The sequence below is a fragment of the Saccharomonospora sp. CUA-673 genome (genome assembly GCF_001942305.1).
Classification (GTDB): Bacteria; Actinomycetota; Actinomycetes; order Mycobacteriales; family Pseudonocardiaceae; genus Prauserella.
The window spans coordinates 1-51,585 of the sequence record NZ_MKKE01000031.1 but is presented as its reverse complement, the minus strand read 5'-3'; the positions used below and the strand labels follow the sequence as shown (position 1 = coordinate 51,585).

At 71.2% G+C, this 51,585-nt stretch carries 40 protein-coding genes and 14 pseudogenes; 22 read left to right on the top strand and 32 right to left on the bottom strand.

Features of this window, described 5'->3' with window-relative positions:
• A partial coding sequence (locus BJF85_RS14965; protein WP_139320566.1) for a DDE-type integrase/transposase/recombinase occupies positions 1-404 on the top strand: 404 nt, incomplete at its 5' end.
• 367 nt (positions 405-771) lie between these two features.
• On the opposite strand, the pseudogene BJF85_RS14960 reads toward BJF85_RS14965, so the two are convergent.
• From BJF85_RS14960 to BJF85_RS14935, 6 genes and pseudogenes are all read right to left on the bottom strand, one after another.
• Positions 772-1,808 (bottom strand): annotated as a pseudogene (locus BJF85_RS14960) (NAD(P)H-dependent flavin oxidoreductase).
• A 2-nt stretch (positions 1,809-1,810) separates the two neighbouring features.
• Complete coding sequence (locus BJF85_RS14955; RefSeq protein ID WP_075848294.1) at positions 1,811-2,545, bottom strand: CoA-transferase subunit beta; 735 nt, start codon at positions 2,543-2,545, stop codon at positions 1,811-1,813.
• Positions 2,542-3,405, bottom strand: a complete 864-nt coding sequence (locus BJF85_RS14950) for a CoA transferase subunit A (protein ID WP_075848292.1) — start codon at positions 3,403-3,405, stop codon at positions 2,542-2,544. The genes BJF85_RS14955 and BJF85_RS14950 overlap by 4 nt, the downstream gene beginning before the upstream one ends.
• Positions 3,405-4,153: pseudogene (locus BJF85_RS14945) on the bottom strand (enoyl-CoA hydratase family protein). Before BJF85_RS14945 ends, BJF85_RS14950 begins: the two are co-directional and overlap by 1 nt.
• Positions 4,153-5,063: pseudogene (locus tag BJF85_RS14940) on the bottom strand (SDR family oxidoreductase). The pseudogenes BJF85_RS14945 and BJF85_RS14940 overlap by 1 nt, the downstream one beginning before the upstream one ends.
• Complete coding sequence (locus BJF85_RS14935; RefSeq protein WP_139320648.1) at positions 5,060-5,890, bottom strand: SDR family oxidoreductase; 831 nt, start codon at positions 5,888-5,890, stop codon at positions 5,060-5,062. Before BJF85_RS14935 ends, BJF85_RS14940 begins: the two are co-directional and overlap by 4 nt.
• Positions 5,891-6,028: 138 nt before the next feature.
• Between BJF85_RS14935 and BJF85_RS14930 the strand changes: the two are divergent.
• Positions 6,029-7,895 (top strand): annotated as a pseudogene (locus BJF85_RS14930) (long-chain fatty acid--CoA ligase).
• Positions 7,896-7,899: 4 nt separating this feature from the next.
• Here BJF85_RS14930 and BJF85_RS14925 read toward each other — a convergent pair.
• Positions 7,900-8,801 (bottom strand): annotated as a pseudogene (locus tag BJF85_RS14925) (SDR family NAD(P)-dependent oxidoreductase).
• A 387-nt stretch (positions 8,802-9,188) separates the two neighbouring features.
• Here BJF85_RS14925 and BJF85_RS14920 point away from each other — a divergent pair.
• The 5 genes and pseudogenes from BJF85_RS14920 (at position 9,189) to BJF85_RS14900 (ending at position 17,775) form a co-directional block, all read left to right on the top strand.
• Positions 9,189-10,463 (top strand): MFS transporter, encoded by a 1,275-nt coding sequence (locus tag BJF85_RS14920; protein WP_083666422.1) that lies wholly within the window; start codon positions 9,189-9,191, stop codon positions 10,461-10,463.
• A 1,060-nt stretch (positions 10,464-11,523) separates the two neighbouring features.
• Positions 11,524-12,557, top strand: a pseudogene (locus tag BJF85_RS14915) (GGDEF domain-containing protein).
• A gap of 93 nt (positions 12,558-12,650) precedes the next feature.
• On the top strand, positions 12,651-14,900 hold the full coding sequence (locus BJF85_RS14910; RefSeq protein ID WP_075848290.1) for a phospholipase A2: 2,250 nt from the start codon (positions 12,651-12,653) through the stop codon (positions 14,898-14,900).
• A gap of 651 nt (positions 14,901-15,551) precedes the next feature.
• Positions 15,552-17,021, top strand: a complete 1,470-nt coding sequence (locus BJF85_RS14905; RefSeq protein ID WP_075848308.1) for an LCP family protein — start codon at positions 15,552-15,554, stop codon at positions 17,019-17,021.
• A 298-nt stretch (positions 17,022-17,319) separates the two neighbouring features.
• Positions 17,320-17,775 (top strand): helix-turn-helix transcriptional regulator, encoded by a 456-nt coding sequence (locus BJF85_RS14900; RefSeq protein WP_075848288.1) that lies wholly within the window; start codon positions 17,320-17,322, stop codon positions 17,773-17,775.
• Between the two features lie 51 nt (positions 17,776-17,826).
• On the opposite strand, the gene BJF85_RS14895 is transcribed toward BJF85_RS14900, so the two are convergent.
• Complete coding sequence (locus BJF85_RS14895) at positions 17,827-19,296, bottom strand: NAD(P)/FAD-dependent oxidoreductase (protein ID WP_075848286.1); 1,470 nt, start codon at positions 19,294-19,296, stop codon at positions 17,827-17,829.
• Positions 19,297-19,384: 88 nt separating this feature from the next.
• On the opposite strand from BJF85_RS14895, the gene BJF85_RS14890 reads away from it, so the two are divergent.
• Together BJF85_RS14890 and BJF85_RS27375 are read left to right on the top strand one after the other, a co-directional pair.
• Positions 19,385-20,032, top strand: a complete 648-nt coding sequence (locus BJF85_RS14890) for a TetR/AcrR family transcriptional regulator (RefSeq protein WP_255375648.1) — start codon at positions 19,385-19,387, stop codon at positions 20,030-20,032.
• A 274-nt stretch (positions 20,033-20,306) separates the two neighbouring features.
• A complete protein-coding gene (locus BJF85_RS27375; RefSeq protein ID WP_075848284.1) occupies positions 20,307-21,023 on the top strand; it encodes a hypothetical protein in 717 nt (238 codons plus the stop codon).
• Positions 21,024-21,099: 76 nt separating this feature from the next.
• Here BJF85_RS27375 and BJF85_RS14880 read toward each other — a convergent pair whose 3' ends face one another.
• Positions 21,100-21,321 carry a DUF3618 domain-containing protein gene (locus BJF85_RS14880; protein ID WP_075848282.1) on the bottom strand — a complete coding sequence of 74 codons (222 nt, stop codon included), beginning with the start codon at positions 21,319-21,321 and terminating at the stop codon, positions 21,100-21,102.
• Between the two features lie 295 nt (positions 21,322-21,616).
• On the opposite strand from BJF85_RS14880, the gene BJF85_RS30210 reads away from it, so the two are divergent.
• The gene (locus BJF85_RS30210; protein ID WP_255375646.1) at positions 21,617-21,802 is read left to right on the top strand and encodes a hypothetical protein; all 186 of its coding nucleotides are present in this window, start codon (positions 21,617-21,619) and stop codon (positions 21,800-21,802) included.
• Between the two features lie 30 nt (positions 21,803-21,832).
• The gene (locus BJF85_RS30205) at positions 21,833-22,024 is read left to right on the top strand and encodes a hypothetical protein (RefSeq protein WP_255375645.1); all 192 of its coding nucleotides are present in this window, start codon (positions 21,833-21,835) and stop codon (positions 22,022-22,024) included.
• Here the strand turns inward: BJF85_RS30205 and BJF85_RS14865 are convergent.
• Positions 21,994-22,983 carry a DMT family transporter gene (locus tag BJF85_RS14865; RefSeq protein WP_083666416.1) on the bottom strand — a complete coding sequence of 330 codons (990 nt, stop codon included), beginning with the start codon at positions 22,981-22,983 and terminating at the stop codon, positions 21,994-21,996. The genes BJF85_RS30205 and BJF85_RS14865 overlap by 31 nt on opposite strands.
• A gap of 126 nt (positions 22,984-23,109) precedes the next feature.
• On the opposite strand from BJF85_RS14865, the gene BJF85_RS14860 reads away from it, so the two are divergent.
• Positions 23,110-24,030, top strand: a complete 921-nt coding sequence (locus BJF85_RS14860) for a LysR family transcriptional regulator (protein ID WP_075848280.1) — start codon at positions 23,110-23,112, stop codon at positions 24,028-24,030.
• A 5-nt stretch (positions 24,031-24,035) separates the two neighbouring features.
• Here BJF85_RS14860 and BJF85_RS14855 read toward each other — a convergent pair.
• Positions 24,036-24,895 (bottom strand): annotated as a pseudogene (locus BJF85_RS14855) (DUF5996 family protein).
• A 165-nt stretch (positions 24,896-25,060) separates the two neighbouring features.
• On the opposite strand from BJF85_RS14855, the gene BJF85_RS14850 reads away from it, so the two are divergent.
• From BJF85_RS14850 to bcp, 3 genes are all read left to right on the top strand, one after another.
• Positions 25,061-25,243: a hypothetical protein gene (locus BJF85_RS14850; protein WP_075848278.1), complete on the top strand. Its 183-nt coding sequence runs from the start codon at positions 25,061-25,063 to the stop codon at positions 25,241-25,243.
• A 257-nt stretch (positions 25,244-25,500) separates the two neighbouring features.
• Positions 25,501-26,055 carry a hypothetical protein gene (locus BJF85_RS14845; protein WP_075848276.1) on the top strand — a complete coding sequence of 185 codons (555 nt, stop codon included), beginning with the start codon at positions 25,501-25,503 and terminating at the stop codon, positions 26,053-26,055.
• A 39-nt stretch (positions 26,056-26,094) separates the two neighbouring features.
• Positions 26,095-26,574, top strand: a complete 480-nt coding sequence (gene bcp, locus BJF85_RS14840; RefSeq protein WP_075848275.1) for a thioredoxin-dependent thiol peroxidase — start codon at positions 26,095-26,097, stop codon at positions 26,572-26,574.
• 74 nt (positions 26,575-26,648) lie between these two features.
• Here the strand turns inward: bcp and rdgB are convergent, their stop codons facing one another.
• From rdgB to BJF85_RS14815, 5 genes are all read right to left on the bottom strand, one after another.
• Positions 26,649-27,290 (bottom strand): RdgB/HAM1 family non-canonical purine NTP pyrophosphatase, encoded by a 642-nt coding sequence (gene rdgB / locus BJF85_RS14835; RefSeq protein WP_075848274.1) that lies wholly within the window; start codon positions 27,288-27,290, stop codon positions 26,649-26,651.
• The gene (gene rph, locus BJF85_RS14830; RefSeq protein WP_075848273.1) at positions 27,287-28,069 is read right to left on the bottom strand and encodes a ribonuclease PH; all 783 of its coding nucleotides are present in this window, start codon (positions 28,067-28,069) and stop codon (positions 27,287-27,289) included. The genes rdgB and rph overlap by 4 nt, the downstream gene beginning before the upstream one ends.
• A gap of 69 nt (positions 28,070-28,138) precedes the next feature.
• A complete protein-coding gene (locus BJF85_RS14825) occupies positions 28,139-28,909 on the bottom strand; it encodes an MBL fold metallo-hydrolase (protein WP_075848302.1) in 771 nt (256 codons plus the stop codon).
• A gap of 109 nt (positions 28,910-29,018) precedes the next feature.
• A complete protein-coding gene (gene murI / locus BJF85_RS14820; RefSeq protein WP_075848271.1) occupies positions 29,019-29,801 on the bottom strand; it encodes a glutamate racemase in 783 nt (260 codons plus the stop codon).
• 11 nt (positions 29,802-29,812) lie between these two features.
• Complete coding sequence (locus BJF85_RS14815; RefSeq protein ID WP_075848300.1) at positions 29,813-30,457, bottom strand: rhomboid family intramembrane serine protease; 645 nt, start codon at positions 30,455-30,457, stop codon at positions 29,813-29,815.
• Positions 30,458-30,581: 124 nt separating this feature from the next.
• On the opposite strand from BJF85_RS14815, the gene BJF85_RS14810 reads away from it, so the two are divergent.
• Positions 30,582-31,217, top strand: a complete 636-nt coding sequence (locus BJF85_RS14810) for a uridine kinase (RefSeq protein ID WP_075848298.1) — start codon at positions 30,582-30,584, stop codon at positions 31,215-31,217.
• Between the two features lie 52 nt (positions 31,218-31,269).
• Here the strand turns inward: BJF85_RS14810 and BJF85_RS14805 are convergent, their stop codons facing one another.
• The 7 genes and pseudogenes from BJF85_RS14805 to clpS form a co-directional block, all read right to left on the bottom strand.
• A complete protein-coding gene (locus tag BJF85_RS14805; protein WP_304442315.1) occupies positions 31,270-31,599 on the bottom strand; it encodes a group 1 truncated hemoglobin in 330 nt (109 codons plus the stop codon).
• Between the two features lie 120 nt (positions 31,600-31,719).
• Positions 31,720-32,669 (bottom strand): annotated as a pseudogene (locus tag BJF85_RS14800) (PLP-dependent cysteine synthase family protein).
• 2 nt (positions 32,670-32,671) lie between these two features.
• On the bottom strand, positions 32,672-32,950 hold the full coding sequence (locus tag BJF85_RS14795; RefSeq protein WP_075848269.1) for a MoaD/ThiS family protein: 279 nt from the start codon (positions 32,948-32,950) through the stop codon (positions 32,672-32,674).
• A 92-nt stretch (positions 32,951-33,042) separates the two neighbouring features.
• Positions 33,043-33,567 carry a Mov34/MPN/PAD-1 family protein gene (locus tag BJF85_RS14790; protein WP_075848267.1) on the bottom strand — a complete coding sequence of 175 codons (525 nt, stop codon included), beginning with the start codon at positions 33,565-33,567 and terminating at the stop codon, positions 33,043-33,045.
• Between the two features lie 85 nt (positions 33,568-33,652).
• Positions 33,653-34,681 carry a P1 family peptidase gene (locus tag BJF85_RS14785; protein ID WP_369822182.1) on the bottom strand — a complete coding sequence of 343 codons (1,029 nt, stop codon included), beginning with the start codon at positions 34,679-34,681 and terminating at the stop codon, positions 33,653-33,655.
• A gap of 87 nt (positions 34,682-34,768) precedes the next feature.
• Positions 34,769-35,326: a DUF2017 domain-containing protein gene (locus BJF85_RS14780; RefSeq protein WP_083666406.1), complete on the bottom strand. Its 558-nt coding sequence runs from the start codon at positions 35,324-35,326 to the stop codon at positions 34,769-34,771.
• Complete coding sequence (gene clpS / locus BJF85_RS14775; protein WP_075848263.1) at positions 35,323-35,607, bottom strand: ATP-dependent Clp protease adapter ClpS; 285 nt, start codon at positions 35,605-35,607, stop codon at positions 35,323-35,325. The genes BJF85_RS14780 and clpS overlap by 4 nt, the downstream gene beginning before the upstream one ends.
• 114 nt (positions 35,608-35,721) lie before the next feature.
• Here clpS and BJF85_RS14770 point away from each other — a divergent pair, with 114 nt between their 5' ends.
• From BJF85_RS14770 to BJF85_RS14760, 3 genes are all read left to right on the top strand, one after another.
• Complete coding sequence (locus tag BJF85_RS14770) at positions 35,722-37,011, top strand: nicotinate phosphoribosyltransferase (RefSeq protein WP_075848261.1); 1,290 nt, start codon at positions 35,722-35,724, stop codon at positions 37,009-37,011.
• Between the two features lie 74 nt (positions 37,012-37,085).
• Positions 37,086-37,658 carry an isochorismatase family protein gene (locus tag BJF85_RS14765; protein ID WP_075848259.1) on the top strand — a complete coding sequence of 191 codons (573 nt, stop codon included), beginning with the start codon at positions 37,086-37,088 and terminating at the stop codon, positions 37,656-37,658.
• Positions 37,655-38,611 carry a sugar kinase gene (locus BJF85_RS14760; protein WP_075848257.1) on the top strand — a complete coding sequence of 319 codons (957 nt, stop codon included), beginning with the start codon at positions 37,655-37,657 and terminating at the stop codon, positions 38,609-38,611. Before BJF85_RS14765 ends, BJF85_RS14760 begins: the two co-directional genes overlap by 4 nt.
• Positions 38,612-38,725: 114 nt before the next feature.
• Here BJF85_RS14760 and BJF85_RS14755 read toward each other — a convergent pair whose 3' ends face one another.
• Positions 38,726-39,409, bottom strand: coding sequence for a choice-of-anchor P family protein (locus tag BJF85_RS14755; RefSeq protein WP_083666404.1), 684 nt, complete (start codon positions 39,407-39,409; stop codon positions 38,726-38,728).
• 163 nt (positions 39,410-39,572) lie between these two features.
• Between BJF85_RS14755 and BJF85_RS14750 the strand changes: the two are divergent.
• Together BJF85_RS14750 and BJF85_RS30190 are read left to right on the top strand one after the other, a co-directional pair.
• A pseudogene (locus tag BJF85_RS14750) lies at positions 39,573-41,662 on the top strand (ATP-dependent DNA helicase).
• Positions 41,663-41,691: 29 nt separating this feature from the next.
• Positions 41,692-42,038 (top strand): annotated as a pseudogene (locus BJF85_RS30190) (hypothetical protein).
• Positions 42,039-42,083: 45 nt separating this feature from the next.
• Here BJF85_RS30190 and BJF85_RS14740 read toward each other — a convergent pair.
• The 8 genes and pseudogenes from BJF85_RS14740 to BJF85_RS14705 all read right to left on the bottom strand — a co-directional run bounded on the left by BJF85_RS14740 (position 42,084) and on the right by BJF85_RS14705 (position 49,631).
• Positions 42,084-42,713, bottom strand: a complete 630-nt coding sequence (locus tag BJF85_RS14740; protein WP_075848255.1) for a bifunctional 2-polyprenyl-6-hydroxyphenol methylase/3-demethylubiquinol 3-O-methyltransferase UbiG — start codon at positions 42,711-42,713, stop codon at positions 42,084-42,086.
• A 100-nt stretch (positions 42,714-42,813) separates the two neighbouring features.
• Positions 42,814-43,574 (bottom strand): annotated as a pseudogene (locus tag BJF85_RS14735) (peptidyl-tRNA hydrolase).
• Positions 43,571-44,805: pseudogene (gene serB, locus BJF85_RS14730) on the bottom strand (phosphoserine phosphatase SerB). The pseudogenes BJF85_RS14735 and serB overlap by 4 nt, the downstream one beginning before the upstream one ends.
• Positions 44,802-46,585 (bottom strand): annotated as a pseudogene (gene ctaD, locus BJF85_RS14725) (cytochrome c oxidase subunit I). The pseudogenes serB and ctaD overlap by 4 nt, the downstream one beginning before the upstream one ends.
• A 505-nt stretch (positions 46,586-47,090) precedes the next feature.
• Positions 47,091-47,882 carry an alpha/beta fold hydrolase gene (locus BJF85_RS14720; protein ID WP_075848253.1) on the bottom strand — a complete coding sequence of 264 codons (792 nt, stop codon included), beginning with the start codon at positions 47,880-47,882 and terminating at the stop codon, positions 47,091-47,093.
• 83 nt (positions 47,883-47,965) lie between these two features.
• Positions 47,966-48,250: a hypothetical protein gene (locus BJF85_RS14715; RefSeq protein ID WP_075848251.1), complete on the bottom strand. Its 285-nt coding sequence runs from the start codon at positions 48,248-48,250 to the stop codon at positions 47,966-47,968.
• Positions 48,251-48,345: 95 nt separating this feature from the next.
• A complete protein-coding gene (locus BJF85_RS14710) occupies positions 48,346-48,798 on the bottom strand; it encodes a GNAT family N-acetyltransferase (RefSeq protein WP_075848249.1) in 453 nt (150 codons plus the stop codon).
• A gap of 35 nt (positions 48,799-48,833) precedes the next feature.
• Positions 48,834-49,631, bottom strand: a complete 798-nt coding sequence (locus tag BJF85_RS14705) for a trypsin-like serine protease (protein WP_075848247.1) — start codon at positions 49,629-49,631, stop codon at positions 48,834-48,836.
• 99 nt (positions 49,632-49,730) lie between these two features.
• Here BJF85_RS14705 and BJF85_RS14700 point away from each other — a divergent pair.
• A pseudogene (locus BJF85_RS14700) lies at positions 49,731-51,209 on the top strand (cobyric acid synthase); the annotation flags it as partial.
• Positions 51,210-51,585 lie beyond the last annotated feature (376 nt).

Below are 51,585 nucleotides of genomic sequence, written 5' to 3'. Positions count from 1 at the left end.
ATTCCATCGCCGACCGGATGACCTCCCAGCTCGCCCTGGACGCGCTGGAATCGGCCGTCGCCCGCCGTGGTGGCCACGTCGCCGGCTGCACGCTGCACAGCGATCGTGGAGGCCAATTCCGGAGCCGGAAACTGCAGCAAGCGTTGTGGCGCCACCACATGCGCGGCTCGATGGGCCAGGTCGGCTCAGCCGGTGACAACGCCGCCATGGAGAGCTTCTTCAGCCTCCTGCAACGCAATGTGCTCAACCGCCGCACATGGGCCACACGCGAAGAGCTCCGCATCGCGATCGTGACCTGGATCGAACGCACCTACCACCGACGCCGCAGACAAGCCCGCCTCGGCCGCTTGACCCCCATCGAATACGAAACCATCATGAGCCACACCGCCACCCCGGCGGCCTAAACCACTGTCACAGTTTCCTTCAGCAGCCCCCACGCACCAGGCAGGGCGCAACCCACCCCACAACCGCCACACAACAACGAACCCTTGCGCCCTGCCTGGAGCGTGATAAACGAAACGAGAGGTCGACGGGATGACACGGAGCAGCGGCAAAGCCGCCCAACATCCCAGAGACCTGCCCGCCGGCGAGGCACCCCAACCCCCAAGCGCAGACCCCGCACCCAGAACGCCAAAACCGCGACGCGAACTGCTGACACGGCGACGAAGAACGCTGACACGGCGTCCACGAAATGCCAACACGGCGACGCGAAATGCCAACACGGCGACGTGGGGTGCTGACACGGCGATACGGAACGCAGACCCCCGGGGGTTACCACTTCCTCAGGACTGCCTCCGCCTCGTCGACGATGCCGTCGATGAGCTCCTCCACGGAGGGCAAGCCGTCCAAGAGACCGACGACCTGGCCGGAGGCGAGGACGCCGCTGTCGAGGGATCCGTCGACGAGGCCGGCGCGGAGGAGCATGGGGGTGTTGGCGGCCATGATGACCTCGCTCCAGGTGAATCCGCTGCGTCGTTTCATGCGGATGCCTTCGCGCAGCATGGCGGGCAGGGACAGTCCGGTGAGGCGGCGGAAGCGGACGGCGTTGCCGGCCGCCCGGGCGAGCCCGCGTACGGGGCCCGCGGTGTCGAGTTTCTCGACCATGGGAGTGCGCAGGACGCGGTGGGGGACGCCGTCGACGCGGCGGGTCAGCACGGTGTCGGTGGTGCCGCGTCCGAGGTAGTACTGCTTGACGGCGTCGGGGACGGTGCTGTCGCTGGTGAGCAGGAATCGGGTGCCCATGGCGATGCCGGCGGCGCCGTAGGCGAGCGCGGCGGCGAGGCCGCGTCCGTCGTAGAACCCGCCCGCGGCGACGACGGGGATGTCGACGGCGTCGACGACGGAGGGCAGCAGCACGGTGGTCGGCACGGACCCGGTGTGCCCGCCGCCTTCGCCGCCGGTGGCGATGACGCGTCGGCGCCCCAGGCTGCGACCTTCTCGGCGTGCCGGGCGGCCCCGACGGAGGGGATGACGACGACGCCGTGGTCGCGCAGTTTCGCGATCTGTTCCTTGCGCGGGGCGAGTGCGAACGAGGCGACCCGCACGCCGCGGTCGATGAGCAGGTCGATGCGGCGGTCGGCGTCGTCGGCGTCGGCGCGCAGGTTGACCCCGAACGGCCGGTCGGTGCGGTCGCGCACCTCGTCGATGGCGGCGGCGAGGTGGTCGTAGGTCATCGTCGCCGACGCGAGGATGCCGAGGCCGCCGGCCCGGGCGGTGGCGGTGACCAGGCGCGGCCCGGACACCCAGCCCATGCCGGTCTGCACGACGGGGTGCTCGATGCCGACGAGCCGCGTCAGCTCGGTGTCGATGCTCACGCCGGCACCTCGCGATCCCGCAGGCCGTCGGGGTCGAGCACGTCGCGGATGAGCCGCAGCTCCTCCGCGCCGGGCAGGCGGGTGGTGTCGGCGCCCGCGCAGTCGACGGGGAAGCCGGTCGCCGCGCTGACGTCTCCGGGGTCGACGCCCGGGTGCAGCGCCACGGCCCGCATCGCGTGGTCGGGTCCGCCGAAGTCGAACACGCCGAGGTTGGTGACGACGCGGTGCACGTCGTGGTGGCGCTGCGCCGCCGGTCCGGCCTTCGCGGCGTTGTCGTAGCCGACGCCCGCGACGACGTCGACCGCCTCGACGAACACCCGCGTGCTGTGCCGCGGCACCCAGTAGCTGGTGCGGTGGTTGACGGTGTTGCCGGGCGCGCCGCGCACCCCCAGCAGTTGTTTCGTGGGGCGGGCGTGGTCGCCGATGGCGGAGATGTTCTGGTTGCCGTACCGGTCGATCTGGTTGGCGCCCATCACCACGTGCCGCCGACCGTGCGGGACGATCGTGTCCAGCATGCGCCGGAACGGCTGCCATCCCTCGACCACGCCGTCGGCGTCGACGAGGTAGGCCTGCCCGTCCGAGAGCATCAGGTCGGGGGCGAACGTCGCCCGCGCCAGTTTCGCGCCCCACGACGGCACCGCGCCCATCGGACTGGCGACGATCTCGCCGTCGTCGCGGAACAGGTCCGCCACCGCGGCGATCGCCACCTCGGCCCTCGTCACGTCGCTCATGCCGCCACCCCCGAAAATGCGCGCACCTCACGCTGATACGCCGCCTCGTCGCCGGACAGGAAGCGGTCCACGAAGGACGGCCAGGCGTCCGGATCCTTCGCCGAGTCGACATAGTGCTTCTGGAACATCTCGTCCCGCCCGTAGTCCGGTGCGGCCGTGGTGAAATGCGCCCCGCCCGGCGATTCGATCACTCCGTCCACCATGGACCGGTTCACCACGAGCGACTGCACCGGGCCGAGTTCCGTCAGCTCCGATGTGGACACGACCTGTTCGGTGGACACGAACCGCTTCTCGGCGGCGAGGCAGAACAGGTCGTCGGCGTACGGGTCGGGGCCGAGGTACTGGGCGTTGCCCCTCTGGTCGGCGCGGTTGAGGTGCACGAACGCCACGTCCAGCGGTTGCGCCGGCACGGCCAGCAGTTCCTCGCCGTCGGCGTACGGGGAGGTCACGGTCCGCAGCTGCGGCGACAGGCGCGGCACGTCCGAGCCCAGCCCGGCGCGCGTGGGCAGGAACGGCAGCCGCTGCGTCGCCGCCTGCAGCGCCAGCAGGAACATGCCCTCGTCGTACTCGGTCACCTCGACCGACGCGGTCTCCCTGGCGCGGCCGAAGTGCGGGTCGAACGGGATCGAATCCAGCGTCACGAAGCCGAACACGACCCGCCGCACCTTGCCCGCCGCGCACAGCAGGCCCACGTCGGGTCCGCCGTAGGACACCACGGTGAGGTCCTTGACGGGGCTGCGCAGGATCGCCCGCACCACCGACATCGGCTTGCGCCTGCTGCCCCAGCCGCCGATGCCGATCGTCATGCCGTCGCGCAGGTCGGCCACCGCATCGTCGACCGTCGTGCGTTTGTCGCCCATCACGAGCCCTTCTCGTCGAGGAACGCCTGCCGCGCGTCGTCCGCGGCCCCCAGCAGGTTCAGTTCGAACGTGAAGCCCTGCTCGAACCGGTAGCTGCGGTGCACGTCCTGCGGGTCGATGCCGTTCAGCGCCTCCTTCGCGGCGCGGATCACGCGCGAGTCCTTCGCCGCGATCGAGCGCGCCACGTCGAGCGCCGCGTCATCCAATTCGGACTGTGGAACCACGTCGTACACCGAACCGAACCCGTGCAGCTGGGCGGCCGTGACGCGGCGTGCGGTGAAGTACAGCGTCCGCATCAGATGCGGCGGTACGAGCCGCGCCAGGTGCGTCGCTGCGCCCAGCGCGCCACGTTCGACCTCCGGAACGCCGAACGTGGCGTCGTCGGAGGCGACGACGACGTCGGCGTTGCCGACCAGGCCGACCCCGCCGCCGAGGCAGTGCCCGTGCACGGCGGCCACGACCGGCACCGCGCAGTCGTACACCGCGCCGAACGCCGCGTAACAGCCCCGATTCGCACCCACCAAAGCCTCGTACCCACTGGAGGCCTGGATCTCCTTGATGTCGACGCCCGCGTGAAGCCGCGGCCCTCGGCGCGCAACACCACGACGTGCACCGCGGGGTCCTCGCCGGCGGCGCGCACCGCATCGGCCAGCGCGAACCAGCCCGCGACCGTCAGCGCGTTGACCGGCGGCGCGTCCACCGTGACCACCGCGATGTGGTCCTCGATCAGCTTCGTCGTGATGCTCATCAGCCTGCTCCGTACACGGGTTCGGGGGCCGGCGCCTTGGCCAGCAGATCGGCGACGACCGGGCCGAGCTCGGTCGGGTCCCATCTGCCGCCCTTGTCGATCTCCGGTCCGCGCCGCCACGACTGCGCCACCGACACGGCACCACCCTCCACTTCGAACACCCGACCCGTCACCCCCGACGATTCGGGGCTGCCCAGCCACACCACCAACGGCGACACGTTCTCCGGTGCCATGGCGTCGAATCCGTCGTCCGGGCGCGCCATCATGTCGGCGAACACCTCCTCGGTCATGCGGGTCCGCGCCGACGGGGCGATCGCGTTGACCGTCACCCCGTAGCGCGCCAGTTCCGCCGACGCCACCACCGTCAGGCCCGCGATCCCGGCCTTGGCGGCCGAGTAGTTCGCCTGTCCGACGCTGCCCAGCAGACCCGCGCCCGAGCTCGTGTTGATCACGCGCGCGTCGCGGGTGCGCCCGGCCTTCGCCTCGCCGCGCCAGTAGGCCCCGGCGTGCCGCAACGTCGCGAAATGCCCCTTGAGGTGCACCCTCAGCACCGCGTCCCACTCGTCCTCGCCGAGGTTGACCAGCATTCGGTCGCGCACCACGCCGGCGTTGTTCACCAGCACGTCGAGTCCGCCGAACCGCACGACCGTCTCCTCGACGAGCGCCTGCGCGGCAGCGAAGTCCGCGACGTCGTGAGTGCTGGCCCACGCCTCGCCGCCGCGTTCGGCGATCTCGGCGACGACATCGGCGGCGGGCCCGTCGCTCGCGTCCGTCCCGTCCAGGCCGCGCCGACGTCGTTGACGACCACACGCGCACCGGCGTCGGCGAACGCCAGCGCGTGCGCCCGTCCGATCCCCCGGCCCGCGCCCGTCACGATGACGACGCGGCCGCGGCACAGTTCGTTGCTCATTGCTCTCCCGTCGGTGTTCCGGTCCCGGGGCTGTCGGTCTCGGCGGTGCGTTCGCCGCGCTCGGCCGCGGCGAGGAATGCGGGCCGCTCTCCCCCGCCGTGCACGAGCAACGAGGCGCCGGTGACGTACGAGGCGAGCGGAGAGGCGAGGAACGCCGCGCAGTTCCCGATCTCCTCGGGGTCGGCGAGCCGGCCCAGCGGCACGGTGTCGCCGACCGCGGCGATGCCCTCGTCGCTGCCGTAGTGCAGTGCCGCGTTCTCGGTGCGCACCATGCCCACGGCGAGTGCGTTCACGCGTACCTTCGGTGCCCATTCGACGGCCAGACTCGCCGTCAGTCCGTCGATTCCGGCCTTCGCGGCGCCGTAGGCGGCCGTGCCGGGCGAGGCGCGGCGGCCGCTGACGCTGCCGACCATGACGATCGATCCACCCGAGTCCTGGCTCTGCATCACGGCATTCGCCTGTTGCGCGACGTGCAACGGCGCGAGCAGATTCAGTTGCACGACCTTGTCGTGGAATCGCGGTGACGCCTCGGCCGCGTCCGCGTACGGCGCTCCGCCCGCGTTGTTCACCACCACGTCGAGCCGCCGATGTCGATCAAGAACCTGTTCCATCATCACGGCGATCTGCTCGGGATCGCGGACGTCGCACCGTACGAACTCGACGCCGCCCGCGGCCGTGTTGTCACCGTCCTCGGGCGGGGTCCGGCCGCACACGACAACCGTGGCCCCGCGCTGGCGAAACGCCGACGAGATGCCCGCGCCGACACCTCGCGCACCGCCGGTCACCAGCACGACCGCACCGTCGTAGGACAGTTCCCGCGTCGCCACCGACACCTCCGATCATTGCCCGCCCCCAAAACTAGAACATGTTTCTATTCGGGACAAGGTCGGGTGGCAGAGACTTCCCGCCGGAATCGGACACACCTAGAGTGGGTTTCTCCAGTCAACGACGACCAGGAGCCCGATATGGCCGCACCCGCAGCGAACACACCGTCAGCTCACCCGTACATCGTCACGGCCGATCCCGACACCGACACGATCGCGGGCCTCCTGCGGCGCAACGCCACGGAGTTCGCCGACCTACCGGCTCTGACCTCCCTCGACGTCGACGGCGCTCCCACGCACACGTGGGCGCAGTTGCAGGACGACGTGGCGGCGCTGTCCCGCGGACTCGCCGACCTCGGCCTCCGCTCGGGACAACGCATGCTGATCATGGCGCCGAGCGACCCGAGCACATCCTCGTCGACCTCGCCGCGATGAGCCTCGGCGCGATCCCGTGCACCGCGTACTCGACCCTGAGCAGTGAGCAGATCGACTTCGTCGCCCGGCACAGCTCCGCACCGATCGTGGTCCTGGCCGGCGAGGCGGAACTCGAGCGCTGGCGGCCGGTGCTCGACGACCTGCCCGCACTCGAGCGGGTGGTGATGATGGACGCCGCCGCCATCCCCGCGGACGACGATCGCTTCGTCGCCTACACCGAGCTGCGCGACCAGGGCGCGGCGGCCCACGCCGCCGACCCGGACACCTACGAGCGCGCGGTCGCCGACATCCGGCCCGACGACCCGCTGTCGATGATCTACACCTCGGGCACCACGGGGAACCCGAAGGCGTCGTGCTCTCGCACCGCAACGTCATCCACCAGGGCGTGGCGTTGCGCAACCGGCACGACAGCCCACCCCATCTGTCCAATGTGGCCTACCTGCCGCTGGCGCACATCGCCGAGCGGGTGCTGTCGATCTACCTGCCGATTATCGGCGCGGGCCACGTGCACACGCTCGGCGACCCGACGGGTGTCGTCGGCGCGCTCGGACGCGTGCATCCCATGCAGTTCTTCGGCGTCCCGCGCGTGTGGGAGAAGATGGCCGCCGGACTGCGCAACATGCTCGCCGGACTGCCCGAGGAGAAGCAGACCGCGCTGATCCAGGCCAACGAACTGCTGCAGCAGGGCTACAAACTCCGCAGTGCGGGCGAACCCGTGCCCGACGAGCTCGCCGAGCGCATCGCGCAGGCCGACGAGAAGGTCCTCGCACCGGTGCGCCAGATGCTCGGGCTCGACAAGCTGTTCCTCGCCTCCAGCGGCGCCGCGGCGCTGCCCGTCGACGTCCTGTACTTCATCGCCGGTCTCGGTGTCGAGATCCACGAGGTGTGGGGGCTGTCCGAGACGACCGGCGCGGTCACCGCCAACACGGCGGGCGCGTTCCGCGCGGGCACCGTCGGCAAACCGCTGGACGGGGTCGAGGTCACGCGCGCCGAGGACGGCGAGCTGCTGGTGCGCGGGCCCATCGTGTTCCTCGGCTACCTCGACGCCGACGGCACGATCGTCGACGTCACCGACGACGACGGCTGGTTCGCCACCGGCGACATCGGCACGATCGACGACGACGGCTACGTCTCGATCACCGACCGCAAGAAGGAGCTCATCATCACCGCGGGCGGCAAGAACATCGCCCCGACCCGCATCGAAGGACTGCTCAAGGAGCATCCGCTGATCGGCCAGGCCGTCGCCATCGGCGACAACCGGCCGTACGTCAGCGCGCTGATCGTCCTCGACGACGAGAGCGCGCCGGTGTGGGCGGCCGCCCAGGGCATCGAGGGCCTCGAGGGCGCCACACCGGCGGAGCTGGCCGAGCATCCCCGGGTGCTCGAGGAGATCGAGAAGGCCGTCGCCGCCGCCAACGACCGGCTGGCCCGCGTCGAGCAGGTCAAACGGCACACGGTGCTGGCGAAGGCGTGGACACCCGAGAGCGGGGAGCTGACGCCGACGTTGAAACTCAAGCGTCGGGTCATCAACGACCGCTACCGCGACGACATCGAGAACCTCTACGGGTCCTGAGGGCTCACGCTCCCGCCGCGCTGAGCCACGTGCGCAGGAGCGGCGGGACACGCTTCTCGAGGCCGTAGGGCTCCAGGTGCGGGCCGAAGACCTCCTCGAACGCGCGGTGGACGCTGTCGGCGTCCCACACCTCGCGTTCGAGGATCGGCGCCTTCAGGTGCGGCTGGCCGACGATGTGCAGCTGCGGTCCGTTGCAGCGCACCATCTGGCCCGTGATGCCGGCCGAGAGGTCGCCGAGCAGGTACAGCACGAGGGGCGCGATGCGGTCCGGCGTGCGTTCGGGCGGGCAGGCACGTAGTGCCCGTTCCGACGTCCACACCATGCGCGTGTGCGCGAGCGGGCACACCGCGTTGACCCGGATTCCCGCGTCCTCCATGTCGAGCGCCCACGAGTACGTCAACGACGCGACCGCGCCCTTGCTGGCCGCGTAGGCGCCGAGCTTGCGCTGACCGAGCGAGGCGCCGGAGCTGATGTTGACGATCGACCCGCCGCGTCCGGCGGTCACCATCGCCCGAGCCGCGGCCATGCCCGTGTAGAGCACGCCGAGCACGTTCGTCTCGACCAGCGTGCGCACGCGGTCCACGTCGTCGTCCCACGGCAGTGCCTCGTGGTTGACGGCCGCGTTGTTGACCAGCCCGTCGATCGCGCCGAACGAGCTCGTGCACAGCTCGACGAGCTCCTCGGTCTGCTCCGGGTCGCGCACATCGTGGCCGCTCGCGACGGCCCGCCCGCCCAGGCTCTGATGTCGGTGGCGGTGGACTCCGCGAGGTCGGCGTCGACGTCGTTCACGACGACGGCCGCGCCCGCGCGTGCGGCGTGCACGGCGAACGCCTCCCCCAGGCCACGGCCGGCACCGGTCACCACGACGGCCTTGCCGTCGAGGGAGTGCCTGTCCCACGCGTCCATGTCGACCTCCCGCACCGGGCCGGGTACCGGCCCGTCAGAGCCGCCGGGGGTCCACTCCCCGCAGCGGTCCCCTTCAGTGTTTCCCCCTGTTGGCCCAACACATGCCTGCCATCGGTGGACGGCACACCAGACGCGCCGAACGCACCGTGGGTGATCGGCGGGGTGGAACTGCCCGACCGGTCGAGGCGGTGGCACCCGAGCCGGCTCCCGACCCCTTTCCGGTGCGCGAGCAGGAACCCGTCGGCCGCCGTGCTCGTCCGATCCGGGGAAGACCGCCGGTTTCGCTCCGTGTGTCCGGAGGGACACTTACCGTCAGATCCGGCACTTCTGCAGTCGACGTCAGGTGACGAACGCGTGGGGACGAGCGAGACCGCCAAGGGTGTGCGCATGCGCACACCCATGCGCAACCGCGAGTTCCGCGCATTGTGGCTGGCCGAGGCACAGTCTGTGGCCGGCGACCACCTGACGACCGTGGCGCTGGCGATCCTGGTGTTCGACCGCACCGGGTCGGCGTTGTGGTCGGCGATCGTGTACGCGATGACGTTCCTGCCCGCGCTCGCCGGCGGGCTCGGCCTGGCACAGATCGCCGACCGCTTCCCGCGACGCACCGTGCTGGTGACGTGCGCACTCGGCCAAGCGGCCGCGATCGGCGCGATGGCGATCCCCGGCGCCCCGCTGGCACTGCTGTGCGTGCTGGTCGTCGTGGCCCGTCTCATCGGCGCGCCGGTGAACGCCGCCCAGAACGCCCTCACCCGCGAGGTGTTCACCGACGACGACGTGTTCCTGCGCAGTCAGGACCTGCGGAGCATCACCAACAACATCGCCATGCTCGTCGGCTTCGCCGGAGGCGGCATGCTCGTGGCGACCGTCGGGGTGTCGTGGGCGCTGACGATCGACGCCGCGTCGTTCGCCGTGACGGCGCTCGTCGTGCGGCTGTGCGTGTGGCCACGACCCACGCCCGGCGACCGCACCGACCCGTGGTTCCGCGCCACCCGATGGGTCTTCGCCCGACGTCGACTGCGCGTCCTGCTCGCGTTCTCGTGGCTCGTCGGCCTGACGATGATCCCGGAGGGGCTCGTCGCACCACTGGCCCACGAGATCGGCGCATCGGACCACGCCGTCGGCTGGCTGTTCGCCGCCGACCCGGTCGGGTTCATCCTCGGCACGTTCCTGCTGTCCCGCTTCGTGTCCGCGGAAGGCCGCCGCGCCCTGCTCGGCGTACTGGCGACCGCGGCGAGCGCGACGCTCGTGCTGTTCGTGTTCCAGCCCGGGCTCGGGGCCGCACTGGCGCTGCTGGCCGTCGCCGGGGCGGCGGGGGCCTACATCGTCACGGTGGGCGCCACGTTCATCACCTGGGTCCCGAACGACCTGCGGGGCGGCGCAGGCGGTCTGTATCGGACGGGCCTGCGCGTCGCCCAGGGCCTGGGGATTGCTCTCGGCGGCGTCGTCGCCGAGAGCCTCGGTTCCGCCACGCACGCGATCGCACTGGCCGGGGTGGCCGGCGTGGTGCTGACGATCCCGGTCGCGATCAGCTGGCACCGGGTCCGCAAGGACGAGATCGAGGGGACGGGAGCCGTTCCGGACGAAGCCGGGCCGGAAGGAGCCGGACCGGAAGCCCCGGAAGGACTTCGCAAAGTGAAGCCTGCACCCGAAAATGGATGACGAAATCAGAAGTCGCGGTCACGCATCGTGAGCCTCCAAACGCGATTATGCAGCTATGCAGATTAAACGCACATCGAAGATAAGTGCCGGTTACCGGCCCGTGATCGATTCATCAATCAATCCGTCGGACCCGGTGATCCGAGTATGCCACAAACTCGCGGAACCCGGGTCGTGGAAGCCGCTTCGCGTTATCCGCATCGATACCGACATGGCTGCCGAACAATGGTGGTCGTCGATCAGTTCCTCGGACCGGTCTCAGAAGTCACGGTCGGTCACGATGCACCTCCTCGCTGTTGGCGTCGGCACCTGCGGTCCGACGCGGCTGCAACCGTCTTGCACAGTAACGAAACCCCAGAGTCGACCCCACATCACGTCACCCGATTCGCTTCACCCGGGACGTGCGGCCGAAGCCGTGCGGACGCTCGGAGTGTCCGATCAGAAATCACGGTCGGACACGATGCACCTCCATTGACCCCTCGGCCCCCTCGAAAAACCGCCGCCCATTGTTGTAGTTCAGAACCCGCTGGGAGACAAGCGTTCGTGACGAGGACAGGAAAATCATCACACAAACCCTGCCGTCGGCCGAACGTCGGCCGAACTTCCTTCGCGGGCCTCGACCGAGCGCAACCTCTCCCCTACCGTGCCCACGGCGGGATCGGACGTGATGAAATGTTACCGAGCCGACCCGGCCGAATGCGCCGGGTAGGTAGAACGGACTCGTGACGGACAAGTGTCCGGACAAGTACCGAACAGGTGAACAGACAAGTAACCGGACAACCGACCGGACAAACGGACAGGTGTCCGGACAGGCGCACCGGAGGGGAGGGCAGACGTGCGGCACCGCTGGCACCCCGCAGGCTGGGCACTGTGGGACCGCCCGCTGCCGTTCATCGCCTTCCTGCTGGTCGGCGAGCTGGTCGCGCTGGCCGGATTCACCGTCACGGTCGCCGGGACGGGCCTGCCCACCGGCGACGACTGGGTGCATTTCCTGGTCCTGCTGGCGGGTGCGACCGTCCACATCCAACTGACGCGCCGCCAGGAGGAGCGCCGACGCAACCGGATGCAGTCGGTGCTGATCGACCTCACGGCGGTGTGGGTGTTCCCCGCCGTGCTGGTGCTCCCGCCGCTCCTGGTGATCGCACTGATCGTGGCGGTGCGGGCGCAACGCTGGTTCGTCGCGCGCCGACCCGCGCACAACTTCGTGTTCTCCACGATCGCCCACTGCTTCGCCGCCGTACTGGCCGGTGAGCTGTACCACGCCCTCGGGCCGGCCGGCTGGGACAACCTCATGTGGTCCGGTTCCCTGCGCGAGGCCGGACTCGTGGTCGCGGCCGCCGTGGTCTACGAGGCCGTGCAGCTGCTCTACGTCGGCGGCATCATCGCGCTGGCGGCCCCGAAGCCGACCGTACAGCGCGTGTTCGGCACCAGGGCCGACAACGTCCTCGAGGCGATCACCACCGGACTCGGCGCCATCACGGCGGTGCTGCTGGTCACCCTGCCGCCGATGGTCCTGGTGATGGCCGTCGTCACGGTCGTGTTCAACCGGCTCGCCGAGCTCGAGCAGCTGCAGGCCGACGCCACCACCGACCCGAAGACCGGGCTGCGCAACATGCGTGGCTGGTCGGAATCGGCCGAACGGGCACTCGGCCGCGTGCGGCGCGCCGACGGCACCCTCTCGGTGCTGATGATCGACCTCGACCATTTCAAATGGGTCAACGACACCTACGGCCATCCCGCCGGCGACGACGTGCTCGGCCGCGTGGCGACGTGCTCCGCGAGGTCACCCGGCCCGCCGACATCGTCGGACGGTTCGGCGGCGAGGAGTTCCTGCTCCTGCTGCCCGACACGACCACCGACGGTGCCGCGCAGGTCGCCGAACGCATCCGGGCGGCGGTCGCGGCCATGACCATCGACACGACCGACAAACGCGGTTCGGAGGTCGCCATCACCGGACGCACCGCGTCCATCGGCATCGCCGGCTACCCCGACCACGCCACGACCCTCGACGGGCTCACCCAGGCCGCCGACGCCGCCGTCTACGAGGCCAAGGAGAACGGACGCGACCAAATCCGGATGTCACCCGCGCTCCCGTAACGTGGATCGACGGGGTACGACCCGGAAGGCAGCGTGGCCTGGCGTACTCACCCGGACACGACCGTCCTGCCGCCGCTGCCACCCTGAGGACCGATGACCGCACCGACCGAGGAGCCCACCGAACGGCGCTCCGAACCGGAGCCCGCCACCGCCGCGACCCCGCGGCCGCGGCGGTGGCTCGGCAGTGGGCTCAGCGGCACGGCCCGCGTGCTGTTGCTGCTGGTCGTGGTGGTGGGGTTCGGCTTCCTGGCCTCCCGCTCGGAGCCGGCGGCCGCACCCCAGGGCCCGCCGAACGGTGACGTCGCCCAGGCCGCGCAGGCCGTCGAGAGCATGAGCGACCCGGCGACGTCCGCGGACGCCCTGCATCAGCTGCCCGCGGACTTCGCCGAGGTCACCGGTTCGGCCGTGGGCCACGAGCAGGCCATGGACGGCACGGTGCGCACCGTCAACACCGACGGCGGCTGCTCGGCGCCGTGGGGCGACGACAGCACCCGCTGGGACTTCGGCGCCGCCTGCCGGTCCCACGACCTGGGCTACGACCTGCTCCGCTACGCCGACGGCAAGGGCCAACCGCTCCCGCCGGAGGCCCGGGAATCGCTCGACACGCGGCTCGCGGGCGACATGCGCGCCACGTGCGAGGCCAACCCGCGCGGCACCGAGCGTGCCTGCGAGGCGGTGGCCGGGGTGTACACCGCGGGACTCGAGGTCAACTCCTGGCACCAGCGGTGGGGACCGCCGGTGCCCGAGGCGATCGGGCCGTTGTTGGCGGGGGTCGCGGCGATCGGTGTGCTGCTGGCGTTCCGGCTGCGGACGTGGCGCGCGGCCCGGCGGGCCCGGCCCAGCGTCGCCGAGGTGCCCGCCGCGCCCGCACCCGCGCCGCGGGCCGGTCGCTGGACGCTGCTCGGGGTGGCGGCGATCGGCGCGATCGTGCTGGGCGAATCGGCCGTCACCGTCGCCCGCTGGGCGGGCGTCGACGAGAGCTGGCTGTGGCCCGCGACGTGGCTCACCCAGCTGGCGTTCGTGTTCTTCTTCGCAGGCGGACATCGCAACCTGGCCGGCTGGCTCGGCGTCCGGAACTCCGGGGGCGGGTACCGCGAGTACCTGGCGCACCGCACGAGCTGGCTGTTGCGCATGGCGCTCGTGTTCGCGCTCGTGGCGTTCACCGTGCCCACCGCGTTGGAGCTGATGGGCGTGCCGCCCACGACCATCGAGATCGTCGTGCGAATCGCCCTGCACCCGCTGTGGCTGCTCGGGGTGTACGTGCTGACGACGGTCGCGACGCCGCTCATGCACGCGGTGCATCGGCGCGTGCCGATACTCGCCTGGACGGGCCTGGGCGGCGCGCTGGCGGCGCTGCTCGTGCTCGCCGACCGCACCGGCAGTCCCCTCGTCGACGGCTTCGCGGCACTGGCGCTCGCGCTGTTGGCCCAGCAGCTCGCGTTCGCGCACGCCGCGCGCACCCGGCGCCGGCCGTGGGTGCCCGCCCTCGGCGCGGTGGCGGCCGGGGCGGCACTGACCGTCGCCGTGGCCCGCGACGCGGTTCCGCAGACGATCCTCGGCACCACCGACGGGCCGCCGCCGCTGGCCGGGCCCGTGCTGCCGGTCCTGCTGCTCGGTCTCGTCCAGCTCAGCCTGCTCGGCCTGCTGCGCCGCCCACTCGCGGCGCTGGCCGACAACACCCGGCTCCGCGCGGCCGCCGGGCGGGCTGCGCAGGCCCCGATGAGCCTGTACCTGCTGTTCCTCGCCGCCATGACGTTGCTCGTGGCCGCCGTCTACATCCCGGACCTCGTGCCGTCGGGCAGCCCGCGCGTGCTCGTGGCCGTCGGGATGCTCGCCGGGCCCGCCCTCGCCGTCTTCTGGTGGTTCGAACGGCACAACGGCCGCCCTCACCCCGTCCTGCCCCGGTCGGTGCCGCCGGTGCCACCCGTCCCGACCGGCCGGCTCGACCGGGTTCTCGCGCAGTTGGCTACCACCGCCGGAATCGGGTACTCCACGATCGGCGTGTTCGGTTTCGCGGTCACCAGCTTCATCGGGGACGCACTGTTGTTGCCGGAACTGCCGCTCGACCCGATCCAGAGCCTCGTGCTCCTGTTGCTCGGCATGTCGCTGCTGCACACGGTCCGCACCGGCGACAGTCACTCGCCGCGCACCTGGCTGCTCACGGCGCTGGCATGCGTGCCTCCGCTCCTGTCGGCGACCACGTCGCCGGAAGGGTCGGGCACGTTCACCGCGGGGGCGGTCGTCCTCGCGGGGACGGGGGTGCTCGCCGTGCTCGCCATCTTGGCTACGGTGTGGGCCGCACGCTGGGCACCGGGGCCCGGAAGAGCCACCATCCGGACATAACGGACGGGCCACATCGGCTGATGTCTGCTCTGCCGGGCTCGCCCGGTTCAGCCGAACGGCGGCAGCGGATCGGAGGACATATCACCGATCCGGGAGTGGTTTTTCGTGTCGTGAACCACATTGGGCCACCAATGTGCCACGCTACGAACAACCTCCTCCCCCACTTCCGCGTCCTGACATAGAGCCGGAAACCGGCTCGAGACCGAAGATGGGTGAACACGGGTCGCACCCATCCCGCACCGAAGGGAGCCGCCTGCGTGAGCGAGCCACCGCGGAATCCCTCGCAGGGACGCGGCCCCGAGCGGCCGTGGCAGCAGGGCGGCCCCGCCGGGCAGAACCCGGGCCCGCGACCTCCGCGCTCGCCGCAGCCGCCGCCCGGTCGGCCCCCCGCGGGCGGGCCTCCGCGATCCGGCCCCCCTCCGCACGGCGATTCCCCGCAGGCCCGCCCGTCCGCACGACGTTCCGCCCGCAGGCGACCCGGCACGCCGCGTGCCCCCTCCGGGCGCGACGGCCCGGCAACCGGAGGCCGGCCGGCCCGGTGCCGACCGTCATCGTGAGCCCGGCCCCGACCGGCCGCGCGCCGGCAGGCCCACCCCTCCCCCGACCCGTTCGCGCCGTCGCTCGCTGCTGCCGAAGGTCGCGTTGACGATCGTGTCGCTGTTGGTGATGTCGTTGACCGGCTACGCGTGGGCGGCGATGCAGGGCCTGGTCAACGGCCTGACGATGGCCGACGTCATCGACTCCGACGGCGACAAGCCCGCGGACGGTGCGCGCGACATCCTGCTGGTCGGCATGGACAGCCGCACCGACGCACAGGGCAACCCGCTGCCCGAGGAGATGCTCTCCAAGCTCAACGCCGGCGGCTCGGACGGCGAGCTCAACACCGACACGCTCATCTTCGTGCGGATCCCCAACGACGGCAGCAAGGCCACCGCCATCTCGCTGCCCCGCGACTCGTACGTCGACGTCCCCGGCTTCGGCCAGCACAAGATCAACTCCGCGTACGCGCGGGCCAAGGCCGTCGAGCGGCAGCGGCTGCAGGCCGAGGGTGTCGACGATCCGCAGGAGATCGAGGTCCAGAGCAACCAGGCCGGCGCGAAGACGCTCATCGAGACCGTCGAGAACCTCACGGGCGCCTCGATCGACAACTACGCCTCGATCAACCTGCTCGGCTTCTACGACATCACCAAGGCCATCGGCGGCGTCGAGGTGTGCCTCAACGAGCCCGTCAACGACCACTACTCCGGCGCGAACTTCCAGGCGGGCCGGCAGAGCATCGAGGGACACCAGGCGCTCGCGTTCGTGCGCCAACGACACGGGCTGCTGCGGGGCGATCTCGACCGCGTCGTGCGCCAGCAGGTGTTCATGGCCGGCCTGGCCTCGAAGGTCGTCTCGGCGGGCACGCTGGCCGATCCGGCGAAGCTCAACGGGCTCGTCGACTCGGTCCAGAAGTCGGTCGTGGTGAACCAGGGCTGGGACCTGCTCGGCTTCGCGCAGCAGCTGCAGGGGCTCTCGACCGGCGACATCGAGTTCACGACGATCCCCATCGCCAACCCCGAGTACGAGACCCCGACCGACGGGCAGGCCGTGCAGGTCGACCCGGCCGAGGTGCAGGCGTTCGTCAGCGGACTCGCGGGCGAGAAGCAGCCGAAGCAGGACCAGTCGACGGCACCGGCGCCCGACCCGTCGGAGATCACGGTCGACGTGCTGAACGGGTCGTCCATCACCGGCCTGGCCGGCAGCGTCGCCGAGACCCTCGCCGGCGCCGGCTACGTGCAGGGCATCGTCGGCAACACCGAACCGCGCACGACGACCACCGTGCTGGCGCCCGAGGGCGAGGAGGCCAGCGGCGAGAAGGTCGCCGAGTCGCTCGGGAACGTGTCGGTGGAGACCGACCCGTCGGTGCCCTCCGGTCAGGTGCAGGTGCTGCTCGGACCGGACTACGAGCCGCCGAGCGGGTCCGGCGGTGGCGCGGCGCCGGGCGGCGCCGGCGGCGCTGCGGGGCCGCAGCTGCAGCAGGCCGAGCCCGCGCCCAGTCAGGACACCGGCGACATCACCGACGCCGAGGACGGCGGGGCCGAGTCGCCGATCAGGGCCGACGGCGTCACCTGCGTCAACTGACGCTGCTCCCGGCCGCGGACCACCGCGGCCGGGTCCCGTTCGGCGCCACCCGATCCGGGCTCACCCAACGGGGATCCTGGTCCGACCAGCCCTTACCGCGAGGCCCTCGCGTGCGCAACGGCAGGACCCGACGGGCGAGCCTATTCGAGTGACAAAAGTAGCCCGAGTGGAGTAGTTTGCCGGCCCGGGTGAAACTTTTTCGTCGATCTGCGTCAGGACCATCCACCTCGTCACTTTCACTCCCGTGAAGGACGCAGCGCCGGGCGCACCGGCACATGATGCGGGCAGGGGACGAGGAGTGCTGATCGACGCGGACGCTTACCAGCGCGTCCTGGGGGAAGAGCTGCGCCAACTCCGGAAACGGCGCGGATGGACCCGGAAGGAACTCAACCAGCGACTGCAGAGTGAGATCTCGTTGCAGACGCTCGCCACCTACGAACTGGGCACCCGGCACTGCTCGGTGGTCCGGCTCGTGGAGCTGTGCCTGGCCTTGGAGGAGGCGCCGCAGGACCTGCTCGCCCGGGTGCACCACCGCGTGTTCGGCGAGGAGCCCGGCCAGGTGCGCCTCGATCTCGCCCGCGTGGCCGCCGACCAGAGCCCCGAACTCTCGCCCCTGCGCCGATGGGCCGAGGACCGGCTGCGTCAATCCGGGTCGCCCGAGATCCAATTGGACCGCTCCGCCGTCGAGCGGATGGCCGAGCTGTGCGGCGTGTCGACGCAGCACCTGCTGGGCAGGCTGTCGGAACTGTCGTGAACTACCGGTGACCCGAGGCCGGAACCTCGGGTCACCGGCGCCGCGTCCTCGTCACCGGGTCAGCGTGTAGTCGCTGGCCTCCAGCTTGCGGGTCTGCATCCAGTACCGCCACGTGAAGCCGGGCCAGACGGTGCGGTTGACACCCTGCGCGTCGAGGTACCAGCTCGTGCAACCACCGCGGCTCCAGATGCCACCCTCGAGTTTGCGCTGGATGTCGGCGTTGAACTTGTCCTGGACCTCGGTGCGAACCTCGATGGCCTCGGCCTGCTTGCGCTCGGCGTACTCGATGGCCTCGCTGATGTACCGGATCTGCTGCTCGATCATGAACACGACCGAGTTGTGCCCCAGCCCCGTGTTCGGGCCGAGCAGCAGGAACAGGTTCGGGAAGCCGGCGACCGTGATGCCCTTGTGGGTCTGCATGCCCTCGGTGGCCCACAGCTTGCCGAGGTCCTGACCGCCGGTGCCCACGATGTTCAGGTGGTCGAACGCGTCGGTCACGTGGAAGCCCGTGCCGTAGATGATCACGTCGACCTCGTGCTCGACACCGGACTTGTCGACGACGCTGTGCTCCTTGACCTCGGTGATGCCGTCGGTCCGGACGTCGACGTTGTCCCTGGCCAGCGCCGGGTAGTAGTCGTTGGAGATGAGCACGCGCTTGCAGCCCATCACGTAGTCGGGCGTGACCTTCGCGCGCAGCTCCGGGTCGCCGACCTGCTTCTTGAGGTGCCGCTCGGCGACCTTCTGCGCGAGCTTCATGATGCGCGGGTCGCCGTTGAAGCCGATGGCGCGCGCCTCGAGGCCCCAGTAGATGGCGGCTCGGTAGAGGCGCTGCACGCCGGGCACGCGCGAGAACGCCGTACGCAGCCACGCCGGCATCTCCCGGTCGGGCTTGGGCATGATCCACGGCGGCGTGCGCTGGAACAGCGTCAGCTGCTCGACGTCCTTGGCGATCTGGGGCACGAACTGGATGGCGCTCGCGCCGGTGCCGACCACCGCGACGCGCTTGCCGGTGAGGTCGACGTCGTGGTCCCACTGCGCCGAGTGGAAGGCGGGGCCCTCGAACTTCTCGGCGCCCGGCAGCTCGGGGATCTGCGGGATGTGCAGCGCGCCGACGCCCGCGACGAGATGCTGGGCGACGAACTCGTCACCACGGCCGGTCGTGACGTGCCAGCGCTTGGTCTCCTCGTTCCACCGCGCGCCGGTGAGCTCCTGGCCGAAGTGGATGGAGCGGTACAGGTCGTACTTCTCGGCGGTCGCGCGCAGGTAGTCGTGGATCTCGGGCTGCCGCGAGAAGGCGCGCGTCCACTCCGGGTTCTGCTCGAACGAGAACGAGTACATGTGCGACTGGATGTCGCAGGCACAGCCCGGGTAGGTGTTGTCGCGCCAGGTGCCACCGACCTCGTCGGCCTTCTCGATGACCACGAAGTCGTCGCGACCCTCCTGGCGGAGTTTGATCGCCATGCCGAGGCCGGAGAACCCGGTCCCGACGATGATGACGCCCGCCTCGATGCGGTTGCCCATTGCCTGCCTCCCAGCCGAAGCTCGTGTCCGTACCTGTTACCGCGAGTCCACCTTACTCGAAGTAGGTTACTTCCGGTAGCCTACGGGTGTGAGTTCGACGGCGAGAACCCCGGCCAAGGGGACCAAGGCGCCGCGCAAGCGGATGCCGCGCGCGCAGCGCGAACGGCAGATGATCCAGGTCGCCGAGGCCGTGTTCGCCGAACGCGGCTACACCGCGGCGTCCATGGACGAGATCGCCGAACGGGTCGGCGTGTCGAAGCCGATGCTCTACGAGTACTTCAACTCCAAGGAAGGACTCCTGCTCGCCTGCATCCGGGAGGCACGCGCGGAGCTGCGCCGCGTCACCGAGCAGGCCGTCGCCCAGGCCGGCAACGCCGAGGAGGCACTGCGCCAGGGCCTGCTCGCGTTCTTCGCGTTCATCCGCGAACGCAGGCAGTCCTGGATGCTCGTGCGCCACGAGGCGACGCTGGTCGGCACTGCCGCGGACGAACTCGAGACCACCCGCCAACAGCAGACGGACCTCATCGCCACCCTCATGGGTGATTTCGTCGATCCGGACGCCGCGGCGGCCGTCGAGGCGTCCGGCATATTGTACGCGGCGGCGGAGTTCGTCGTCGGCGGCTGTGAACGGCTCGCGATCTGGTGCGAACAGCGTGACGACCTCTCCCCCGAGACCATCGCCGAATACGCGGTCAACCTGCTGTGGGGCGGACTCGCCCAGCTCACCGGCCGGTGAGCCGGCCGCCGCGGTTCCCGCCTGCGTTTGATGGAAATTCATCAACCGCGGCTGGCTGCTGACACTCAGTGGTGATGCCAGGTCGGGGACTGAGACCGTTCTCACCCTGAGTAATAGCCGACACGCATTCGTATTGCTGAATGCACCCACTCGTAACACAATCCGAGGCAACGCCGGACGCCACTCGATCGTGTGGTCATCGAAGCGGCGTCATAGGACGACGGTGGGGACGTCCTGCACAGTGAGACCTGCCGTTTGCAGAGGGGTGAGGACAGTGGTTCAACCGATCACCGCGGTGTACGTGCGCGAGGAGGAGGACTACACGGTCACGGTGGCCGGCCTGGGCAAGGAGTTCAGCGAGACGGCCCCGGGCATCATCGCCGCGCGCGATTGCGCCGACCAGCTCATCGAGAAGATCGCGCCGCGCACCGGGAGCGATGAGGACCCGACCGTGGTGCACCTGCTCAACGGCAGTGCACTCGAGTTCACCTCGATGTACATGACGGCCCGCCTGTCGAAGACCGACGTCCCCCAGGACACCGGCGAGACGGTCGACGCCGAGGCCGACGACGCCGAAGAGTCCGGTGAAGCTGCCGAGGTCGAGGTGGCGGCCGACGAGTCCGCGGACGGGGAAGCGGCGGACGAGCAGGCCGACGAGACCGAGGTCGCCGTGGCCGACGTGGCCGACGTGGCCGAGGACACGGAGGACTCCGAAGGCTCCGACGAGGCCGAGACCTCCGAAGACTCCGAGACCGACGTGGCCGAGGATGAGGCCGAGGCGGACGTGGCCGAGGAGGTCGAGGCGGCCGAGCCGAGCACCGTGCCCGGCAGCGCCGTGCCCCGCAAGGAGCTGGCCAAGAGCCCGGCCGAGGCGGTCAAGGAAGCGGCGGCGGCGTCGGAATCCGACGAATCGGCCGGCGGCGGCGACACGACCGGCGCCGACAAGACGTATGCGGCCGCGACCGGCGGCCACACCGCAGCGACGGGCTGAACCCGCTCATCCCGCGAACCACGCCGACGACTCCACGAGACGTCGGCGTGGTTTCGTGCGTCGAAACGCCCGGCCGTCAGCGGACGAGTTTGCGGATGAGCAGCGCCGCCACCAGCGCGCCCGCGCCGATCAGCGGAAACTTCACCTTCGGCTCCTCGAGCTTCGCCTGAACGCTCGTCTTCGCGGTGTTCGCGAGTCGCTGCGGGTTGGCCTTCACGCTGAGCTGATCGACGGTCGCCGCCAGTGCCGACCGCGCCTTCTCGATGTCGCGTTCGATGGCGTCCGGATTGCGAGCCACGTGTCCTCCTCGCTGAATGCATGCATTGCGCGCAAGCTGCCACGTTAGATCACGCCGCCCCGACGCCGGCACAGGCCACGCCGACAACCGGCCGACGCCGCCCGCTAGGCTGCCCCACGCCGGCCCGTAGCCCAATTGGCAGAGGCACTAGGTTTAGGTCCTAGCCAGTGTGGGTTCGAGTCCCACCGGGCCCACCACCCTCCCCGCACCGTGTTGGCAACTCACGTCGCCGTGTCAGCATTCTGCGGCGCAGTGTTGGCATTCTGGGTCGCCAACCGGACCCCTTGGAGCACGAATGCTGTCCCCACGACTCGCCGCCGTCGTCGACGCGCTGCCCCTGAAACCCGGCCTCCGCGTGCTCGAGATCGGCGGCGCACCCGGGCCCGCCGCGCGCGAGGTGGCCCGGCGCATCCAACCCGGCGGACACATCCTCGTCGTCGACCGGTCCGCGCGCGGCGTCGCGCTCACCGAACAACGCTGAGCCGACCTCATCGCCGACGGGCTCCTCGCGGTGCGCCTCGCAGCCGCCGAGGACCTCACGCTCTCCCCCGACGAGCCGCCGTACGACCTGGCCTTCGCCAACCGGGTCGGCGCCCTCGACGGGCGACACCCCACCACCGGCATCCACGCGCGCGCACGAATCCGCGCCGCACTCGCACCCGGCGCGCCGCTCTACGTCGACGGGGTCCGCACCACACCCTGACCGACCGTCGGCTCCGGCTGCTTCGCGCGCGCCGCCAAGGCCACCGACGCGACGACGACCGCGCAGCCCACCAACTGCAACGGCGAGGGGCGCTCCGCCAGGATCACCACGCCCAACAACACGGCACCCACCGGCTGCACCAACAACAACGTGCCACCCAGCGCCGCCGGCAGCCGCGGGATGGCCGCACCGATCAACAACCAGCCCACGATCTGGCCCGTCACCGCCAACACCGCAACCCATCCCAACGTGGGCAACGACGGCAACAAATCGAGCGTGCCCGACCCCACGCCCGCCACCAACGCAACCAACGCACCCGCACCGTTGATGGTGATCAACATCGGCACCTGCTCACCCCGCCGGCCCGCCCTCCGCAACACCACCAGATAACCCGCATACGCCACACCCGCCAGCAAACCCATCACCGTGCCGTACAGCGGATCCGAGCCGAACCCGGCACCACCGAGACCACTGTCGACAGCACCACCGGCCAACGCCACCCCACCGAGCAACAACGGCGCCGTCGCCCAGAACGCGACCCGCACCGGCTCCCGGAACAACACCAACGTCACCAACGGCACGATCACCACCTGGACGTTGACCAACACGGTCGCGACACCCGCCCCCACCGCGGCGATCGACTCCGACCACAACACCATGTCCAACCCGAGGAACCCGCCCGCCAGCGCGTGCCACACGTTGAACCGCCACCGCAACCGGCGCCACACCACCACCGCCGCCAACAACGGCAACGCCAACGCACACCGGAAGAACGTGACCGTCGCACTCGACGCATCCGCCAACGCGACGAACACCGCCGTCAACGCGATCGTCGACGCACCCGCCACCGCGACCAACCGCGCATCGAAACGGTCCACACCGGACGGAACCGGCGCGGCGGAAGGGGCGACGGACGGCTCGCCAACAGCAGGCGGCGACAGGGCCGAAGTTCGGGTCATACCCCCATTCGACCGGCCGACCCCCGACGACACCAGCGATGAACCCTCACCACTACCCGTCACGAACCGTGACGAGTCGGCCGGCGACGGGAGCGCCGAGCTCGCCGAAGCCGTATCGTCGCTTACGTGTTCCGCACCGAACGCCTCCAGGCACTGCACGCCGTCGACCGCCACGGCACCCTCGCCGCAGCCGCCGAGGCACTGCACCTGACCCCGTCCGCGGTATCCCAACAACTGTCCAAATTGGAACGCGACGTCGGCACGCGGTTGCTCCTCCCCCACGGCCGCAGCGTCAAACTCACGCCCGCCGGCCGCGTGCTCGCCGACTCCGCCGACACCGTGCTCGGCGAACTGGCCCTCGCCCGCACCCGCCTCGACGCCCTGTCCGGCGACATCACCGGACCCATGCGCGTCGGCTCGATCCCCACCGGGGTGTACACGTTCGTCACCCGCGCCCTCACCTCGCTCGCCGGCGCGCACCCCGACGTCGAACCGGCGGTGATCGAGGCCGAACCCGAACGCAGCCTGCCGATGCTCGTCAACGGCCAACTCGACGTCGCCGTCGTCGAGAGCTGGGACAACATGCCCCTCACCCGGCCACCCCACACCCACTGGCGCGCTCTGCGCGACGACACCGCCCGCGTCATGCTGCCCGCCACCGACCCGCGCGCCGACCAGGACACCATCGACGCACCCGAACTCGCCCGCGACCGCTGGGTGTCCTGGACAGCCGGCTCACGCGCGAACGCCTGGCTCTGCCACACCCTCCGCGAACGCGGCATCGAACCCGACATCCGCCACTACGTGACCGGCTACGCGACCGTGTTCTCCCTCGTGGCCGGCCTCGGCGCCGTCGCGCTCCTGCCGGCCATGGCCCTGGCCGTGGCCTCCGGCCACGACGTCCGGCCCGTCCGGGTCGACGACCCCGCGCCGCGGCGCACCCTGTACGCCGTGACGGCCGAACCCCACCCGCGACCGGCGCTCGAGGCCTGCCTCGACGCCCTCGCCGACGCCGCCCAGCTCGGCGACGGCGGCACCGACGGCTGAGGCGGTCAGAACGGCAGGACCTCGCGGTGCGGATGGTCCTCGAGGGCCTCGCGGTCCCAACCACCCCGGTCGGCCGCCGCCTCGTACGTGGTCTGCAGGAACGCCAACACCGCACCGTCCGGATCGCCGGTGGCCCTGGCCGCCTCGTACGGCAGCACGTACTCGCCCAGTTCGGCCACGTAGGCGGCACCGTCGGGCCGCACCGGGTGCCGCGCGAACCCGTCCGGCTCGGGATAGGCGTAGGCGTAGAACGCGCCCTCGGCGCCGCCACCGGGCCAGAATCCGCAGCTGTACAACTCGTGCGAATAGCCCTCGACCATCACCCAGTCCGCGCAGTTCGGCGCGCCGCCGGGATGTTGCGGGGCCGCCCGGCCCGAGAACCGCGTGCACGCCAGATCCATCGCGCCCCAGAAGAAGTGCACCGGGCTGCTCTTGCCGTAGAACCACGACCGGAACCGGTGCAGCACCCGATCGGCCGCGATCAGCTGACCCCAGAACCGCCGCGCGTGCTCGGCGTCGTAGGTCCGTTCGGCCACGTCCTCGGCGAACGGGATCGCCTCCGGCACCTCCACCGGCGTCGCCATGATCGACACGTCGAGCCCCAGGTCCGCCAGCGCGTCCATGACCTGCTGGTGGAACGTCGCGACGGACTTCGGCTCCAGCCGCACCTCCCGCTCCGAACCGCGACTCGAACGGATCCGCAGCACGCTCGCGACGAAGTCGAACTCCATGTCGAACACCGCACCGCCGTGCGGGATCGACGACGTCGTCAGCCCACGCGCGACACGTACAGCGGCACCTGCCACCAGTGGTTGAGCATGGGCGCCTGCGCCATGCGGATCTTGCCGACGACCTGCAACCACATGTGCAACGTGTCGCGGGTGGGCTGCCAGTCGCCGGTGGCCAACGCAGGCCAGGCGTCGTCACGGGTCACGGTCGACATGGGGGTCCTCCTCGCAGGTGCGGGTCGGTCCCGGAGTACCCGCCGCAGCGGTACGCTCACGCGCGGGACACGAACACAGGAGGTGACATGTCCGAACGAGGTCCGCTGAGCTGGCCGGGACGTGTCGCCGACTGGTTCGAACTACGCGGAGTCTACGTGCCCGGCGAGGACAACCGCATTGTCGATCCGTGGCGCGACTGGGGCTGGCTCATCGTCGCCTGGCTCGTCACCCTCGCCGTGTTCATCCTGCTGTTCGCCCTGGCCCTGTGACGCGGACCCCGGCCACCGCGCCGCGCGGGCGGATGTGACGTACGACAACCCCGGGTCACGGCCAGGACACAGGGCAGAACCAGGTCCGCCTCAACCCCCCGCCGCAGCTGGCACCCCCGCACGGACCACGAGCACAGTGGCCGATGGGCGTCGCCGCGGCGCCCGGCCGACGCTCACCGACGAGCCTGCGGCCCAGGACGAGCCAGCGCCGGAATCCGTATCGGGGCCGCGCGCGGGGCGGAACAGGAGCGACAGCAGTGCGAAAGGACAGGCCGGCTCTGGCTGTCTGCGCGCTTCTGGCACTCACCGCCTGTGGCGCCGAACCCGCCGGGGCACCCGCCGCCGGAGCGCTCCCGCCCGGCACCCCCGAGGTGACCAGGGCGGCCCCGAGCGGGGACACCACGATCGCGCCCGTGCGGCACGCCGTGCTGTTCGGCTCCGACCACCGGTTCGCCTCCGACCTGGTGGTGCAGGTGTCCGAACCGCAGACGTTCACCCCGGGCGACGCGGCCTACCCGGACACCGACCGCGCCGCGGCGGTCACCGTCAAGGTGCGCAACGAGTCGGCCAAGCCGTACCGGCTCTCGCGGCTGTCCGTGCGCGCCTTCGCCGACGACGAGCAGCTCGTGCAGGTCGTCGACCCGGCCCAGGGGTATCCGGGCATCGTCGACGCCGACCGCGACCTCATCCCCGGCGACCGGGTGGAACTACCGTTCGCGTTCGTCGCCCCGGAGGGCTCGGGCACGTTCGAACTGGCTGTCCAACCCGACCCGAACGAACCCGCGCGGGCCGTCTACCACGGCGGGGCCTGAGCCGCCTGCCGGTGCGCAGGCGTCGGATACGCTGCGGACATGACCGAGCAGACGCGACTCGAACCCGGCGACAAGGCACCCGACTTCACCCTGCCCGACAGCGAGGGCCGCAACGTCTCGCTGTCCGACTTCCGCGGCAGCCCCGTGGTCGTGTACTTCTACCCGCGTGCCAGCACGCCGGGCTGCACCAAGCAGGCGTGCGACTTCCGTGACAACCTCGCCCTGCTCGGCGACTCGGGCTACCAGGTGCTCGGCATCTCCCCCGACAAGCCGGAGAAGCTCGCCGCGTTCGCCGGCGAGGAGGGGCTGACGTTCCCGCTGCTGTCCGACCCGGACAAGACCGTGCTGTCGGCCTACGGCGCGTTCGGTGAGAAGAAGAACTACGGCAAGGTCGTGCAGGGCGTCATCCGCTCGACGTTCGTCATCGACGGCGACGGTGTGATCACCACGGCGCAGTACAACGTGCGCGCCACCAACCACGTCGCCCGGCTGCTCAAGGAGCTCGACCTGGCGAGCTGACCCGCCCGGTGTGAAGCTCCCAAGGGCTATGTGCGTGACGCGAACCTAGGGCCCTTGGGACTCTGCTGTGCTTCTCAGGCGGTGGCGAAGCGGTTCAGGTGCGGGAGGAGGGCGCGGAGGGCGCGGCCGCGGTGGGAGTCGGCGTCCTTCTCGGCCGGTTCGAGCTCGGCCGAGGTCCGCGTCCCGCCCTCGGGCACGAAGATCGGGTCGTAGCCGAACCCGTTGGTGCCGCGCGGCTCGTCGATGATCGTGCCGCGCCATTCGCCGCGGACCACCACCTCGGAGCCACCCACCCCGGACCCGCCGGGAACGGCCGCGTCCGGGACGACGAACGCGGCGGCGGACACGAAGCCCGCTCCCCTGCGTTCGGCGGGCACGTCCTGGAGCTGGCCGAGCAGGAGCCGCAGGTTCGCCTCGTCGTCGCCGTGCCGCCCGGCCCAGCGGGCCGACAATACGCCCGGCATGCCGTTCAGCGCGTCGACGGCGAGCCCGGAGTCGTCGGCGATCGCCGGCAGTCCCGTGGCGACGGCGGCGTCGCGCGCCTTCGCCACGGCGTTCTCCTCGAACGTCGCACCGGTCTCCGGCGCCTCGTCGAATTCCTCCACATCGGACAGTCCGAGGATCTCGACGTCGCCGAGGCCGGCGGCCGCGACGATGCGCCGCAGTTCCTCGAGCTTTCCGGCGTTGCGGGTGGCGAGCAGAAGGCGCGTGCTCACTTGCCGCCCTTCGACTTCTTGTCGGTGCGCACCGGCTCGGGCAGCGTGCCGGGGTACGGCTCGGCGAGCGCCTCGGCCTGCTTGCGGGCCAGTTCGGCGCAGCCGGCCTGCGCGAGGTCGAGCATCTTGTCCAGCGTGGACCGCGTGAACGTGGCGCCCTCGCCCGTGCCCTGCACCTCGATGAGCGTGCCCGCGTCGGTCGCGACGACGTTCGTGTCGACCTCGGCCCGCGAGTCCTCCTCGTAGGGCAGGTCGAGCCGCACCCGCCCGTCGACGACGCCGACGCTGATGGCCGACACGGTCGCCGACAACGGTTTCGGGTCGGCGAGCTTGCCCGCGGCGCCGAGCCACGTGATCGCATCGGCCAACGCCACGTAACCACCGGTGATGGCCGCCGTGCGGGTGCCCCCGTCGGCCTGGATGACGTCGCAGTCGAGCTGGATCGTGTTCTCGCCCAGCGCGGCGAGGTCGATGCACGAGCGCAGCGAACGGCCGATGAGCCTGCTGATCTCGTGGGTCCGCCCACCGATCTTGCCCTTCACGGACTCGCGGCTGCCGCGTTCGTGCGTCGCCGACGGCAACATCGCGTACTCGGCGGTGACCCAGCCGAGTCCCGATCCCGCCCGCCAGCGGGGCACGCCGTCGGTCACGCTCGCCGCGCACAGCACCTTCGTGTCACCGAACTCGATCAGTACCGATCCCGCGGGCCACTGCTGGAAGCCCCGGGTAATCCGTACGTCACGAAGCTGGTCGTCGTTCCTGCCGTCTTTTCGCACCACGGGATCCGACCCTACAACCCGACGCGGGCTCGCACGTCGCAGCCGCCGCCGGCGGCAGCGTCGGAGGCACTAGAGGTCGTACACCGCGCCCTGCCGGGCCACCTCGGCGGCGCCGTCGAACTCGGCCCGCGCCTCGGCCAGCACCGCGGCCGGGTCGGTCCACGGGGCGATGTGGGTCAGCATCAGCCGCCGCGCGCCCGCGCCGGCGGCCAGGCGGCCGGCCTGGGTGCCCGACAGGTGCACCCCGACGGGCCGATCGGGGTGCTCGGTCCACGACGCCTCCGCCAGCAGCAGGTCGACGCCGGCGGCGAGCTCGTCCAGCGCGGCGCACGGTCCCGTGTCGCCGGTGTAGGCGAGGGTGCGCCCGCCGTGGGCGATGCGCAGGCCCCACGCCTCGGTGGGGTGGTCCATCGGGAACACCGACACCTCGAACGGCCCGATCGTGCGGGTTCCGGCCGTCAGCGCACGGAAGTCGTAGACGTCGGACAGGTCGACCGCGCCGCGCTCGGCCGCGTCGGCGGCGAACGCGCAGCCGAGCCGGACCGGGGCCTCGGCGGGGGCGTGCACCGGCAGGCGGTGCCGTCTCGGGTCGAACGGCGGGTCCGGGTGGTAGCGGCGCAGCACCGTCAGTGCGCTCATGTCGGCGCAGTGATCGGGGTGCAGGTGCGAGAGCACCAGCGCGTCGACGTCGAACGGGTCGCGCACGGACTGCAGCTGGGCGAGTGTGCCGTTGCCGAGCTCGACGCCCAGGACGAACCCGTCGGCCTCCACCAGGTAGCCCGACGCGGCGCTGTTCGGTCCGGGGATGCTTCCCGAACAGCCGAGGATGGTGAGTCGCACGGTCGACACCATGCCACGGCCGCTTCGCCCGCGCCCGTACGACGTGGCGGTGAGCACGCCGCCCGCTCGGGTGTCGGCCCGGCTGTCGGCTCGGGTGTCGGGTCGACGTTCAGCTCGGGGCGAGCACGGGACCGAAGCCCATGAACCGTTCGGCGAGGCGGGCGAACCGCTCGGGCTCACCGGTGGCGTGGAAGGTGTGCCGGGGCCGCTCGCCCGGTTCGGCCAGCAGGTCGCGTTCGGTCAGGACGCGCACGAGGTCCTTCGCGGTCTCCTCGGCGCTGGACACGAGCGTCACGTCGGGGCCCATGGCGAGCTGCAGCACGCCGGTGAGCAGCGGGTAGTGCGTGCAGCCGAGGATGAGTGTGTCGACGCCGGCGCGCGCGAGCGGTTCGACGTAGCCCTGCGCGAGGCCGAGCACCTGCCGTCCGGAGGTGATGCCGCGTTCGACGAAGTCGACGAACCGGGGGCAGGCCACGCTGGTGAGCTGCACGTCGGTGGCGGCGGCGAACGCGTCCTCGTAGGCGTGCGAGCGCACGGTGCCCTCGGTGCCGATCATGCCGACGCGCCCGTTGCGGGTCGTGGCGACGGCGCGGCGCACCGCGGGCAGGACGACCTCGACGACCGGGATGTCGTAGCGTTCCCGCGCGTCGCGCAGGCACGCCGCCGAGGCGGTGTTGCACGCGATGACCAGGGCCTTCACCCCGTCGGCCACGAGCCCGTCGAGAGCGGTCAGCGCCAGTTCGCGGGCCGTGGCGATCGGGAGCGGGCCGTACGGGGCGTTCGCGGTGTCGCCGACGTAGCGCAGGCTCTCGGCCGGCAGCTGGTCGGCGACCGCACGGGCGACGGTCAACCCGCCGACCCCGGAGTCGAAGATGCCGATCGGAGCGCTCACGTCGGGTCAGCCTACGCCGCGGCTCCGGTGCCGACCCGGCGGTCGGACTTCGCGGTCAGCCAGGCCGCGAGGACGCCGCCGAGGGCGCCGAACAGGTGGCCCTGCCACGAGATACCGGGCTGACCGGGCAACACGCCCCACAACATGCCGCCCCACACGAAGAACAGCACGACCGCGACGGCGAGCTGGGCGGCGCTGCGGTTGAACAGACCGCGCACCAGCAGGTACGCCAGCCAGCCGAACGCCAGGCCGGACGCGCCGATCGTGACGTACCCGGGTGGGGCCGTCAGCCACACGCCGATCCCGCCGACGAGCCAGATCGTCGCGGTCACCGCGATCCACGGACCGATGCCGCGCGCCATGGCCAGGAACGAGAAGATGAGCACGGGAACGGTGTTCGCCAGCAGGTGTCCCCAGCCGCCGTGCAGCAGCGGCGCCCAGGCGATGCCGTCGAGGCCCGACAGTTGCCGTGCCACGATCCCGCCGTTGTCGAGGTTCATCGGCAGGATGACGTCGATCAGCTCGATCACGTACAGCAGCACGGTGAACGAGGCCGCGACGATCGCGGCGGCCAGCGGTTGGGGCGGCAGCACACGCTTGGCCGCGGGACGGGCGGGCTTCGCGGGTCCCGCGCCGGGCGTGGGAACAGGCGGAATACTCACAATCCACAGGTTACGGGCGCGCGACGCCCGCACCTCGGTGATGACCCTGAATTCCGGCCCCGAGGTCGGCGGGGTCACGGGGGGCCGCCAGCTCCGCCGGATCCGTAGCATCGCCGGGGTGCGTTTCCGGCCCATCGCGTTCGACCGGCTCGTCGACGAGCTCACCGGACGAATCGCCGAGCAGCCGCGGGATCGGCGCATCGCCGTGGCCATCGACGGCGCAGGTGGCGCCGCCGGCGCCGCGGATCCGGCGGGGCTCGCCGACGCGCTGGTCGATCCGCTGCGCGTGGCGGGACGGGCGGCGCTGCGCGTGTCGGCGTGGAACTTCCTGCGCCCGTCCTCGCTGCGGTTCGAACGCGGCCGCCACGACCCGGACACCCGCTACGAGGACTGGCTGGACGTCGGCGCGCTGCGCAGGGAGGTGCTCGACCCGCTGCGGCCGGGTGGCAGCGGTGAGGTGCTGCCCGCGCTGTGGGACGCCGCCGCCGACCGCGCCTACCGCCGTGCCCGCGTGCCGCTGCCGGCCGGGGGTGTCGTGCTCGTCGACGGGGAACTGCTGCTCGGGCAGGGGTTGGCGTTCGATCTGACGGTGCACCTGTGGCTGTCGCCGGACGCGCTGGCCCGCAGGCTGCCTACCGAGGAGCACTGGGCGCTGCCGGCCTACGCGCGGTACGAACGCGAAACGACGCCCGCCGAGACGGCGGACGTCGTCGTGCGCATGGACCGGCCGGCCAACCCGGCCGTGCGGGAGTGACCGCTCAGGCCCAGAGCTGCCCGTCACCCGGTGCCGGACACGATGTCGTCCTTCAACGGTGCGACGGCTCCGATGATCTGGTCGACCGTGTCGTTCGGGACCCCGGCCGCTGCAGCGCCTCGGTCAGGTACTTCGCCACGAGGTCGAAGTGCTCACCGGTGATGCCGCGGCCTCGGTGGACGTCCTTCATGGACCGGCCGGAGTACTCCTCGGGACCGCCGAGGGCCTGGGCGAAGAACTCGATCTGCATGCCTTTGAGGCGCGGCATGTTGGTGCCGAGGAAGAACGGGGCGAGCTGCGTGTCGTTCAGCACCCGGTCGTAGAAGTCATCGACGACGGCGATGAGGGCGTCCTGGCCGCCGATCTGCTCGTAGATACTCATAGCGGACAGCAAATCGGGGCGATGTTTCTCCGGGATGTGCGTGGCGTCAACGCCACGCAATCACCCCATCACCGACGGGGCCGCACCGCGGAGAGATCCACCGTGCGGCCACCTGCCGGCTCAGGCCCAGAGCTGGCCGTCGAGTCGTTCGGCCGCCTCGTCGAGCGAACCGCTGTAGGCGCCGGTGGACAGGTACTTCCACCCGGCGTCGGCGACGACGAACGCGATGTCGGCCGACTGTCCCTTGGCGATCGCCTTCTCCGCCACGCCCAGCGCCGCGTGCAGCACGGCGCCGGTGGAGATGCCGGCGAAGATGCCTCCTGCTCGAGCAGCTGACGGGTGCGGCGCAGCGCGTCGTAGGCGCCGACCGAGTAGCGGCCGCTGAGCACGTCCGGGTCGTACAGCTCGGGAACGAAGCCCTCGTCGAGGTTGCGCAGGCCGTAGACCAGCTCGCCGTACCGCGGTTCGGCGGCGATGATCTGCACGTCCGGCTTGTGCTCGCTGAGGTAGCGCCCGACGCCGACGAGCGTGCCCGTGGTGCCGAGTCCGCCGACGAAGTGCGTCACCGACGGCAGGTCTGCCAGCAGTTCGGGGCCGGTGCCCTCGTAGTGGGCGGCGATGTTGGCCGGGTTGCCGTACTGGTACAGCATCACCCAGTCCGAGTTGAGCTTGGCCAGCTCCTTGGCCTTGCGCACGGCCTCGTTGGAGCCGCCCGCGGCCTCGGAGAAGATGATCCGCGCCCCGTAGGCCTGCAGCAGCTGCTTGCGCTCGGCCGACGTGTTCTCCGGCATCACGCAGACCAGACCGTAGCCCTTGAGCTTGGCGGCCATGGCCAGCGAGATGCCGGTGTTGCCCGACGTCGGCTCGAGGATCGTGGCGCCGGGACGGAGCGAACCGTCCTGTTCGGCGGCCTCGATCATCTTCAGGGCCGGACGGTCCTTGATCGACCCGGTGGGGTTGCGGTCCTCGAGCTTGGCCCACAGCCGCACGTCGGCGGACGGGGACAGGCGCGGCAGGCCGACGAGCGGCGTGCCGCCCAGCGTGTCGACCAGGGACTCGTAGCGAGCCATGATCAGCGCATGCCGCCGGCGACGGCGGGCAGGATCGTCACGGTGTCACCGTCGGTGACCTCGGCCTCGAGGCCGCCGACGAACCGCACGTCCTCGTCGTTGACGTAGACGTTGACGAACCGGTGCAGCTTCTCGTCCTTGACCAGACGGTCCTTCAGGCCGCCGTGGCGCGACTCGACGTCGTCGATCACCTCGGCGACCGTCTTGCCGGCAGCCTCGACGGACTTCTCGCCGCCGGTGTGCGTACGCAGGATCGTCGGGATGGACACGGTCACGGCCATGGGTTACCTCCGCAGAATGGCTTGTCGATGAGCACAGACGTATGAGCACGCGGGAAAATTCCACGTGTGACCCGGGCTACGCCGGGGAGCAATCAGGCGTCGGGAACGTCGTCGCTGCCGGTGTTGGCGAACATGTACGACTCGACGGGCGCACTGTCCGGCGCGACGTCCGGGTTGAGGCGGATGGCCGCGCTCTCGGCCGTGGGCTCACCCACGATCTCGACCGGTTCCTCGGTGACCTCGCCGTCGACGATCCGGTACGAGCGGAACTCGGCGACGTCGTCGAACCGCGTGGACACCAGCACGTAGTGCGCGAAGGGCTCCTGGGCGAACTGGATGTCCGTCCGCGAGGGGTACGCCTCCGTGGCCGTGTGCGAGTGATAGATCACGACCGGCGTCTCGTCGTTCGCGGCCATCTCGCGGTACAGCTTCAGCAGGTCACCCGAGTCGAACTCGTAGAACGTGGGCGAGCGCGCCGCGTTGACCATGGGGATGTAGCGCTCAGGGCTGTCGCTGCCATCGTCCGGTCCCGCGATGACGCCACAGGCCTCGTCGGGGTGGTCACGACGGGAATGGGCGACGATCGCGTCGACATGGTCACGGCGGATCCGAAGCACGGCACTATCTTACTGGCTGAATAAAGCGCGTTCACAGTGTGAGACGGGCACTGTGTCGCATCCCTCCCAGCAGCGCGGATCCGCCTCACCGGCCGTGGCGGGTGTCGGTGACGGCCTCGGGCCAGACGTCGCGGTAGGCACGCAGTCCCGCCGCCGACGTCGCCGACAGCACGCCGCGGACCATCGCCCGTGTGAACACCCGGGCCGCCGCCGCGCACAACCCGTCGAGCGCCGCGGCCCGCTGCGCCCCGCCGACGGTGCCCTCGGCCTCGCTCAGCGGCCGGTCGCCCGTGGCCAGCGCGAAGACCGTGTCGCCGTCGTACATGGTGTGCGCAGGTCGCACGGCGCGGGCCAGGCCGTCCTGCGCCGACACCGCGAGCCGGCGCGCCTCGGCCTTCGACAGGTCCGCGTCGGTGGCGACCACGCCGATCGTGGTGTTGAGGTCCTTGCGCCCACCCGCCCCGACGTCACCGGGACGGCAGGGCCACGCGGCGATGCCGAACTCGCCGTCGACCTCGTGATCGGCCGCGAACGGCGCCCCGGTCTCGAGGCTCACGGCCTCGCCCGAGGCGTTGACGACGACCAACGCGCCCACGGTGTGCTCGCCGACCCGCTCGCTGGCGGTGCCGACACCGCCCTTCAGGGAGCCGACCTGGCGCCCGTGCCGGCACCCACGGTGCCCTGCGCGACCGGCCCGGCCGTGGCCACCCCGCACGCGGCGTACCCGAACGCGGCGTCGGGCCGGTTGCCCCAGTCGCTGCGCGGCAGGTCGAACACGACCGCGGCCGGCACGATGGGCACGACCTCGAACGGCCGGCGCCCACCGGAAACCGCGCTGCCGCTCGCCGAGCCAGCGCACCACGCCGTCGGCGGCGGCCAGGCCGTAGGCACTGCCGCCGGACAGGCAGATCGCGTCGACCCGCTGCACGAGGTTCTCGGGTTCGAGCAGATCGGTCTCGCGGGTACCGGGCGCTCCCCCACGCTGGTCGACCGCGCCCACGGCCCGACCGGGCACGAGCACGACCGTCGTCCCGGTCGCCCAGCCGCGGCCCAGCCGATGGTGGTGCCCGACCAGCACCCCGGGCACGTCGGTGATCGCGTTGAACCCCGGCACGCCGACCTCCTCGTGTGCGTGGGCGCCTACGGTCACCAACTATGCCGCCGCGCCACCGATCACGCCGCGCCGGCCGTGCGGTGCCGGTTATTCGGTGAGGGCCTGCACCAGGCTCTCCTGCACCCAGGTCAGCCAGTGGTAGATGCCGAGGTGCGAGGCGCGGGGGTCGTCGTCGGGCAGCTCGTCGGGAGTCTCGTCGTTGACGTCCAACGCCGTGCCCAGCGCGAGGCGGACGTCGTTGAGCGCCGACACCCAGGAGTCGGCCTGCTCGTAGGTCAGCTTGATGTTGCCGCCCTCGGGCGGCAACGACGCGAGCAGTTCCGCGGCCACCCCGAGCTTGGCGTCGAGCACCTCGGGTTCGTGCAGCGACCGCAGCGCCGCCGCCGAGTCGACGTCCTCCTGCGCGGGATGGTCCGGGTCGAGCTTGTGGAAGTCGGGCAGGAGCCGGGACAGCACCGGATCGTTCGGGCCCTCCGACGGGCCCGTCTTGATGCCCGTCAGCTCGGCCAACTCGTCCTGCGGCGTCTCCTCGACGCGCGCCCTGAGCATCTCGTCGACCTGTCGGACCAGGCCGCGCAGCACCGCGGCCTCCTGCTGTTCGAATCCCGCGAGTACGCGGCCGCCCTTGCGGCGCCAGGCCTTCACGTCTGCTCCATCGTGGCCCACAGGCCCGCCGCGTGCAGTTTCGCGACGTCGCCCTCGACCTTCTCCTTGGTGCCCGAGGTGACGATGGCGCGCCCCTTGTGGTGCACGTCCAGCATCAGCTTCGTGGCGTGATCTCGGCTGTACCCGAACAACTTCTGGAACACGTACGTCACGTACGACATGAGGTTGACCGGGTCGTTCCACACGATGGTCTGCCACGGCGTGTCGTCGGCGCTCACGTCCTCGCCGAGTGTCTGTTCGGCCTCGACCGGCGTCGTCATACCCTCCATGTTGTCACGCCGGACATACCGCCCTGCCCGGAACCCCGCAGTTCGCAGGTATGGCCGGACACCCGACGCGGCGCCCCTGCGGACCCCGCGGATAGGTTCTTCCGCATGGAACAGATCGGCCCCAGCACGGCACTGCTGACCGACCACTACGAGCTGACGATGCTCGGCAGTGCGCTCGCGGACGGTTCGGCCGACCGGGACTGCGTGTTCGAGGTGTTCGCCCGCAGGCTGCCGAACGGCAGGCGCTACGGCGTCGTCGGCGGCACCGCCAGGGTGCTCGACGCGATCAGCGACTTCCGGTTCACCGACGCCGAACTGACCCAGCTCGAACAGACCGCCGTGGTCGACGCCGCCACGCTCGGCTGGTTGGCCGACTACCGCTTCTCCGGCGACGTCGAGGGCTATCCCGAGGGCGAGCTGTACTTCCCGGGATCGCCGATCATGACCGTGCGCGGCAGCTTCGCCGAGGCGGTCGTACTCGAGACGCTGGTCCTGTCGATTCTCAACCACGACACGGCCGTCGCCTCGGCCGCCGCGCGCATGTCCGCTGCAGCATCGGGCAGGCCGATCATCGAGATGGGCGGCCGCCGCACCCACGAGCAGGCCGCCGTCGCCGCCGCGCGCGCCGCGTACCTCGCCGGCTTCGCCACCACGTCGAACCTCGAGGCGGGCCGCCGCTACGGCATCCCCACCCGCGGGACCACGGCACACGCGTTCATCCTGCTGCACGACAGCGAGGAGGCCGCGTTCCGTTCGCAGGTCGCCAAGGTCGGCACCGACACCACGCTGCTCGTCGACACCTACGACATCTCCCGCGGCATCGAGACGGCGATCCGCGTCGCCGGGCCCGAGCTCGGCGCCATCCGCATCGACTCCGGCGACGTCGGCGTCCTGGCCCGCAAGGCCCGCGAACAGCTCGACGAGCTCGGCGCGAAGGACACCCGGATCGTCGTGTCCGGCGACCTCGACGAGCACGCCATCGCCGCGCTGCGCGCCGAACCCGTCGACGCCTACGGCGTCGGCACCTCCGTCGTCACCGGATCGGGCGCACCGACGGCGAGCATGGTGTACAAACTGGTCGAGGTCGACGGCCGCCCGGTCGCCAAACGCAGTGAGGACAAGGCGTCGCGCGGCGGCCGGAAGTCGGCGCTGCGCAGGCACAAGGGCACCGGCACCGCTCTCGAGGAGGTCGTGTACCCCCCGGGCGCGCCGCCCGAGATCGGCGAGCACGACCGCGTACTGCCGATCGCGCTGATGCGGGGCGGCAAACCGGTCGCCGGACTACCCACCCTCGAGGACGCCCGCGGCCGCCTGCGCCGCGGCATGGTGAGCCTGCCGTGGGAGGGTCTCAAGCTCTCGCACGGCGAACCGGCCATCCCGACGACGTTCCGCTGAAGGCAGCTGTTCCCCACATCGCCTGCTGTGCCACCGTCGCTGCTCCCCCAACGTTCAAGGAAGGCGGGAATCGAATGACCACCGCACTGATCGTCGTGGACGTCCAGAACGACTTCTGCGAGGGCGGCTCGCTCGCCATCGACGGCGGGACGGCCGTCGCCGAGGGAGTGACCGAGCTGATGCGCCGGGGCACCTACGAGCACATCGCCGCGACCCGCGACTACCACATCGACCCGGGCGCGCACTTCAGCGAGAAACCGGACTTCGTGACGTCGTGGCCCCGGCACTGCGAGGCCGGCCTGCCCGGCGCGAGCTTCCACCCGGCGCTCGACGTCGGACCGGTGCAGGCCGTGTTCTCCAAGGGCCAGTACAGCGACGGCTACTCGGGATTCGAATCCGCGACCGACACCGGCGAACCGTTGCAGGACTGGCTGCGCGCCCGCGGGGTGAGCGCGGTCGACGTCGTCGGCATCGCGTTCGACTTCTGTGTGCGCGCCACCGCGTTGGACGCGGCGGCGGCCGGGTTCACCGTGCGCGTGCTGGCCGAGCTGACCGCGTGCGGTTCGCAGGCCACGACCGACACGGCGCTGGCCGACCTCGCCGCGGCCGGCGTCGCCGTCGACGGGACGCCGCGGGTCGGCGGGTGAGCGCTGGACTGGTGACGTTCGGCGAGGCGCTGGCGTCCTTCCGCACCTCGGCGGGCAAGCTCCGACACGCGACGTCGGTCGACGTCGGCATCGCCGGTTCGGAGGCGACCGTCGCCGTGGGCGTGTCGCGGCTCGGGGCGCGCGCCGCGTGGATGGGCCGCGTCGGCGCCGACGAACCCGGCGCCCTGGTGTTGACGCGGCTGCGGGAGGAGGGCGTCGACACCGGCGCCGCCGTCACCGACCGGAAGGCGCCGACGGGTCTGGTGCTGCGCGACTTCCGCTCCCGCGACGCGAGCCGGTCGGCGTACTACCGCACCGGCAGCGCCGGCACCCGCCTCGCTCCCGAGGACCTGCGGGAGGACCTGATCGCCGCGGCGGGCGTGCTGCACCTGTCCGGCAGCACGGCGGCGTTGTCGGAAACGGCCGACGACGCCGCGTTCGCCGCCGCGGAGATCGCGGGCGAGGCGGGCGTCCCCGTGTCACTGGCGCTCGACCACGGCCCGGCGCTGTGGGACGACGAGAACGCCAGGGACGCCGTGCTCGACCTGCTCGAGCGGGTTGACATCGTGTTCGCGCGCACCGACGAGGCCCGTCCGCTCGGTTTCGACACCGACGCCGAGGCCTTCGCCGCGGAACTCGCCGGGCGCGGGCCCGACGAGATCATCGTGCTCCAGGGGCCGCGCGGTGCTATCGCGGAGATCTCCGGCGTGCGCTACGACGTGCCCGCCTACCCCGTGCACGAGATCGACGCCGACGCCGCCGACGAGGCGTTCATCGCCGGCTACCTCGCCGACCTGATCGCCGGTGAGCCCGCCGACCGCCGGGTCCGCACCGCAGCGGCCTGCCGGGCGGCCGCGATGTCGGTGCCCGGTTCGGCCGACAGCCTCCCCGAACGCGCCGACCTCGTCGACCTGCCCCGCCAACACCGCCTCACCCGCACCCCCGCCTCGTAGAAGCACCCGAGGGCCCTTTGGTCGCGCCCACCCGTCGCCCGACCCCCCCCCCACGACGCGCTGACGCGCGGCTGCGCTTGATGCGACTATGGGGCCCTCGGGAGCACTGAGCGGTCAGGCGCCGTAGGGGTCGCAGGCGGCCATGCCGAGGCGGATGTCGCCGGTGACGGGGCCGCCCTCGGGGAACAGCTGGATGCGCACGGCCGACATCTCGAGGCTGCCGTCCGGCGGGTCGGGCGCCGTGAACTCGTTGAGCACGACCTTCGCCAGCGGCGCGGCGTCGGCATCGTCGCCGGGGATCAGGATCTCGTGGTTCGGCGGGATCTCCTGCGGCAGGTCGAAGCCGCTCACCCCGGACAGCTGCATCGACGAGCTGCTGCCGTTCTCCGTCGTCTGGCACTGCGCCGTGAACGAGCGCACCCGGATCTCCGGCCCGCCGTACTCCTCCAGGATCGACGTGGAGAACCGCTCCCCCGTCGCCGTGGTCGAGGCGCGGCCGTCGGCGCGTTCGCACGTCGTCTCGCCGCTGCCGTAGCGGGCGAGGTCGCCGCCGCCGACGTCGACACCCGGGGTGCTGTTCTCGGGCTGCTCGTCGACGTCGCAGTCGGCGATCGGGCCGACGCGCACCTCGTTGCCCTCGTGCACGACGTCGACCAGTCCGACCGATCCGAAGGCCGCGGGTTGCTCCTGCTCCTGGGCCTGCGCAGCGGCCGGCAGCACGGCCGTGAGCACGAGCGCCGTCGCGGCACCCGTCGCCGCCATCCGTGCCGCACGTCCGGCGTGGAACCTGTGTGCCATGTGATGTCCTCCCGAGTCGCACCTTTTCCCGACATCGGCAGCCGCGCACTCGGACCTGACCGGCCTTACCGCACACCACCCGGCCGTGTGACCGCCCGGTCTGACCCGTTTTCGACAGGCCCTGCCGCTAGTGTGGGACACCGTGCCCGCCGAGATCAGCACCCTGCGCAAGGCCCGGGAACTGCCCGGTGTCCGTGAGCTGCTCACCACCGGCGTCGACGCGGTGGGTGGCTCCGAACGCGACGGGCAGGCGCAGATGGCCGACGCGGTGGCCCGGTCGATCCGCACCGGCGAGCATCTCGCCGTGCAGGCGGGCACGGGCACCGGCAAGTCGCTGGCCTATCTCGTCCCGGCCATCCGGCACGCGGTCGAGAAGCACACGACGGTCGTGGTGTCGACGGCGACGATCGCGCTGCAGAACCAGCTCGTCGACCGTGATCTGCCCCGGCTGGCGAAGGCGCTGACGAAGCCGCTCGGCCGCGAGCCCACGTTCGCGATCCTCAAGGGTCGCCGCAACTACCTGTGCATGCATCGCGTCCACGCGGGCGCGCCCGAGGAGCCCGAGGACAGCGGCCTGTTCGACGCGTTCACCGTCTCGCGCATCGGCCGCGAGGTGAAGCGACTGCACGAGTGGTCCTCGGAGACCGAGTCCGGCGACCGCACCGAACTGGTGCCCGGCGTGTCCGAGCAGGCGTGGCGGCAGGTGTCGGTCAGCGCCCGCGAATGCCTCGGCGCGTCGCGCTGCCCCGTGGGCGACGACTGTTTCGCCGAGAAGGCGCGCGCCGACGCGGGCCGCGTGGACGTGGTCGTCACCAACCACGCGCTGCTCGCCATCGATGCGCTGCAGGAACAGCGGGTGCTGCCCGAGCACGACGTCGTGGTCATCGACGAGGCGCACGAACTGGTCGACCGGGTGACGTCGGCGGCCACGGCCGAGCTGACCGCGGCGGCGATCTCGTCGGCCACACGGCGCTGCGGGCGGATCATCGACGCCGACACCTCCGACCGGCTCCTCGAGGCCGGTGAGGGGCTGGCTCTCGTGCTGGGCGACGCGCCCGCCGGCAGGCTCGACGCGCTGCCGCAGGCGCTGGGCGGCGCGGTCCGGGTGGTCCGCGACGCGGCGCACGGGTGTCTGACGGCGCTGGGCAGCGACCGCAAGGAGGACATCGAGGAGGCCACCGCGCGCAAGCTCGCCCGCTCGGCCGTCGAGGAGATCCACGACACGGCGGTGCGGCTGCTCGACGCCTTCGACGCCGACCAGGCCAACCGGCCCGACGTCGTCTGGGTCTCCAACGACACCTACTCCTCCTCGCCGCGGCGCCCGCGCTACACGTCGCGCCGTTGGCCGTGGGCGGTCTGCTGCGCGAGCGCGTGTTCGCCCGCTCGACGACCGTGCTGACGTCGGCGACGCTCGCGCTCGGCGGCCGGTTCGACACGCTCGCCCGCCAGTGGGGCCTGCCGGGCGAGCCGACGCCCACCCCGGTCGACGACGGCACCGCGACCGACAAGCCCGCCCCCGCCGACGACGCGGACGACGGACTGCGCTGGAGCGGCCTCGACGTCGGATCGCCGTTCGACTACGGCCGCAACGGCATCCTGTACGTCGCCAAGCACCTGCCGCCCCCGGGCCGGGACGGGCTCGGCGACGCGACGCTCGACGAGATCGCCGAACTCATCGAGGCGGCGGGCGGCCGCACGCTGGGGCTGTTCTCGTCGATGCGGGCGGCCAAGAAGGCCGCCGAGGAGCTTCGCGAACGCCTGCCCCACGAGATCCTGTGCCAGGGCGACGATTCGACGTCGACGCTGGTGAGCCGCTTCGCCGACAGTCCACGCACGTGCCTGTTCGGCACGTTGTCGCTGTGGCAGGGCGTCGACGTGCCGGGTCCGTCCCTGCAGCTGGTGCTCGTGGACCGGCTGCCGTTCCCCCGGCCGGACGATCCGGTGGCCTCGGCGCGGCAGCGGGCCGTCGAGGCCAGGGGCGGCAACGGATTCCTCACGGTCGCGGCGACGCACGCGGCGCTGCTGCTGGCCCAGGGCGCGGGGCGGCTGCACCGCTCGACCGGCGACCGCGGCGTCGTGGCGGTGCTCGACTCGCGGCTGGCGACCGCACGGTACGGCGGCTTCCTGCGCGCCTCGATCCCGCCGTTCTGGCCGACCCACGACCCGGCCGTCGCTCGCGACGCCCTCAAACGACTCGACGCCGCCGACACCTCCGCCCCCGGACTTTCCGCCGAGCCCACCGCGTTACGGTGAACGACAACTCCGAACCCAAGGGAGAGTTCGTGTCCCCCGATTCCTCCACCGCCCATTCCCGTGCGATCAGCGTCGACGACACCGGAGTCCGCCGGCAGCTCGCCGACGGTTCCGAGGAGCGCGTCGACTGGGACGAGCTCGCGGCCGTCGTCGTCCGGGTGATCCCGGAGGGACTGTCGGACGAGGACGTATTCCTGATGCTCGCCGCCGCCGACGGCACCGGTACGGCCGTGCCGAGCGGCGACCCGGCCGCCGACGCGCTCATCGAACGGCTGCAGACATTGCCCGGGTTCGACCACGAGACGTTCGTGGAGGCCATGACCACCGACGCGACCAGGCCTACGTGGTGTGGAAGGCCGCCGAGAACTCCTCCTGAGCCCCGGCCGGCCTCGTCAGCGGCTCGCCGGGCGTCGGGTGCCGGTCAGTCGGGTTTCGTGGCGCGGACGACGGCGTCGACGCCCGTGCCGGCCGCCTCGCGGGTGCGTTCCTCGGCCACCTCGATCCGCCAGCCGCCGAGCGCCGTGAGCGCGGTGGTGGCCTCCTCGACCGACACCTGGGTCTGCCCCGCCGCGGGGGTATCCGCGCCGGTCTCCGGGTCCACGGGCCGGTGCCCCACCAGCAGCAGCGTTCCGCCGGGCGCGACGCCGCCCGCGAGCCGGGTGACGAACTCGTCGACCGGGCCGGCGATGTGCACGTACAGGCAGACCACGAGGTCGTAGCGGCGCGGCGCCGGCGTCCACACACCGAGGTCGCCCTCGACCCACTCGATCCGGCCGGAGATGTCGGTCCCGAGCTCCTCCGCGGCCGAACGTCCGGCCTGCAGCGCCGTCGGCGAGAAGTCGACGGCGTCGACGCGCCAGCCGGCCGTGGCCAGCCACAGCGCCTCACCGCCGTGCCCGCATCCCGCGTCGAGGGCCCGTCCGGGTGCGAGTCCGGCGGCCTCGGCGGTCAGGTGCCCGTTGGGCGGCCGGGCGGCGACCACGCCGGGGTGCTCGCGCACCACCTGATCCCAGCGCCGTTCCCAGAAGTCCCGATCGAAGGTCTGTGCCACGTCGACGACCCTGCCACGGTCGGAGCCCTCCGGCCGACTCTCGTTGCCGAACCGGCAAACGGCCCTGCGGCCCAGCCGCCACGCGGTCAGGGGTTCGCGATCAGAGGCCGCGGCGCTGGGCGAGGACGGTGATCGTGCCCGGGGCGATCTCGGTGAAGCCCGCATCGCGCACGGCGATGACGCCGTCGGACCGCCATGCCCGCTCCGGGTCGTCGCCGGGGGCCAGCTCGGCCCACTGCTGCGGGCTCGCCGTGCGCACGGCGCACGCGAAGCCGCGGTCCCGCCAGGCCTCCACCTCGGCCGAGCCGAGCGCGGACGCCAGCAGCATCGTGCCGTGGCCCACCTGGGCCGCCGATTTGCCCGCCGTCATCGGCACATCCGGGTTCAGCATCAGCAGCGGGACGTCGTCGCGCGCCGGTGCGGGCTCGTCGGCCGGCAGGTCCGTGCCGGACACCTGCAGCCGCGTGACCTCCTTCGGCAGGTCCGCCACGCGCGTCGCAGCAGGGCGCGCACCTGCGCCCCGGCCACGTCGACCGTCACGCCCGGCAGCTCCTGCACCGCGTCCCAGTGCGATCCGCGGGCCCGTCGGGACACCTTGCGGATGTGCCCGGCGATCCAGTCGCGCATCGGTTCGTGCCACGGACCGTCGGGCTCGCACCGCTCGTCGAGGCATACGGCCAGCGCGGCCGTCGCGGCGGCCTCCAACAGCGGGGTGCGTTCGGGCGGGTTGGACTTCTCCAGCCGCAGGACGACGGGCATGGCCCGCACCTGGTCCGGCTCGGTCTCCACCACGGCCGTCGCCTCGGCGGGCAGGCCGAGCCACGAGGCGTAGCGCGCCGCCAGTGGGGCCAGGACGCTCACGGCCGGACGAGCGGCATGCCGTCCGCGGCGTCGGCGGCCTCGACCTCGTTGCGCGTCACGCCCAGCATGAACAGGATCGCGTCGAGGTACGGGTACGACAACGCGGCGTCGGCGACCTCGCGCAACGCCGGCTTGGCGTTGAACGCGATGCCCATGCCGGCGGCCGAGAGCATGTCGATGTCGTTCGCCCCGTCGCCGACGGCGACGCACTGCTGGATGGGGATGCCGAACTCGTCGGCGAAGCGGTTCAGCGCCTTGGCCTTGCCCGGCCGGTCGACGACCTCGCCGACCACCCGGCCGGTGAGCTTGCCGTCGACGACCTCGAGCTCGTTCGCCGCGGCGAAGTCCAGGCCGAGCTCGTCGACGAGCCGGTCGATGATCCGCAGGAAGCCACCGGAGACGACACCGCACTGGTAGCCGAGCCGCTTGAGCGTGCGGATCGTGGTCCGCGCACCCGGGGTCAGCTCGATCGCGTCGGCGACCTCGTCCATGGCCGACTCGGGCAGTCCCTCGAGCAGGGCCACCCGACGTTCGAGCGATTCGGTGAAGTTGAGCTCGCCGCGCATCGCGGCCTCGGTGATCTCCCGCACCTGCGGTTCGACACCGACGTGCGCGGCGAGCATCTCGATGACCTCGCCCTGGATGAGCGTCGAGTCGACGTCGAACACCACGAGCCGCTTCGCCCGCCGCGACAGGCCCGCCCGCTGGATGGAGACGTCGAGCCCGCCGCGGTTGGCGAAGTCGGCGAGGATGGACCGCAGTTCGGCGTCGGCCTCGGGGGTGTCCTTCTCGACCGAGAGCTCCACCTCGAGGCCCGTCACCGGGTAGTCGGCGATGCTGTGGATGCCGTCGATGTTGGCGTGCACCGACGCGAGCTTGCCCGAGACCTGGTAGAAGGACCGCGCCGTGAGCGGGCGGCCCAGCAGGGTCATGACGTGCGTCGACTCCTGCCGGTCCGGCGAGAACGGATCGGTGCCGATGGCGTCGCCGATGCGCACGTCCACCGACATCGACACCGTCGCCATCGCCTGCTCGACGGCCTCCTGCAGCGCCTCGGGGTCGCCCTCGACCCGACGAGCACACCCAGCACCAGCCGGCCTCTGATCACCACCTGCTCGACGTCGACGACCTCGACGCCGTGCGCGGTGAGGGCCGCGAACAAGACGGACGAGACGCCCGGCTTGTCCGGACCGGTCGTGGTGATCAGGACCGGGGTGCTGGTGCTACTCACTGTTCGCTCGCGTTGTCCTTGTCGTGGTCTCCCGGCATGACCGTCCTGGTGGCCGTCTGCGACGGTGCCTCCTTGGCATGCGGGTCGTCGATCTGCTTACCCGTGAAGGAGATGTGACCCTCCTTGTGGATCCGCTCGATCATGTGCGGGTAGTGCAACTCGAACGCCGGACGCTCCGAGCGGATCCGCGGCAACTCCGTGAAGTTGTGTCGCGGCGGCGGGCACGAGGTGGCCCACTCGAGCGAGTTGCCGTAACCCCACGGGTCGTCGACCTTCACGATCTCACCGAAGCGGTAGCTCTTGAAGACGTTCCAGATGAACGGCAGCGTCGAGACACCGAGCACGTACGCACCGATCGTGGAGATCGTGTTGAGCGTCGTGAAGCCGTCGGAGGCCAGGTAGTCGGCGTACCGCCGCGGCATGCCCTCGGCGCCCAGCCAGTGCTGCACCAGGAACGTGCCGTGGAAGCCGACGAACGTCAGCCAGAAGTGCAGCTTGGCCAGCTTCTCGTCCATCATCCGGCCGGTCATCTTCGGGAACCAGAAGTAGATGCCGGCGAACGTGGCGAACACGATCGTGCCGTAGAGCACGTAGTGGAAGTGCGCGACGACGAAGTAGCTGTCCGAGACGTGGAAGTCGATGGCCGGGGCGGCCAGCAGGACACCGGTCAGACCACCGAAGAGGAACGTCACCAGGAAGCCGACGGAGAACAGCATCGGCGACTCGAAGGTGATCGAGCCCTTCCACATCGTTCCGATCCAGTTGAAGAACTTCACACCGGTCGGGACCGCGATGAGGAACGTCATGAAGGCGAAGAACGGCAGCAGCACCGAACCGGTCGCGTACATGTGGTGGGCCCAGACGGCCACCGACAGCGCCGCGATCGCCAGCGTCGCGAGCACGAGGCCCTTGTAACCGAAGATCGGCTTCCGGCTGAACACCGGGAAGATCTCCGACACGATGCCGAAGAACGGCAGGGCGACGATGTAGACCTCTGGGTGTCCGAAGAACCAGAACAGGTGTTGCCAGAGGATCACGCCGCCGTTGGCCGGGTCGAACACGTGCGACCCGATGACGCGGTCGGCGAGCAGACCCAGCAGCGCGGCCGTGAGGATCGGGAACGCGATCAGCACCAGGATGCTGGTGACCAGGATGTTCCAGGTGAAGATCGGCATTCGCCACATGGTCATGCCGGGAGCCCGGAGGCAGACCACGGTCGTGATCATGTTGACCGCACCGAGGATGGTGCCCAGACCACTGACGAGCAGACCTGCGATCCAGAGATCGGCGCCCGGTCCCGGCGAGTGGATCGCGTCGGACAGCGGCGTGTAGGCGAACCAGCCGAAGTCCGCGGCGCCACCCGGCGTCAGGAAGCCCGCGAGGGCGATCATGCCGCCGAAGCTGAACAGCCAGTACGAGAAGGCGTTCAGTCGCGGGAACGCCACGTCGGGCGCACCGATCTGCAGCGGAAGAATGTAGTTGGCGAAGCGAAGACGATCGGCGTCGCGTAGAACAGCAGCATCACCGTGCCGTGCATGGTGAAGAGCTGGTTGTACTGCTCCTGGGACAGGAACTGTTGCCCGGGCTGAGCAAGCTCGGTCCGGATCAGCATCGCCATCGCTCCGCCGATCATGAAGAAGGCGAAGCAGGTGACGATGTACATGATGCCGATCTGCTTGTGATCCGTCGTGCGGAACATACTCAGCAGGTACGAACCCTTTGCCGGCTTGTGCGACGGGTATGGGCGCGTCGCGGTCGGCTGGGGGGCTACGGCCGTCACTCCTGCCTCCTGCACTTCAAACCCCGATCCTTGCTGCGCCACGGGCGGGGACCCACGTTGGCTACGACAGATCGTAGCCGTCACCGGTTTCGGCGCTACGCACCGGCTGGGGAGATCACTCCACGGCGGGCCGCGGAGCCCTTCGGAGGCGGCTCCGCGGGCCCTCGACGCGAGGCCCGACGGCGACTCGGCGGCGGTGCCGACCGGCCGCCGCGGAGCGGTGTCGACACCGCCGAACGTGCTGGTGAGACGAATATCGGGCCCGGTTCGGCACCCTTCCGGCACCGGCCTCGGCGGCCGGATCGACGGCCGCGGCGGCCCGTAATGTCGAGCTTGTCGGGTTCTGTGTGACGCACGCCGCCATGGTCTCCACGGGGCCTCCGCGGGCCCTTCACGGCGGCCCTCGGAGCCGCCACGGACCCCTCCGCGGGGCGTCGCGTTCGGGCGTTACGTCCGTCACGATCGGCCGGCCGCACGCGGCCGGCTCACCCGGACGGCGGTGTCGTCAGGCCGCCGGGTACCAGTCGGTGATCGCCGCGACGACCGCGTCGGGGGCCTCGAGCGGGGTCAGATGGCCCGCGTCCGGGATCGTCTCGAGCCGCGCGTCGGGCAGCGCCTCCGCCATGGCCCGCGCCGCGTCCGGGGTGGTGAGCGTGTCCTGCTCCCCCACCAGCACGAGCGCGGGCACGCTCGCCGCCCGCAGCGTGTCGAACGAGTCCGGCCGGGCCGCCATCGCGCGCTGCGCCCAGGCGACCCCGGCGGGCGGCTGCGAGTCGACGAGCTCGCGCACCAACGCCGCGACCTCGGGCTGGTCCCGGTGGGTGTGCTCGGACAGCAGGTTCGGCAGCATCGCCTCGGCCAGCCACCCGGTGCCCTCCGACTCGGCCCGCTCGGCAGCCTGCAGCCGGTTGGCGCGCGCGTCGTCGCCGTCGGCGTCGGCCTTCGTGTCGATCAGGACGAGTCCACCGACGCGCTCGGGGGCCGCGCGCAGCACCGCCATCGTCAGATAGCCGCCCATCGAGCAGCCGCCCAGCACGACCCGGTCGAGTTCGAGCCGGTCGAGCAGCGCGACGACGTCCCGCGCCGCGTGGTCGAGGCTCGGGCCCGCATCGACGTTCGGGGCTGCGCTCGGACCGGCGCCCGGGTCCGCGTCGGGGGCCGGGAGCGGGCTGCGGCCGAGCCCGCGTTGGTCGGGCGTGATCAGCCGGGTGTGGGCGGCCAGGGGTTCGCGGACGGCGTTCCACATCCGCGCGTCGAGCGGGTACGCGTGCAACAGGACGAGAGGGAGTGCGGCCATGGCCGCGATTGTTCCCGATCCGACCCGCCGACGGGCTCAGCGGCGAGTCGGGCGGGGCCCGCCGGACTCGGCGGCTCTGTGCCTCAGCGGCGAGTCGGGCCGCGGCGGCCGCGTGCCTTCCAGCAGCCGTTGTGCCAATGCCGGCGGTCGGCCACCGACCCCGTCTCGTCGGCGGGCCAGGCCACGACGTGCGGCACCCCGGGATTGATCTCGTGGTCGCACCCGGGACAGCGGTACGTCTTGGTGGCCTGCGCACCCGGCACGGTGCGCACCAACCAGTCGCCGTCGGCGGACGACTCCGAGCGGGCCCACCCGCTCATCGCGGGACCGGGCCGCTCGTCACGCGATCGACGATGGCGTCTGGGCATACGACAACGTTAACCAACCCCGTGTCAGCACCCCACGCCACCGTGTCAGCAATTCACGACGCCGTGTCAGCAATTCACGTCGCAGTGTCGGCGCTCTAGGTCTGGGCAGGCCTTCGGCGCATGGCGATGTGGGGGATGCCGTCCTCGTCGAACTCGTCGCCCTCGGGCACGTAGCCGAAGCGGGCGTAGAAGCCCTGGGCGTACGTCTGGGCGTTGAGCACCGACTCGGTGTCGCCGAGGTGCTCGACCGCGGCCTCCATCAGACGCGCGCCGAGGCCGGTGCCCCGGGCGGACGGGGCCGTCACGACCCGACCCACCCGCGCGACGCCGTCCGGGCCGGTCAGCACACGCAGACACCCGGCCGCACCCTCGCCCGCGACAGGGCCGGGCGCCCAGATGTGCCACGTCGTGGGCAGCAGGTCGAGGCCGTCGATCTCGCCGTAGGGACAGTTCTGCTCGACGACGAACACGTCGACGCGCAGTCGCAGCAGGTCGTGAAGCTCGGCGGCCGTCAGGTCGGGGCCGCGTCGGGTTACCAGATCGGTCACCCGGCAAGTCTGCCAGGACCGGCGCCGCAGCCCGGTCAGGGAGCGGTGGTCTGCGCGGCGAGGTCCGGTTCGTACGTCGACACGCGGGTGTAGACGCCCGGCTTGCCCGCCTGGGCACAGCCCTCGCCCCACGACACGACGCCGATCAGCCTGTCGCCGACCATCAACGGTCCGCCGGAGTCGCCCTGGCAGGCGTCGACGCCGCCCTCGGGGTAGCCGGCGCACAGCATCGACTGCCGGTCGTAGGCGGTGTAGGCGTCCGCGCAGGTCCGGTCGTCGACCACGGGAACCTCGGCGGACTGCAGCGTGTTCGACGGCGAACCCGACTCCTCGACGCGGCCCCAACCGAGGACCGTCGCCTTCGTGCCCGGCTGGTACAGGGCGGTGTCGGACGAATCGGCGACCTCCGCGACGCGGAACGGCAGCGCACGGTCGAGGGTGAGCACGGCGATGTCGTCGCCGTCGATGGGGTTGTCGTAGCCGGAGGGCATCCACACGTCGCGCACGCCCGCCTCGATGCCCTCGTCGGTCCGCGTGTCCTGCCTGCCGCCGACGACGCCGAGATCGCCGACGTCCATCGCGTCCGCACAGTGTGCGGCTGTCACGACCTGCTCGGCCGAGATCAACGTGCCGCCACAGAACTGCCGGTCGTTGTCGTCGACGAGGTACACGGCGTAGGAATGCTCCTGCACCGACGCCTCCGAGCCGCCGACGACGTACGGCTCCGCGGCGGCCGCGGTCGCGGCGGGCAGCATCGCGGCGGCGGTCAGCGAGGTCGCGGCGACCGCCAGCGCGCGCCTGAGCACGCGCCGCGGTGCGGACTTCACGGGCATGATGCGTCCCCTTGAAGGTGGGATTTCTCCGACCGGGACAGGCTACGGGCCCACTGCCCGAATCCGGGGTCGCTGAATCGGGTGGACTACCGTGCTGGCGTGAGTGGTGGCCTCTTGATCGCAGGAACGACGTCGGACGCCGGAAAGTCCACAGTGGCTGCCGGGGTGTGCCGCTGGCTCGCGCGGCGCGGGGTGCGGGTCGCCCCGTTCAAGGCCCAGAACATGTCGAACAACTCGATGGTCTGTGCCGACGGCGCCGAGATCGGACGTGCGCAATGGCTGCAGGCCGTGGCCGCGGGCGTCGAACCCGAGTCGGCGATGAACCCGGTGCTGCTCAAGCCGGGCGGCGACCGGCGCAGTCACGTCGTGCTGCGCGGCACCCCGTGGGGCGACCTCCACGCGGGTGACTGGGCCACCGGCCGTCGCGAGCTGGCCAGGGCCGCGCACGCCGCACTGGCCGAACTACGCGAGCGGTTCGACGTCGTCGTCTGCGAGGGCGCCGGCAGCCCCGCCGAGACGAACCTGCGCGAGGGCGACTACGTCAACATGGGGCTGGCGCGCGAGGCGAACCTGCCCGTGCTGGTGGTCGGCGACGTCGACCGCGGCGGCCTGCTCGCCGCGCTCACCGGCACCGTCGGCATCCTCGACCCGGACGACCAGGCGCACATCGCCGCGTTCCTGGTCAACAAGTTCCGCGGCGACGCGGCGCTGCTCGCCCCCGGCCTCGACTCGGTCACGCAGCTGACCGGACGCCCCGTGCTCGGCGTGCTCCCCTGGCTTCCCGACGTCTGGATCGACTCCGAGGACGCCCTCGCCATCGCCGGCTGGGACGGACACAGCCGCGGCGCCGGCGCGACCCTGCGCGTGGCCGCCGTGCGATTCCCCCGTATCTCCAACGCCACCGACCTCGACCCGCTCGCCGCCGAACCCGGCGTGTCCGTCACCGTCACCGCCGACCCGGACGTCATCGCCGCCGCCGACGTCGCCGTCCTACCCGGCACGCGATCCACTGTGGACGACCTGGCGTGGATGCGTGAGCGGGGCATCGACGTCGCCGTCCGCGCGCGGGCCGCAGCCGGACGCCCCGTATTGGGGATCTGCGGCGGGTATCAGATGCTCGGACACTCCATCGTGGACGGTGTCGAATCGTCCACCCCCTCCACCGACGGGCTCGGACTGCTGCCCATGTCCGTCACCTTCCGCCCCGAGAAGACGTTGGCCACCCCGGTTTCGTCCTGGCATGGGCATTCCGTGCGCGGATACGAGATCCACCACGGGGTCGCCTCCGTCGATCTCGACTCCGGTGCCGCGGCTGAGGCATTCCTCGACGGGGCTCGGGACGGGGCTGCGTGGGGGACCATGTGGCATGGGGTGTTCGAGAATGATGCCTTTCGACGGGCCTGGATCGGGGAGGTTGCTCGGCAGGCTGGGGTTGAGTGGGTTGCTGCCGATGGGGCTCCCGGGTTTGCCGAGCGGCGTGACGCGATGATCGACTCCGTTGCCGACGCCGTCGAGGACAACGTCGACGAGGGGGCCTTGATGGGGCTGGTTCGGGGCGGGGTACCCGCCGGACTGCCCACTTCGGGTGGTTCACGGGTAGGTCACGCGCCGTTCGCGGGACGGAGGCCGTGTCAGCGTTTCGCGTCGTCGTGTTGGCATTGTGCGTCGCCGTGTTGGCATTTCGTGGACGCCGTGTCAGCAGTTCGCGTCGTTGTGTTGGCAGTTCGCGGCGCGGTTTTGGCGTTCTGCGTCGTCGTGTCAGCGTTCTGTGGCGCCGTGTTGGCGATTCACGTCGCTGTTTTGGCATTCTGTGTGCGGGATCTGCGCTTGGGGGTTAGGTGCCTCGCCGGCGGGCAGGTCTCTGGGATGGGCGGGCGGCTTTGCCGCTGTCCGTGTCATCCCTCGACCTCTCGTTTCGTTTATCACGCTCAGAGGCGCAAGGGGCTTCGTTGAT

Excerpts from the sequence above, each read along its gene's own strand:
- BJF85_RS14955 (WP_075848294.1), bottom strand. The coding sequence starts at position 2,545 with ATGAGCGACGTGACGAGGGCCGAGGTGGCGATCGCCGCGGTGGCGGAC.
- BJF85_RS14950 (WP_075848292.1), bottom strand. The coding sequence starts at position 3,405 with ATGGGCGACAAACGCACGACGGTCGACGATGCGGTGGCCGACCTGCGC.
- BJF85_RS14920 (WP_083666422.1), top strand. The coding sequence starts at position 9,189 with ATGCGCACACCCATGCGCAACCGCGAGTTCCGCGCATTGTGGCTGGCC.
- BJF85_RS14910 (WP_075848290.1), top strand. The coding sequence starts at position 12,651 with ATGACCGCACCGACCGAGGAGCCCACCGAACGGCGCTCCGAACCGGAG.
- BJF85_RS14895 (WP_075848286.1), bottom strand. The coding sequence starts at position 19,296 with ATGGGCAACCGCATCGAGGCGGGCGTCATCATCGTCGGGACCGGGTTC.
- BJF85_RS30210 (WP_255375646.1), top strand. The coding sequence starts at position 21,617 with ATGCTGTCCCCACGACTCGCCGCCGTCGTCGACGCGCTGCCCCTGAAA.
- BJF85_RS14865 (WP_083666416.1), bottom strand. The coding sequence starts at position 22,983 with ATGACCCGAACTTCGGCCCTGTCGCCGCCTGCTGTTGGCGAGCCGTCC.
- BJF85_RS14850 (WP_075848278.1), top strand. The coding sequence starts at position 25,061 with ATGTCCGAACGAGGTCCGCTGAGCTGGCCGGGACGTGTCGCCGACTGG.
- bcp (WP_075848275.1), top strand. The coding sequence starts at position 26,095 with ATGACCGAGCAGACGCGACTCGAACCCGGCGACAAGGCACCCGACTTC.
- BJF85_RS14805 (WP_304442315.1), bottom strand. The coding sequence starts at position 31,599 with ATGAGTATCTACGAGCAGATCGGCGGCCAGGACGCCCTCATCGCCGTC.
- BJF85_RS14795 (WP_075848269.1), bottom strand. The coding sequence starts at position 32,950 with ATGGCCGTGACCGTGTCCATCCCGACGATCCTGCGTACGCACACCGGC.
- clpS (WP_075848263.1), bottom strand. The coding sequence starts at position 35,607 with ATGACGACGCCGGTCGAGGCCGAACAGACACTCGGCGAGGACGTGAGC.
- BJF85_RS14770 (WP_075848261.1), top strand. The coding sequence starts at position 35,722 with ATGGAACAGATCGGCCCCAGCACGGCACTGCTGACCGACCACTACGAG.
- BJF85_RS14765 (WP_075848259.1), top strand. The coding sequence starts at position 37,086 with ATGACCACCGCACTGATCGTCGTGGACGTCCAGAACGACTTCTGCGAG.
- BJF85_RS14755 (WP_083666404.1), bottom strand. The coding sequence starts at position 39,409 with ATGGCACACAGGTTCCACGCCGGACGTGCGGCACGGATGGCGGCGACG.
- BJF85_RS14720 (WP_075848253.1), bottom strand. The coding sequence starts at position 47,882 with ATGGCCGCACTCCCTCTCGTCCTGTTGCACGCGTACCCGCTCGACGCG.
- BJF85_RS14715 (WP_075848251.1), bottom strand. The coding sequence starts at position 48,250 with ATGCCCAGACGCCATCGTCGATCGCGTGACGAGCGGCCCGGTCCCGCG.
- BJF85_RS14705 (WP_075848247.1), bottom strand. The coding sequence starts at position 49,631 with ATGCCCGTGAAGTCCGCACCGCGGCGCGTGCTCAGGCGCGCGCTGGCG.